Raw genomic sequence first — 57,671 nt, 5'->3', positions numbered from 1 at the left:
TGATGGTCGGCATGACATTGCTGTTTACGGCCTTTGGGCTGATGAGCCTGATTGTACTGATCATCTTGAGTATCGACCCAGCGTCGCGCCTGACAGCACTGTGCTGGATTACCGCCACCTTGTTCGGGCTGGCCTTATGCGGCGTGGTGTGGACGCTCAAACGCGCGCGCCGCTCCACGCTGTTGCGCGACACCCGTAAGGAACTGGCGGCAGACCGTTCACTGCTGGAGGACGAAACCAAATGAACCGTCAGCAACGCCTGGCTGCCGAAAAGCAGCAATTGTTGCACCGCATTCAGCAACAGCGGTTAGATCTGGCCGCCGAGAAAAACCACTGGCTGGACCTGACCGCACCCTACGATGAGTGCTGGCAAAAATGGGCGCGAATTCGTCGCTATCTGGTGCTAATACCACCGGCCATCGCCATTCTGGGAATACGCCATCCACAACGACTGGTCGGATTTGCGCGTCGGGTCGCCACCGTCTGGAGCACAGTAAAACTCGTTCGATCCATATTACCGCCGCCGCGTCGTTAAGCTCGTTTTCTCGCTGTTGCCAACCGTTTGCCTATCAAACGCCGCACGTTTCATCCAAATCCGTATTTTTGTATGCAACAGGACTTATGCCCTTCCCTCACGATTTTTGTCAGTTAGCTCGCTACATGGTCAATTTTTCTGACAAAAAACAACAATTTTACTCGCTGGTGTCTGCACGTTTACACCTCTAGTATTCCTTCCATCAGTTACACAAACACTTAGACAAGCTACTGCCGGATGCGCCCCCTATCAATTTTGCTCCGGCCGCAAACACACTACTGGAGATATCGATGAAAAATTTTGAAAATGCATTGCTGGTTGTTGCCCGTATCCTGATGCCCATTCTGTTTATCGTCGCCGGTTACGGCAAACTGGGCGCCTCTTACGCCGCAACTCAGCAATATATGCAAGCAATGGGCGTTCCGGGTGCGCTGCTGCCGCTGACCATCCTGCTGGAACTGGGTGGCGGTCTGGCGGTACTGTTCGGTTTCCTGACTCGCACTACTGCTATCATCACCGCGCTTTTTACCCTGTTGACCGCATTCATTTTCCACACTGATTTTGCTCAGGGTGCTAACCAGCTGATGTTCATGAAAAACCTGTCTATCGCTGGCGGCTACATCCTGCTGTTTGTTAGCGGTCCGGGCGCATTCAGTATCGACCGTCTGCTGAACAAAAAATGGTAATAGCAGTCTGAATTATCAGCGGAGTAATACCACCTGATTATCTCATGGCGGTCGACAGAATACTGTTGACCGCCATTGTCGTCATTCTGGGAGGACTCGGTTATGGGATTGTTGGTTGACGGTGTATGGCACGATACCTGGTATGAAACCCAGTCATCCGGCGGGCATTTCAAACGGCCGCAGACATTTTTTCGCAACTGGGTTACCGCCGATGGTGAACCCGGCCCCACAGGCAGCGGTGGATTTAAGGCAGAAACGGGCCGCTATCACCTGTATGTATCCCTGGCGTGCCCGTGGGCTCATCGCACCTTGCTGATGCGAAAATTCAAAGGGCTGGAACAACACATCGGCGTTTCCGTGGTACACCCACTGATGCTGGATCAAGGCTGGACCTTTGGCACTGACTTTCCACAGGCCACCGGCGACACACTTTATCAACACGAATTCCTGTACCAGCTTTATCTGCACGCGAAAGCTGACTACAGCGGGCGTGTTACCGTCCCTGTATTATGGGATACACAGCAGCACACCATCGTCAGCAATGAATCAGCAGATATCATTCGTATGCTTAACAGCGCCTTCGACGGTTGCGGGGCAGTACCGGGTGATTACTATCCGCTGGCGCTACGCGGGCAGATAGACGAGCTCAACGAGTGGATTTACCATCAGGTCAACAATGGGGTGTATAAAGCGGGTTTCGCCACAACGCAACAGGCTTATGACGAGTCGGTCGGTTTGGTATTTAGCGCACTGGAGAGACTGGAAACACTCCTCGACAGGCAGCGTTATCTGACTGGTGAACACCTCTCTGAGGCCGATATCCGGTTGTGGACAACCTTGATCCGCTTTGATCCGGTCTACCATACCCATTTCAAGTGCGACAAACGCCGGATAAGCGATTACCCCAACCTGTATGGTTACCTGCGTGACATCTATCAACTACCGGGGATCGCTGAGACGGTCAATCTGGAGCATATCCGCCACCATTACTACCGCAGTCATGGCACCATCAACCCTCACGGTATTATTTCCGTTGGGCCGGAGATGAATCTGGATGCGCCACACGGTCGGGACAGGCGTTACCCGTAACCCCATACTGTCCGCTGCGAGCAGGCTTTATGGCGTAACACCGTCGCGTGATTAACATCAGCGACGGTGTTGTGTCATATTCAATTTGCGTTAAATATGCGGGGAATTTCCCGTAAAAACCACGCCTTGGCTTCGCCCATGCTATCACGCCGCCATGCCATGATGATTTGGACTTCGATGATGTTTTCCGGACTGACAACTCGCAGCCTGCCCTCGGCAATATCCTGAGCCACCCGTTCATAGGGCATTGTCGCCACCCCCAGTCCGGCCAGCAACGCCCGTCGCTTGTCATCCATCGAACTCACGGTCAAACGCGGCTGCTTATCCAGCAATTGCACCGTTAATACAGGGCGCTCGCGGGCGGTATCGGCAATCGCGATACCGCGATATTTAACCCGCGTCACTTCCGATAACGGCTCCGGTTCATCGTGAATCGGATGGTCAGGGCTTGCCACATACACGCTCTTCATGGAATAAAGCTTGCGGGTGTTGATTTCTGAAGACGAGCGAAAGTGCATGTCCGGCGCGATAACGATATCTGCCCGTCCTTGCTCAAGCCGTTCCCATGCCCCTGCCAGCACCTCCGTCAATAATGACACCTGGGTATTGGCTTTAAGCGACAATTTATCCAGCAAAGGGAAAAAACGCTCGGTCGGCACCAATGCTTCCATCACAATGGTCAGATGGGTTTCCCATCCACGTGCCAGGGCTTCGGCATCCGTCGTCAACTTATCGGCAGCTTCCAGCAAGATGCGCCCACGCTCCAGCAGCATACGCCCGACATTGGTGAACTTCGTACGATGCCCGGAACGGTCGAACAACACGACATCCAACTCATCTTCCAGTTTCTGCATGGTATAACTCAGGGCAGAAGGTACACGCCCCAGCTCATCGGCCGCAGCGGCAAAACTTCCCCGGCGATCGATAGCATCCATGACTCTCAAGGCTTCTAGTGTTAGTGCCCGTTCCTTTGCCATTTATTCACTCATTCAGGATTTTTGAACGTACCGACCAGATTAACTGGCTAACAATCCATCGTCCAGACAATTACTATCGCTTCATCAATAATTCTCAGGGTCGAATACCATGATCATTAGCAGAGCAGCAGAACAATGCGGCAAGGCTGACTATGGCTGGTTGCAGGCGCGCTATACCTTTTCTTTCGGTCATTACTTTGATCCTGATCTGCTGGGCTTTGCCTCGCTGCGGGTGCTCAATCAGGAAGTACTGGCCCCCGGCGCCTCCTTTCAGCCACGCTCCTATCCTCGCGTGGATATCCTGAATATCATCTTGCAGGGTGAAGCAGAATATCGTGACAGCAACGGCAACCATACCCGGGCCAAAGCTGGCGAGGCCTTGTTGCTCGCCACGCAACCCAATATCAGCTACAGCGAGCACAATATTGGCAGTGAGACGCCGCTGACCCGGCTACAACTGTGGCTGGACGCGTGTCCGACACGGGAGAACCAATGTCTGCAACGGTTGCAGGTGGAAGAGCAGCAGCCTTATCAGTTGATTGCATCGCCAGATGAATCGGCCAATGCCCTCCATCTGCGTCAGCAGGTCTGGATCCACCATGTGAATCTGGCCGCCGGTGAACAACATCACCTGACACTGAACGGCAATCGGGCTTATCTGCAGTCGATTTATGGCACTCTGCATATTAATGGGAATAGCGCGCCGATACCGAGCGTATTACGTTGTGGCGACGGTGCGTTTGTTCAGCAGGAAAAGAGCATTATTATTCGGGCAGAAACCGCCGCACGTGCATTACTGATAGACCTGGTGGTCTAAGTACCGCCAGGTTCACCAGATGAGTCATCCTAAAACGAGAGCAACCCAAGTAACCTCGATGTCGCTATCTCGGCGTTTTTATCCAGTCATGATACTATGCCGGGATAATTTCACACTCGTTTCAGGGTTACTGCAATGGATTCAACCAATCCGGACAAACTTGTTGCCCAGGCTGAACAGCTTTGTCAGCAACGCAATGTACGTCTGACGCCTCAACGTCAGGAGGTGTTGCGTTTGATGGCCCTGCAGCCTGGTGCGATCAGCGCGTATGATCTGCTGGATCTGCTCCGTGTTTCCGAACCGCAGGCCAAGCCCCCCACCGTCTATCGCGCACTGGATTTTCTGCTGGAACAAGGTTTTATCCATAAGGTGGAATCCACCAACAGTTATGTGCTGTGCCATCATTTTGAGGAGCATAGCCATACGTCGGCGTTGTTTATCTGCGATCGGTGCGGGCAAGTGACAGAACGCCAGACGGAAGGGGTGGAAGAAACCCTGCACCAGTTAGCCAAACAGGCAGGTTTTGCCTTGCGCCACAGCGTGGTGGAAGCACATGGTTTGTGTGGCGAATGCCAGCAGGTTGAATCTTGCGAACATCGGGACAGTTGCCATCACGATCACAGCATCCCCGTGAAAAAACGCTGAACAGCGAAAACCGACCACGCCGTGCCGAGTGTGAAGCGTTGCTTCACACTGTTTTATCCTGATGTCTCTTGAAGTTATTGCTTCTTCTGAACTCATTTCTGAATTCATCGCCCTTCCCTGACGCTACGATGTAACGCATCGGCCCATCCCTGACGTAAACCGGAGATCAAACTGGGGGATAAAGGTGCCCATCCAGACACGCAGGACACCAGTATGGGTAATGCGCATCACCCATCAAGGGCGGACTGGAACAGGGGCGTCAGCTCCAGTCGCTGTTGCGGATAACACCCACCGCCAACCCTTCAATGGAGAAATTTTGCTCGCGCAAATCGACAACGATCGGTGAAAACTCTTTATTCTCTGCCAGCAACTGCACAATGTTGCCCTGCTTTTTCAGCCGCTTGACCGTCACTTCATCTTCAATGCGCGCCACTACAACCTGACCGTTACGCACATCCTGCGTTTTATGCACCGCCAGCAGGTCGCCGTCCAGAATACCGATGTCTTTCATCGACATCCCACTTACCCGCAGCAGAAAATCAGCGCTGGGTTTAAACATGGCCGGATCGACCTGATAGTGACATTCGATATGCTGCTGAGCCAGCAGCGGCTCACCGGCAGCGACACGGCCAATTAACGGCAGACCTTGGTCTTCTTCTTCCATCAACAGGCGGATTCCGCGAGAAGCACCCGTCACGATTTCAATGACGCCTTTACGTGCGAGCGCCTTGAGGTGTTCTTCGGCTGCATTGGGCGAGCGGAAGCCCAACTGACTGGCAATTTCGGCCCGGGTGGGCGGCATACCGGTTTGTGAAATATGATCGCGAATCAGATCATAAACCTGCTGTTGTCTGGTAGTTAGCGCTTTCATTCCGCCCCCTGTTTGTTTATACAGTTTCGCTGTGAGTATATACAGGGAAAGTGCCTATGGGAACCGCGAGATCGCTATTACACGGATTTTTCTGTGATTATGCAGAGCGTCACGCAAAACGGCTCCACAGTATCCCGCCCCACACGACTGCCGCCAGCAGACAGGCGACGAATACCGCCGCCGAGCCGATGTCTTTGGCCCGGCCTGACAATTCGTGGTAATCCGTACCGACGCGATCCACCACAGCTTCAATCGCGCTATTGACCAGTTCAAACAGTACGATCAGCACGACCGCACCGATCAACAACAGTCGCTCCACCATGGAAACCGGCAACCAACAGGCAATCACCACCGCGACCAGCGTAAGCAGGAGTTCCTGTCGAAACGCCGCCTCATGCTGCCATGCCTGTTTCAATCCTTGCAGCGAATAACCCGTCGCTTTGATGATGCGGGTCATTCCGGTTGCTTTGTTCATGCGTACTCCGCCTTTAATTTGTGATTGGCCATGATTTTAACGCGCAGCCCTGTTTTCATCACCACAGATATCCTGTCTGGTTTCTGGTATCCTTGGCCCGAATTGCTAACAAGAGGCTTCTGGTTGTTATGTCAGGTTGGCGTATAATTTACTATAAACTACTGAATTTCCCGCTAAAATTACTGGTTAAAAGTAAGGTCATTCCACAGGATCCCGTTAATGAACAACGGTTGGATCCGGCGCGGCCCATTTTCTATGTCCTGCCTTATAACTCCAAGGCGGATTTGCTGACTCTGCGCACGAAATGTCTGGAGCAAGGCTTGCCCGATCCGTTGCAACCGCTGCAGATTGACGGAAAAACCTTACCGAGCTACGTGTTCGTTAATGACGGCCCACGTCTGTTCCGTTATTACGTGCCTAAACAGCAGTCGATAAAGCTGTTCCACGATTATCTGGATCTGCATCGCAACAATCCGCAACTCGATATACAGATGGTGCCGGTATCCGTCATGTTTGGTCGTTCGCCCGGTCGCGAAGGGCAGAGCCAAGGCACACCGCATCTACGCCTGTTGAACGGTATTGAGAAATTTTTCGCCGTGTTATGGTTGGGACGCGACAGTTTTGTACGTTTCTCCGTCCCCGTATCACTGCGTTACATGGCGACCGAGCACGGCACCGATAAGACTATCGCCCACAAACTGGCGCGCGTAGCACGGATGCACTTTTCTCGTCTGCGGCTGGCGGCAGTCGGCCCGCGTTTGCCGGTCCGTCAGGAGCTGTTTAATAAGTTGCTGTCTTCCCGCGCTATCGCCAAAGCAATTGACGATGAAGCCCGGGTTAAAAAGATTTCGCATGACAAAGCGCAGCAAAACGCCATCACGCTGCTGGAAGAGATTGCTGCCGACTTCTCTTACGAAGCCGTGCGGTTATCAGACCGTGTACTGAGCTGGACCTGGAACCGCTTGTACCAAGGCATCAACGTGCATAATGCCGAACGGGTACGTCAGTTGGCGCAAGACGGACACGAAATCGTCTATGTTCCCTGCCACCGCAGTCACATGGACTATCTGCTGCTCTCCTACGTGTTGTACCATCAGGGCCTGGTGCCGCCGCATATCGCTGCCGGCATTAACCTTAACTTCTGGCCAGCGGGCCCCATTTTCCGTCGCCTTGGCGCGTTCTTTATCCGCCGCACGTTCAAGGGCAACAAACTCTATTCCACACTGTTTCGCGAGTATCTGGGTGAATTGTTCACGCGGGGCTATTCGGTGGAATACTTTGTCGAAGGCGGCCGTTCCCGTACCGGTCGTTTGCTGGAGCCTAAGACTGGCACGCTGGCCATGACCATTCAGGCGATGCTGCGCGGCGGGACTCGCCCTATCACATTGGTGCCGATTTACATCGGCTATGAACATGTGATGGAGGTGGGCACCTACGCGAAAGAACTGCGCGGCGCGACCAAAGAAAAAGAAGGTTTCCTGCAAATGGTGCGCGGGTTACGCAAACTGCGTAACCTCGGTCAGGGATACGTGAACATCGGCGAACCGCTGTCGTTGAGCACGTACCTCAACCATCACGTACCGCAGTGGCGTGATGCCATCGATCCTATCGATCCGCAACGACCGGCCTGGCTGACGCCAACCGTGCAGGATATCGCCGATAACATCATGGTGCGTATCAACAATGCCGCAGCAGCCAACGCGATGAACCTGTGTTGTACTGCGCTGCTCGCCTCCCGTCAGCGGGCGTTAACCCGTGAGCAGATGGAAGAGCAACTGGAGTGTTACCTGCAACTGCTGCGTAATGTCCCTTACAACCAGGACGCCACCGTGCCGAATCGGACCGCCGCCGAGCTGCTGGATCACGCGCTGGGTATGGATAAGTTTGAGGTGGAGAAGGATAACGTCGGCGACATCATCATCCTGCCACGCGAGCAGGCGGTGTTGATGACGTACTATCGCAATAACATCCAGCATATGCTGGTACTGCCGTCGTTGGTTGCCAGCATCGTAATGCACTGCCGTCGTATCACGACAACAGAGCTGTTACGCCAGATAACGCTGATTTATCCGCTGCTGCAGGCTGAATTGTTCCTGCATTACGAGAAAACCGCACTGGCGAGTGTACTGAATGACCTGATCGCTGAGCTGGCAAATCAGCAACTGATTCAGACTCGAGATGATGTGCTGGAACTGAACCCCGCGCGTATCCGTACGTTGCAATTGTTGGCCGCCGGTGTGCGTGAAACGCTGCAGCGCTATGCCATTACGCTGGCATTACTGAGTGCTAACCCGTCCATCAGCCGTGGTGCGCTGGAGAAAGAAAGCCGCAGCATGGCGCAGCGTCTGTCTGTATTGCATGGTATCAATGCGCCAGAGTTTTTCGACAAGGCGGTCTTCTCAACGCTGGTCAACACATTGCGTAACGAAGGGTACGTCAGCGATACGGGTGAAGCCGTGCTGGAACATGTGCAGGCCATTTACGCCATTCTGGGTGAACTGCTCACGCCAGAAGTCAAACTCACCATTGAAAGCGCCAGCCTGGCGCAGGAAAGCAGCGAAAGCGAACCCGCGGTGAGTCTGGCTGAAAAGGAAAAAGAAAAGGAAGACGTCGAGTAACGGTTGGGGCCCTGCGAAAACATCGCAGGGCTCGTTTGGCAGGCTAATGGCTACAAACCAAACAGGATGCCGAAAAACAGCACCATGCCGACATAATTGTTATTGTTGAATGCCCGGAAACAGTCATCTCGTTCACGCCCGGCAATCAACCGTTGCTGATAAGCAAACAAGGCAGCCGCCACCAGCACCGACCAGTAGAAGATCTGACTCAACCCCATCATCCTTCCTAATGCCAGCATCGCCACCAGCGTCATCAGTTGCAGTACGCCGATAATCAACGTGTCATGACGGCCAAACAAGATGGCGGTGGATTTTATCCCAATCTTGAGATCATCATCGCGATCCACCATCGCGTATTCGGTGTCATAGGCGACGGTCCAGCAAATGTAGGCAAAAAACATCAGCCAGCAGGCGGCAGGCAAGGATTCGCTAACGGCGGCATACGCCATCGGGATAGACCAGCCAAACGCCGCCCCTAAAACCAGTTGCGGCAGATGGCTAACACGCTTCATGAAGGGATAGACCCACGCCAGCGCCAGCGCGGCAACCGATAGCCAGATAGTCAACGGGTTCATGGTCAGTACCAGGCCAAACGCCAGCAATACCAGCACAACAAACAGTACCTTGGCAGATTGTTCGCTAACTAACCCGGCGGGCAACGGTCGTGCAGCAGTGCGTTTGACGTGCCCATCGAAATGGCGATCGGCGTAGTCATTAATCACACACCCTGCGGCACGCATCAAAAACACCCCGGCCACAAACACCAGTAACGTCCAGAGCGCCGGTGCGCCACGTCCTGCCAGCCATAATGCCCACAACGTCGGCCATAACAGCAATAACGTGCCAATCGGCCTATTGATACGCATCAAACGGAAATACGCACCCCAGCGTCCTGACGTTAACAATCTTTCCAACGCCTGATTCTCCTTTTGCATTCAGCCCTGATGGGCGTCGGGGAAATAAACGGGGGCATCCGGCAAGAATAGCTCGGTAATCAGCAACGGATTGCCCGACAAAAGCAAACGCGCACGCCGCACCCACAGCGCGCCACATCGACCTGTTTGAATCACATCGCGCGGCGGTGGCCCTTGCAGGAACAAATAACGCCCCAGTGGCGTATTGCCAATCTGCGTCAGGTCAATATCAGCCTCTTCCAGAGTCTGCTCCGGTATCACAGTGCGGCCGAATAACCAGGGCTTGCCGTCACCTGACAGCGTAACCTCACGTAGCCAATAGCGCTCACTCAACGGCAACAACGCCGCTTCACCCGCCACCTCTGGCGACGAGACAAATAGCTCCTGCCTGACTTGCACCGTCAGGCGTAAGCAATGCCGTTCAAGACGGCGCGTCATAGACTCGTGGTAAACCAGCCAGTCCATCACCGACGCAGGTAATTCTTCAGGCGCGCACCACTCAACCGAGTGCAGGCTAGCCAACGCCTCATCAGACATCTATTCCATTCCACCCGGTGTTTAATAAATAAAACGCGCTTATTGTAACGCAGAAGCTCATTGTAGCGAAGAAGCGTGCGCTGATAACAGGTTCCGAACCCCGCGTTAACGATTTGAGCGATTTTCACACAATATAGCTATCCAGCTCACAGCCTGTTGCAAATGCATGGTACGGCGTCACGCATCAGATGCGTTGTAAATAGATGCGTTGTGAGCATGTGCGTTGTAAAAATGTCACGGGCGAGCACAACACACCAGAGCGCTGGCTCCATAAAAAAAACTACCCGGCCAAAGCCGGGTAGTTTCTTGTGCGACGGGTATCGTAGCGAAGATATCGCTGCGACGGCTGATTACATCATGCCGCCCATACCACCCATGCCGCCCATGCCGCCAGCAGCACCTAAATCAGGCGCGTCGCCTTTCGGCAGCTCGGTCACCATACATTCGGTGGTGATCATCAGGCCCGCAACGGAAGCCGCGTACTGCAGAGCAGAACGGGTTACCTTGGTCGGATCCAGAATACCCATGTCGATCATGTTGCCATACTGCTCGGTAGCAGCGTTGTAACCGTAGTTACCTTCACCCGCTTTCACGTTGTTAGCAACCACAGACGGCTCTTCACCGGCGTTGGAAACGATCTGACGCAGCGGTGCTTCCATCGCACGCTGAGCAACTTTGATACCGACATTCTGCTCTTCGTTATCGCCTTTCAGGCCACTGATAGCAGTAGCAACGCGGATCAGCGCCACGCCGCCACCAGCAACCACGCCTTCTTCAACGGCAGCACGGGTCGCGTGCAGCGCATCTTCAACGCGGGCTTTCTTCTCTTTCATTTCGACTTCGGTCGCTGCACCGACTTTGATAACCGCAACACCGCCAGCCAGTTTAGCTACGCGTTCCTGCAGCTTTTCACGATCGTAGTCGGAAGTCGCTTCTTCGATCTGCTGGCGAATCTGAGTAACACGGCCCTGAATAGTGGCTTCATCACCCACGCCATCGATGATGGTGGTGGTGTCTTTGTTGATAACCACTCGTTTAGCCTGGCCCAGATCTTCCAGGGTCGCTTTTTCCAGCTCCAGACCGATTTCTTCAGAAATCACAGTACCGGCAGTCAGAGTAGCGATGTCCTGCAGCATAGCTTTACGACGGTCGCCGAAGCCCGGTGCTTTCACCGCAGCCACTTTCACGATACCGCGCATGGTGTTAACCACCAGCGTTGCCAGCGCTTCACCTTCTACGTCTTCAGCGATGATCAGCAGCGGTTTGCCCGCTTTGGCAACAGCTTCCAGCACCGGCAGCATTTCGCGGATGTTGGAGATTTTTTTGTCAGCCAGCAGGATGAACGGGCTTTCCAGTTCAACAGAACCGGTTTCCGGTTTGTTGATGAAGTACGGAGACAGGTAGCCGCGATCGAACTGCATACCCTCAACCACGTCCAGCTCGTCTTGCAGACCAGAGCCTTCTTCTACGGTGATCACGCCTTCTTTACCTACTTTTTCCATGGCTTCAGCGATCAGCTTGCCCACGGTTTCGTCGGAGTTGGCGGAGATGGTACCTACCTGAGCGATAGCTTTGGTATCAGCGCAAGGAACGGACAGTTTTTTCAGTTCTTCTACAGCAGCGATAACCGCTTTGTCGATACCGCGTTTCAGATCCATCGGGTTCATGCCCGCAGCAACGGCTTTCAGACCTTCGTTAACGATAGCCTGAGCCAGTACTGTCGCGGTGGTGGTGCCGTCGCCTGCTGCATCGTTAGCTTTAGAGGCAACTTCTTTCACCATCTGAGCGCCCATGTTTTCGAACTTGTCTTCCAGTTCGATTTCACGCGCAACGGACACGCCGTCTTTAGTGATGGTCGGCGAGCCGAAGGATTTGTCCAGTACTACGTTACGGCCTTTCGGGCCCAGAGTAACTTTTACTGCATCAGCCAGCACATTAACGCCACGCAACATTTTTACTCGAGCGTCATTACCGAATTTTACGTCTTTAGCTGCCATTGGTAGTTTCCCTTGAATTCGTTTCGTTCAGTTCACAGATGATTACGTAAGATTAGGCTTCAACAATCGCCAGAATGTCGCTTTCAGACATGATCAACACCTCTTCGTTGTCGATCTTCTCAGTCTTCACGCCATAGCCATCATTGAAAATGACGATATCGCCTACTTTCACGTCCAGCGGTTTCACTTCACCGTTTTCCAGGATACGGCCATGGCCAACAGCCAGGACTTCACCACGGGTGGATTTACCCGCTGCAGAACCGGTCAGAACGATGCCGCCAGCAGATTTTGACTCAACTTCTTTGCGCTTGACGATTACACGGTCATGCAATGGACGAATTTTCATTGATAGCTCTCCTTTGAGAAAGTCCATATCAGCTTAGGTTAAATGCCGGATGCATCTGACATCCGGCCTTGTGGTGAACTAAGTGGGGACGTTTCATGGCGCTTCAAGGGAGGAAAGAAATTTTTTTTGCATTAAATGAAATTTTTCTGCCAAACCCCGGCGACAAACGCGCCCGACGCCAGTCAACGCCCCACAGGAGCCAGATTTAACGCTGCGAGGAACCACCCGGTGGGTTGTCGTTGTGGTGATTATCGTTGTTATGGTCGTTGTGATGATCGTTGTCGGATTGATCCAGCCGCTCATGCTCATCTCTACGCTGAAACTCACCTTCAAACACATTGCCCTGACCACCCCGGTTATTCGGCCCCGGGCGACCACCCCAGACTTGCAGATGCGGCATCAGTTTAAGCGTCAGGTGTTTTTGTATCGGCGGCAACAACAGCAACAAGCCGAGAAAATCGGTGAAAAAACCCGGCACCACCAGCAGGAAACCGGCCAGGATCAACGACACGCTCTTAACCAGCTCGGCAGCCGGGCTTTCTCCCGCCTGCAGACGCTGCTGCATCAGCATAATGTTCTTCACTCCCTGGTTGCGCACCATGGAGATCCCAATGCAGGACGTCATCACGACCAACAGCAGCGTGACCGCAACGCCCAGCACATCGGCCACCCGAATAAAGAGGGAGACTTCGATGTAAACGAACAGAAAAATCAGTAAAAGCGGTAACCAGCGCACCCAAAGCTCCTGTGGTTAATAGCTAACTCATTGATAAAAATGTTTACTCAACATCACGCGGTGATACAGAACACCTCGCGCTGTCATCATGATCAGGTATGAAGATACGACCAGTCGGCGTGGTACAGTACCTTATACTCGTACACGCCATTTACCCATTATTGGCGGGCGCTGATCAAGGAGATGGTAGTGCAGTCGCCTTTTTTCAACCACGTTGATGAGGTATCTAACTATTTCTTTACGAGGTCATGACCCTCATCACAGTTCATGCGCCGGGAGAGAAATGACTGCCCATATGTGATCCGGGCAACGGAAATCACGTTAACCAACAGAATATCATAATAGCAACAGCAAGCATGGTGGTTAAACATTCTGCTGCTGTACTCCACGGTAAGACGATACACCCTATAAATTCTAATCGACAGAAGTATAAGAGAAGGCTCTCATGTCAGATAACATTCGTATTGAAGAAGATCTGTTAGGTACCAGAGAAGTTCCGGCTGATGCGTACTACGGCGTTCACACACTGCGTGCTATAGAAAACTTCTATATCAGCAACCAGAAAATCAGTGACGTGCCAGAATTTGTACGCGGCATGGTGATGGTGAAAAAAGCCGCTGCCATGGCCAACCGTGAACTCCAAACCATACCGCGCAAGATTGCCGACACCATCATCAAAGCCTGTGACGAAGTGTTGGTCAACGGCAAATGTCTGGATCAATTCCCGGTCGATGTTTTCCAAGGCGGCGCGGGTACATCCGTCAACATGAACACCAACGAAGTGCTGGCCAACATCGGTCTGGAACTGATGGGCCACAAAAAGGGGGAATACCAGTACCTGAACCCCAATGACCACGTCAACAAATGCCAGTCTACCAACGATGCCTACCCTACCGGTTTCCGTATCGCGGTATACACCAGCATTCTGAAACTGGTCGACGCGGTCACCGTACTGGGCGACGGCTTTGAACAAAAAGCGAAAGCATTCGAAAACATCCTGAAAATGGGCCGTACCCAGTTGCAGGATGCGGTACCGATGACGCTGGGCCAGGAGTTCCACGCTTTCAACGTACTGTTGAAAGAAGAGAACAAAAACCTGCTGCGCACCGCAGAACTGCTGCTGGAAGTGAACCTGGGCGCGACCGCTATCGGTACGCGTCTGAACACACCGGAAGGCTACCAGCAACTGGCGGTGCAGAAACTGGCCGAAGTCAGCAAACTGGCATGCGTACCGGCCGAAGACCTGATCGAAGCGACCTCTGACTGCGGTGCTTACGTCATGGTACACGGCGCGCTGAAACGCCTGGCGGTGAAACTGTCCAAGATCTGTAACGACCTGCGTCTGCTCTCTTCAGGTCCGCGTGCCGGTCTGAACGAAATCAACCTGCCGGAACTGCAGGCGGGCTCGTCCATTATGCCAGCCAAGGTCAACCCGGTTGTGCCGGAAGTCGTCAATCAGGTGTGCTTCAAAGTGATTGGCAACGACACCTGCGTCACCATGGCAGCCGAAGCCGGTCAGTTGCAGTTGAACGTGATGGAACCCGTAATCGGTCAGGCGATGTTCGAATCTACCCAGATTCTGACCAATGCCTGCTACAACCTGTTGGAAAAATGCGTCGAAGGCATCACCGCCAATAAAGACGTGTGCGAATCCTACGTGTTCAACTCTATCGGTATCGTCACCTACCTGAACCCGTTCATCGGTCACCACAACGGCGATATCGTCGGTAAGATTTGCGCCGAAACCGGTAAGAGCGTGCGTGAAGTGGTGCTGGAGCGCGGTCTGCTGACCGAAGCTGAGCTGGATGACATCTTCTCTGTACAGAACCTGATGCACCCGGCTTACAAGGCCAAACGCTACACCGAAGACCAAGACGCGTCCTAATTCCGCACCGTCTTCTCTGTAAGGCACGTCAGTCCATTAGGGCTGCGTGCCTTTGTTCTATCCACTCTTTTTTCCGCGCCGCAAAAGGCCGACCTGTAGCTACAACCATAAGAAAAAGATATGGAAAGACGTTTTGCAATGTCACGGGCAACAAAATCAGAAGGAACATCAACATGCTTATTCTGGAACTATTTATAGTACTCCTCGCTATTTATCTGGGCGCCAGGCTCGGCGGCATCGGTATCGGTTTTGCCGGCGGGTTGGGCGTACTGGTTTTAACGCTAGGGCTTCACATTAAACCGGGTGCTATCCCGTTCGATGTCATCGAAATCATCATGGCGGTTATCGCCGCTATCGCTGCCATGCAGATAGCCGGTGGTATGGACTATCTGGTCAGTCTGGCGGAAAAACTACTGCGCCGTCAGCCGCGTTACGTCACCTTTCTCGCTCCGTTGGTGACCTATTTCATGACGCTGCTGGCCGGTACCGGTCACACCGCGTTCTCTACGCTGCCAGTTATTGCTGAAGTGGCAAAAGAACAAGGCATCCGCCCGTCTCGTCCGCTGTCGATAGCGGTTGTCGCGTCACAAATCGCGATCACGGCTTCACCTATCTCTGCGGCGGTGGTTTTCGTCGCAGGTCTGCTCGAACCGAAAGGCGTGAGTTATCTGGCACTGCTTGGCATCTGCATCCCCAGTACGCTAATTGCCATTATGCTGACCGCTATCCTCACCAATTTCCTCGGCAAAGAGCTGAAAGATGATGAGATCTATCAGGAGCGTTTGCGTAAAGGTGAAGTCACACTGCGTGGTCACGGCCATCAGGAACTGAAACCCGGCGCCAAACTCTCCGTTGGACTGTTTCTTATCGGTATTATCGCCGTGGTAGTATACGCGACCGCCATCAGCGACACGGTTGGGCTGATTCAAAACCCGGTGCTGCCGCGTAACGAAGCGATCGTCGTCTTTATGCTGACAATCGCCACGCTTATCTGCATCACCTGCCGCGTTGATACCGCGCAGATCCTCAGCGCCAGTACCTTTAAATCCGGTATGAGTGCCTGTGTGTGCGTCATGGGTGTAGCCTGGCTGGGCGACACATTCGTTAAAGCACACATCACCGATATTCAGAGCACAGCGGGCACACTGTTGCAGAGCCATCCGTGGATGCTGGCCGTCGTGCTGTTCTTCGCCGCGACGCTGCTCTATTCACAGGCGGCTACCGCCAAGGCGCTGATGCCAGCGGCACTGATGTTGGGTGTGAGCCCGGTAACTGCTATCGCCTCGTTCGCTGCCGTATCGGCACTGTTCGTCCTGCCTACCTACCCCACCCTGTTGGCGGCGGTAGAAATGGATGACACCGGTTCTACTCGCATCGGTAAATATGTATTCAACCATGCGTTTTTGATCCCCGGTGTGGTGGCGATTTCGTTGTCGGTCGCCTTCGGCTTTATCGTGGGTAACATAGTGTTGTAACCCACCTTCCTTTCGTAAAGTTTTTTCGGATCGGCGTGCTGGCGCCGATCCAACCTTACGCTTCCCCACCTCACACGGTATAGTGTGTCCACCGTTACCGTTACCGTTATCGAGGTCACGATGTCTGATTCCAGCGACTCTCCGCTATTAAACAGCGAAACGTTACCCAACAGTGCCGTGGTAGTATTGTGTACCGCCCCCGATGAGCACTGCGCCCGACAACTGGCCCAATCGGCGCTGCAAGCGCATCTGGCTGCCTGTGTCACCTTACTGCCCGGCGCAATTTCCCTCTACCATTGGGAAGGCAAACTGGAACAGCAGACGGAGATTCAACTGCTGCTTAAAAGCGACAGGGAACACCAGTCCGCCCTGCTGACTCACCTGAAACAACAGCATCCTTACCAGACACCAGAACTGCTGGTGCTGCCGGTCGAGGGTGGCGACAGCGACTATCTCTCATGGCTCAACGCATCCTTACGCTGACGCTCCTGTGCCTCAGCCTGTTTTTCAGCCCGCTGGCACCGGCGCAAAACCCGTTCGGGCGCAGCGCCCAGTCTCAGTTTTTGACGGTCGACCAAGCCTTCACATTGGATTTTCAACAGCATGGCGATCAACTGACCGTCAGTTGGCAGATTCACCCTGGCTACTACCTGTATCGCCAGCAAATCAAGCTGGATAGCACGCTTATCGCGCCACCGGGTGTGACGCTGCCACCGGGCGAATCACACCGTGATGAATTTTTTGGCGATGTTTCTATTTACCGCCAGTCGCTGACGCTCAACATCCCCCTGCGTAATGTGCCGTCCGGTGCCACGCTGAGCATCACCTATCAGGGCTGTGCCGACGCAGGCTTCTGCTACCCGCCGGAAACCCGTTCGATACCGCTGAGTGCAACAAACGTCAGTTCTACAAACGCTAGTTCGATAAACGCCAGTACGACACACACCGACACACCTGCAACGCCAGCCGCCATCGTGCCGCAGCCAGACGCCACGCATACGCCGACGCTGCCGTTTTCGCCGTTATGGGCGTTGTTGATTGGTATCGGCGTGGCGTTCACGCCTTGCGTATTGCCGATGTATCCGCTGATCTCCGGGCTGATTCTCGGTCGTCAGCAACGTTTATCGACCGGTCGCACACTGCTGCTGACGCTGGTGTACGTGCAGGGCATGGCGTTGACCTACACCCTGCTCGGCCTGATCGTGGCCGCTGCCGGGCTGCGCTTTCAGGCGGCGTTGCAGCACCCTTATGTATTGACAGGCTTATCGGTCATGTTCGCGGCGCTGGCGCTATCCATGTTCGGCGTCTATAGCCTGCAGTTGCCGTCATCGTTGCAGACACGCCTGACGTTGTGGAGCAACCGCCAGCAAAGCGGTTCCGTTGTCGGGGTATTCGCGATGGGCGCACTGGCCGGGCTGATTTGCTCGCCCTGTACCACCGCGCCGCTTAGTGCGCTGCTGCTGTATATTGCGCAGAGTGGCAACCTGCTGGCGGGTGGCGGCTCACTGTATTTGTATGCACTGGGTATGGGCCTGCCGCTGATGGCGATTACCCTGTTCGGCAACCGGTTATTGCCCAAACGCGGCCCCTGGATGAATCACGTCAAAGAGGGGTTTGGGTTTGTCATTCTGGCATTGCCGGTCTTCCTGCTGGGAAGGGTGTTGGGCGATACCTGGGAGTGGCGACTGTGGGCGCTACTCGGCGTGGCATTTTTCGGCTGGGCGTTTGCCCTTAGCCTGCGCAGTCATGCCGGTGTCATGCGTGTGGTACAGATTCTGCTGTTACTGGGGGCGCTACTGGCAGCCCGCCCGTTACAGGATTGGTTCTTCACACCGGTACAGGCAGAGCCAACCCACACCAGCCAGCTGAGTTTTACGCCGACCAATACGCTGGCGGAACTGACGAGCGCGCTGAGTCACAACGATAACCGTATCACCATGCTTGATCTCTACGCCGACTGGTGCGTGGCCTGCAAGGAGTTCGAGAAATACACCTTCCGTGATGCGGCCGTGCAGCAGTCACTGTCTACCCTGCAGCGGCTACAGGCGAACGTCACCGCCAATGACGAAGCACAGCGAACGTTGCTGCAACAGTTAAACGTACTGGGGCTACCGACGATTCTGTTTTTTGATGCCAGCGGCCAGGAAATTCCCGGCTCACGCGTCACCGGCTTCATGGATGCCGCCGCCTTTGCCGCACATTTGCAAACGCTAAAACGCTAACCCGAGCGATAGCGGGCCGTCGGCACTGGGCTTGAAAGATAGCGGGGATAAACCACACTGGTTAGTGACAGTGAACAAGCAGGAGAAGCATGATGCAACGCGAAGAAGTACTGGAACAGGCGCTGGCGTTACTGGAGCAGCGCGGATTCGCCGACACAACGCTGGAGATGCTGGCAGACCAAGTGGGCGTTTCTCCCGCCGAACTCCTGCCCTACTGGCCCGACCGCGAGGCGCTGCTGTATGACAGCCTGCGTTACCACAGCCAGCAAATCAGTATCTGGCGCAAGCAGGTGCAGTTGGATGAACACCTCAGCACCGAACAAAAACTGCTGGAGCGCTACCAACGCTTACAGGACGCCGTCAGCCAGCACCGTTTTCCCGGTTGTCTGTTTATTGCGGCCTGCAGCGCCTATCCTGACCCACTCCACCCTATCCATCAGATTGCCGAGCAACAAAAGCAGGCCTCGTACCAGTACACCAAAGCCCTGCTCGAAGAGCTGGAAACCGACGACACCGACATGGTGGCCCTACAGCTAGAACTGATTCTGGAAGGCTGCCTGAGCAAGTTACTGGTAAAACGCCAGTTATCCGATGTCACCGTGGCAAAACGGCTGGCAGAAGACGTACTGCGGGTCGCCATGTGCCGTAAACACGGCGCGCTGGCGTAATGTTTTCATGCCCGACGTCCTCTGAAAGCACGGCATCGCGCCGGATGTTGTTGTTTATTTACGCAAAAACCGCATAAACGCTGAAAAAGCAGCCAAACCGTCAAAAAGTGGGTGAATTCACGTTGACGCAGACGCCTGAATCCGGTTTAATGCGCCCCGTTGCCCGGATAGCTCAGTCGGTAGAGCAGGGGATTGAAAATCCCCGTGTCCTTGGTTCGATTCCGAGTCCGGGCACCACTTATTTAGAAAAACCAGCCTACGGGCTGGTTTTTTGCTTTTCAGCTTGCGGACTCTCCATCGAACGACGTTCGATGACTCGCTTCTTTGAAGCTAGTGACGTGTCAGCGCAGCAATTGCGACTGAAACCGATACTACCTGCCAACCAAAACTCGCTTACCTTTCAATTATCACCAGCCATTTACTGATGCGCACTCAACAACGCTGCACTTATGTTTTCTACATCGTGCCAGACCCACAGAAAAAGCGGGCTATTAAACTGCAGCTCAATAGCATCAAACACGTCATCGCGAATCCCGCTGGAAGCGCGGCACCGACACGTTTTTCAGGTTTATACGTTTTGAGGAGTCGAGTAAGTTGGCATTGAATTTTGGCTAATTGCTGAACAACAACGCGGGGTATATACTGAAAGTATGCATAGAAGAGGAGCACTATCATGAAACACCGCGTTAGCGTTACCGTGGACAAAGACAATTATCAGATTGAATCTTTACCACCTTACTTCAGACTCATTTTATTTATAAGAGTCAATGTAGGTATATAAATCACAAGAGCAATAATGAATAATATAAACTGTAAAATATAAATGTATTTGGGTACGTTTGTTATCAACTGAAACCCAGTGTAAGAGACAATAGCAATCATAGATATAACGAATATCATAACTTGGAATAATTGAAAATTATCATACTTCTTCCTATTCTCATTGACATATAAGGTTTTACTTAATAATTGCCCATACATTATTGATATCGCCAAAGAATAGTCAGGTATCATTATTATCTCTTCGGAAATCCCCTTCATAACCTTAACAACAACTAATAAAAGGAAAGGTAACACAACGAATAGTGCATCTGCTATAGCGGCAGAGTAGTTCGGTCTACTCATTGGATAAATCCAAAATAATTTGTTCAATTTCCGCCTGGGGTATAACCTCAAGCACCTCTATAATTTCATCCTTAATAACTTTCGCACGAGACTGATTATTAGTAATCTGCTTGCTTACAAGTCTTACAAGCAAAGCATCACCAGGCCAAAAAATGACTTTATGACCTCTCCATTTAGCAAGCCATTTCTCATCTAATATTTTAGCTTTTACTATTTTAGATTTCCGTTTTGAACTTTGAAATTCCCACTGAGAGCTTCCAACATAGTCTGGTCTTTTAATTATCAGTAATTCCTTACTAGGAAAGGAAATAACATTATTTTCAAATAACTCATCTGGTGTCCTTGGGAATGAGAATTTTTTGCTAATCTGCTTAAATTTATCATTTAACCCAAATGCAGTAGAGTCAGTTGGCGCAAGTTTCTGCGAACCTTCATAGATAAGTTTTAAGTTTTTAGCCACTTCATACTGATTGGCATCACAACCACATATAACATTATCATTTGCTGCCAAATTTTCATATACTTTTTCTGTGAAGTTTTTCAAATCCCCTTCAGAATCAATTTTACCAACGGTAGATATAGCCCCCTCCAAACCATAAAAAACGCTATCAAATATAGCTTTTAAGCTTAATTGTTTAGATTTATCATGTATGCTATGAACTATATCAGCGATAAGAGACCCTTCACGAGTTTTACGCAATCCAGACTGAACACTGATCTCACCATCAAATCCTTTAATAAATTCAGCCTGAAGACCATTAAAGCCTCGTACATAAAACCCCATGGCTTCGAAAACCCGCTCAGGTCTATCGAGCAAATTTTCATCAAAAGTGATTTTTATCGAATACTGTAGCGCCATTCTAATGTCCATAAATGAAGATCATTTTTTGATAAAGTTATTTATCACATGAAAATTAAAAGGTTACAAATATTTCTTAAATTTCCCAATTACCACCGATACCGTGATTCTCATCAACAGCACAGTAGGCTGTAATCGGAGATTCGTGCTACATCGGAATGGCACCAGCAGATTATGTATGCAGAGAAGATAAACAGCCTGTCTGGCAAAGCACTTGGCACAGTGATAGAAAAATCGATTCTTACCCTATATCGTAGATGCCGCCAATCACGCCTGACTATAGACTATACCATCTAATCTCCCTACCAAGGCCACTAAAATAAACAGCATACCGATGGTACCAGAATATTCCGCCTACATCGCGAAAACCAGAGCAACATACACCGGGCTCATCAGGTATTGACACACGTAGAGCGTTTATACATAGCACGAATTCTGTCGCTACACTGCCATAGCAGTCACCTTCCCAACCGTGAACGACATATCAAATCCTGCTGAAAATTCGAAAATTTATTCTTTTTTTTCAGTTATCGGCCTATAATAATACTGGTTCTTTCCAACCTTTATTTAGTGGCAAATCTTTGCCAATAAGTAATTCTTCACTTATACAGTCTCCATATAATAATGAGAAATAATTTCGTAATTTACACTAGCAATTTTAACAATGATTCTGATTAAAAGACACTACTAGGAATAACGAGGCCACCATTGAATATCAAAGAAATAGAAAGAGAAATTGATTCAGCATTCGAGGATAGTATCCTCACATCAATACCTTACTCTCAAGCCGTGTGGGAGCTATTGTCATACTTGGAGTATAAACATTATCAATTGACGAATATGAATGGCTCTAGTCATGACAAATCAGCAGGTGTTGATAACATGATTAACTTTATTACACATCCACTCAGAGTTTGCTTCAAAAAATGTAAGCGAAAAAAGTATGCAATAACAAGTTATTATTCAAAGCCAAACGCTAATGCTGCACATGAGTGGTATGAAAAATCCTCTAGCTACAACAATTTTTGCTCAATATTCCCTCTTTTTCATAGCGGGGTTCTATCAATTGAGGCCATCAGGGATGAGTTAAAAACAAATAAAGATCTGTCACAAGGAATTCCTTATGAAGCCTATAACAGATTTTTTCATAAAACAGGATCACATGAGCAGTCTAATGTTGACACTCTGTCAATTCTTCAATCTATAAAAGAATATTCATTTTATTTCAATGGGAAACTTGCAATATCATGGAATTCATCTTTATCAAAAACTGTAACTAGTATTTTTGAACAGTCACAATCGGTTAGATATCACCTCCCTGAGCATTGGCAGTTTTCACACTTCGCATTAGGAGAGTTCCGTAAAATCGCTATTACCATTTCGGCTTTATCTTATGCTCGTTATGCAATTACAACAATAAATGCAGAACAGTTCCCTGAAAATGGATATTCGCAAAGAGTATGGGTTATACCCAAAAATGAGTTAATCAGAATTCTCACTGAGTCATCAGGATATGAGGAGTCTAAAATTGTTAGCATCCTAGAGTATTTAACATTTGGCGCCAAGGGTATTATTCATCCTGATGTAGCCACACAACCTCTCTTTGATTGTGAAGATGGAAATTATGCAATCTCTCCATTTTTATTCATTAATTCAGATATAGAACGAAACATCTGTGTTCTACTCAATCAGATAGAAGATGATAAAATAATTTACTCCTCACTAGTCGATGAAAAAGAGAGAATCCTATACAAGGATATAAAAAACAAATTGTCTTTACAAGGCTACCGTTGTGAATCTGGAAAAGTATCAGGTACAGATTTAGACTTAGCAATCATTGATGAAAAAAATAAAACTGTATTAACAGTTGAACTTAAATGGTTTATTGAACCAGCAGAAGTCAGAGAGATAAATAAAAGATCTCAAGAAATAAAAAAAGGGATTAAACAAGCAAAAATTATTCAATCTTTACTAAACTCACATGATGAAAATCTATATAAAAACATATTGAAAATTGACAGTAATTACAGTCACTATTCAATAGTTGGCTCATTCAACTGGATTGGATATGATCTCATTCAGGATAAAAAAATCCCCGTGATAAAGATTGGCCATTTATTGAGTATAATAGAAAGTGAAAAAAATTTAGAAGGTGTCATTAGCATCCTAAAAAATAGACAATACCTACCTATACCAAACATAGATTATAAAGTTGTCACTTTCAGTATTAAATCAGGAAACTGGACGTGTGAATGGTACGGTTTAAAGAGTTTGACTGAATAATTTAGCCAACTGAATTTTATTCATTGTATTATTGAAAAAATATCTTTTACGATACAACATATCCAGGTGGTTCGGGGAATAAAATATTTGCTGTTAAAGCACAAGGGAAATTAAAAGCACTAGATATCCAGTTCCGCCTAAACAAGATCTTGTCTCCCTATCTTAATGACAAAGTTGAGCCTTTCCCAAAAACAGACAAGGCTCAATTTTAGGTATTTGTGGACTTCATAACCACCAGAATGAAAGATTTACTAGCAGCTCTAGTATAAAGCTGGGAATGTAAGCATACCTGTTTTACACGCTTATACTTTTCGAGATTTTCAGAAACAGTTACCGTTTTAAGTTAATGACTCCCAAGCAAATCCCTTAACGTCACCATCAGCACCATCGGATCTATCGGTGAAGGTTCAAACCCCACCCGCAGGTAAAATGCTCTCGCCTCATCAGACAGCGCATGAACCAACATCCCGCGAATACCGATAGTATCCGCCACCTGAATCACCCGCAACCCAGCGTCCCGTACCAGCGCTCGGCCAACACCCTGACCATGTAATGATTTATCCACCGCCAGACGTCCCAGCACTACTACCGGAATCGGATCGGGCATATTGCGGCGAAAGCGCCCAGGGGCGAAATTCGTTGCTACGGCGCTGGAAGCCAATGAGTAATACGCCAACACTTTTGAATCATCGCAACTGACGAAAGTTCGTGATGCTCCAGTGACCTGATTTTTCATCGCCCGTAGTTTTAGCCAGTTGTCCATGGACTCCACGCCGCAACAAAATGAAGATAGTACATGTTCGGTGCGAAGTGGCTCAGGGGCGGATATCATTTTTTCAATTCCCACGGTGCAGGTGTTTGCATCGTTTTGCGCAGTTCAGCATTCGGCGAAGGAGCCTGATCCAAACGGGTGAGGAATTCCTGATAAGCATCGGGATCTGCCATGATGATGCGCTGATCGATCAATGCTTCCTCTGCGGCAGCGCGAGCAGCTTCGAGGACAAAATCAGTACGATTTTTTCCTCTGGCCTTCGCAGCACGATCAATAAGATCTCGTTCGGCGGGCCTGATGCGTAAATTCAATGTTTCGCGTTTCACAGAAACGTTGTTCGTCGCTGGCATGCTGTTATCCTCCGGCCAACACTCTGGATATTAATTATACAGCAGCGTAACGCTAATGTCATTACGATTTATCGACATCACAGGGCACCAAACCAAAGGAACGAACTCAATTCAACTCCCTGACCCCATACCCAACGACCACTTTGTTTTCCGCCAGACTTTTGGTGACCACGGTTCCGGCCCCCACTTTGACGTTATCCCCCACGGTAATGTCGCCCAGCAGAATAGCGTTCGCGCCCAGTTCTACCTGATTGCCCAGTACCGGGCTTTTCGTCACCTGACCATCACGGTTGAGCACGCTGCCAATGGTCACGCCCTGGCGTAATGTGCAGTTATCCCCGATAACAACGTCGGCATTCAGCACAATGCAGTGAGGGTGATATATCTTCAGCCCAAAACCGATTTGGGTTCTGTGTGGGATCTCCACACAGAACACCCACTCATTGATTACCTTGTTCAGAATAACAAAAGGGAGACTGACTATTTTCAGCAGCAGATTTGACGACTGCCAGATAGTTGAAAGACGAAATAACAGGATGACCAGTTTAGATTTAATACTGCCTGCCGTATTCACTTCTCGCCATACATGGCTAATATTTTTCAGCATAATAATGTCTATTATTTATTATTCCGCGCTTAGCGCACGATGATAGTAGAAACCCGATACCAGCCATCGGCCTGCTTACCTTCATTGGCAAGATTAATTCGCGACACGCCTTTGGCATCCAACATCGCCACATCAATATTATATTGCCCGGCCGGTAATGATTCGGGCATGTCCAACTGGTAGACGCAGTTATGTTGCCCCGGCAACCAGGTCCGGAGGTCTTCCGTCGTTTTTCCCATGACCATAACGCTGTTGGCGTCATTGACCACGCGGTAGGCCAAATCATATTTCAGATAAACCGGCGCTACGCCATCGTTAAACCATTGGCTGCTTAATATCAGGCTCTGCCCTGTTGCCAGTTCAGATTCATGAGTTAACGACGCCAGGCGAAAACGATACCCCAATTTGGTGAGCGCGTTATCCACAATGTCCCGATATTGCGCCGGTACGGCGCGCGATTTCAGGTTAATGGTACTGGCATGTTGCGCCAGCGCCCAGTCAAACGTCGCTTGTACTTGCTCCCGTGAATAGTACTGAACGCTTAACCACTCCGACATATAACCGCAGATTTCCAGGCTCACCGGCGCACGTTGCCACGCAGCACTAAAACCGGGATACGCCACCTCTGCCGCTTGCAGCCGCGCAGGATAATCGTCCTTCATGTGGCTCCATCCCGTTGAAAAGTTATGCCAGTCTCCCCAGCAATCTGCGCGCCATCCCGCACCTTGTTTCACGGCATAGGCCAGCGTGTCTCCCCCGCTAATTAACATCACTTTGGGGCTTTGGGGAAACGCGTTGAAAAACAGGGTGACGTACTTATTTAACTGGGCCGGGATGTAGCGTTCCAGCAACGGCTTAATCGAGGGGAAATTACTGTTATGCCATTCCCCCCAGGAGCCGACCAACCCAATATCGACATAAGCCAGATTCGCATTGCCGTCATAACGGCGGCCAAAAGCGTTAAGCAAACGCTGGCTATATTCGATAAACACCGGGTCATCCCAGTCCGGCACAAAGGTTTTTTTATCCGGCGTCCACTCGCCCTTAATGCCTTTTTGGATCAACCAGTCGGGGATCTTCGAGCCACTGGCGGGTTCATCCAGCGCCATAAAACGCAGCCCAACCCCCATCGCTGGCTGGTGTTGCCGGGCCTGCGCAAAAACCGCATCCACCAGTTGAAAGTTATAACGGCCTTCCACCGGCTCCAGGTCGCTCCAGTAAAAGCGATCGTATTCAATGCCCGTGTCAGGGTAATCAGCCAGCGATAAGGTCGTGCCATTCCCCCGGTTAAAGCTGGCGACGCCAGTACCCGGGTTCGTGAGCGGGCCGTTTATCCCTCGCAGGGTCACGGTCGTCATGGATGCGACAGCGACACTCAAAACCGAAAATAACATCCCTCCCAGTACGATCATTTTAAAACGCATTGATGACTCCTATTTCCACCGCAGTGGAAACCGGAGGTCAGTGTTCCTTTAGGCTTAGCCACCAATCCCAAATTCCTAAGTGGAAATGTGGGAAAATATCAATACCCAAGGCAGACTTAATCATGTATAGCGTCAATAATGCAGCGAACGTACAGAACAAACAGGTAAACAGAATCAGTGCCGTCAACAGCATACAAACCAGCGTTGATTCTTTACGTGGACGCTTGCGGTGGTCCAGACCGAACAAAAAAACGAAGTAATAACGCCGGTGCAAAAAAGGGAAACTTTTGCGCACATCAAGCCAGTGCATGGACGATGCAGTAATCGACAACACGGCCTGTTCAACGGCCACTCGTTGCTCCGAAGTCAGTTCGGTGTCGGTTTTTCCATCGAGCGCTTCATAGAAGCGCTCAAGCACTAACGGGCGTTTATTAGATTCGTTCACTATTAACCTATTAATTTATTAATACGCTGAATTATTTTCGGTGCATCTATTTATTGACTGCGGTATAAACGGCCATCGTTTGTTGCGCAATCTTTTGCCAATTATACCGTTGTAAATATTCAGAGTAATCAACAGAGAACGATTTAGAGCGTTGTGCAATCTTTTCAGATAAATCTGCCACATCCCCTACATTGAAATAGGTGTCTGGTGTTAATTTCACCTCCAGATTAGCTGGAATATTACTGACCACCGCAGGCAATGAGAACGACATCGCTTCCAGCAATGCAATCGGTAACCCTTCATGATATGAAGGCATCACGAAGAGTTTAGCCTGTGAAAAGACAGTTTGTAGTTCATGGCCGGTTAAAAACCCGGTCAATATGACATTAGGGGTTTCACGAGCCAATTGTTTTAGCCGTTCACTATAGGCCGTGGGGTGATCCGCATCGCCAACTAAAACCAGCGGCATCGTAATACCCGATTGCCGGTAAGCCGCTATCAGGTCATGCAGGCCTTTTTCTTCCACGAAGCGTCCAACCGCGACCACATAATGCTGCGGCTGAAGTGAAAAGCGCGACAGCGTTTGATGAATCACCTCAGGCGTGAGTTGCTGCGAAAGGTTCACGCCGTTATAAATAAGGTGCGCATCGTGTCGGCCATATTTTCTCTTGATCAGCTCATTAATGACCTCAGAGATAACAATCACTTCATTGGCATATTTCACCGCCACCTTTTCACCCAGCAGCAGCACCTTTTTCGCCAGAAATCCCCATTTCTGGCGGTCATAATCCGGCCCGTGGTGTGTGAAGACCACTTTTTTACCCAATAAACGTAGCAGCGGTACTACCAGGCCAGGGCCAATGGCATGCACATGCACCACCGTAGAGTGATCAAAACAAGTGGTAAACGCCGCCAGTACCGAGTGAATAATGGCTTCTAATGCGCGTTTTTTAGGGGCTAATAATGCACGTGTTTTAATACCTCGATAATGTGATTGCTTATAATTAACATAGGGAGATCGCGCGAGTACGCAAATATCCACATCAAATTGCTGTTTTATAGTCGGGTATAAATTTTGACAATGTGTTTCCACACCGCCTAACACGTTGGGAATACCACGTGTACCCAGGACGGTAATCTTAGTTGTCATATTATTTTTTACTTATTATTTCCTGATAAAGTGCTAATAACGCTGCTGTGTGTTTATTTAATGAATATTTTTCGCTAAGGCGCTGACGGGCATTACGCCCCATGTCTTTCGCTTGCTGTGGATTTAACGCCAGATAATCCAATATTTCGGCTAACGCCTGAACATTACCCGGCTCAAATAAAATGCCATCGACCTTATCGCGAATCTGCTCGGGTATACCGCCAATGCGTCCACCGACGACCGGTTTGGCAAATGCCATCGACTCCAGTACCGACATGGAACAGTTTTCGTAATATTCAGAAGGCACCACCACCGCACGCGCCCGTTTGATCAGACGATTAAGCTCTTCCCCCTGCTGTTTATAGCCAAGGAATTCCGCATCCGGGAATTGCGCGACCAGCTCGTCATACAACGGGCCGTTACCGACAATTTTTAGCGGCATGTTATTTTTCATCTGCTGATGCGCCCGCGCGAGCGTTGCCACGCCTTTTTCCCGACTCAGCCGTCCAATAAACAGGAAATAGCCGTCGTCTTCATCAGCGTCCAGCGGTAAGTCATCATTAATACCGTTGACGATGACATCAATACGCGAGTGTGGCAGCTTGCGGAGCAACTGGCCGCGCAAAAACTCACTGGGTGAAATAATCGCATCCAGTTGCTGATAATGGCGGGCAATGGCCTGCCAGCCAGCTTCCAGTGAAAGCAGCAAACTCTTTGATGCCGACCCTTGCTGACAGCGATATTTAAATGCGTTAAATACCGAACCGGTGACGCAGGCATCACAGACGTTGCCATCGCGCAACATGGTGTACGACGGGCATATCATCTTATAGTCATGCGCCGTCAGCACGGTTTTGCAGCCGCACTCCCGTGCCACCGAGATCAACGATGGCGTGAGCTGGTGGTAGATATTATGAAAGTGAACAATATCCGGCTTTTCTTGATGTAATAACGCCCGCAATTTTTTGCAGGCTTGTGAATTATGAATAAAGTTAACGGCGGTCTTTATTGCCCCCACAACACCATTGCGCTGATGGTAATCAACATTATCAACAAAATAAGCGGCGTAATCTGACGGGAAGTTATTTTCATGCTGCATGGAGAAGGTTATCACCTCAACGCCTGCGGCTTTCAGCCTGTCATACTCCTGAAAATAAACCGTTTCCGCCCCGCCCTTGATATAGAAAAATTTATTGACTAATAAGACTTTCATTATCCCTGCCTATTCATGAATAACCGTACTGTCTGGCGGCGTCATCGGGTCGCGTAGCGGTCTGGTTAACCCTTTGACTAAACCGGCAGAAAATACCGCCAGATTCATCACACTGTGTAATCCCTGCAGTAACGAGCGGTTCTGTATCGTTTTTAATGCCACAAAGGCCAGTAATGGCAGCAGCATTACACCTATGACCGGCGCATTAAGCGTTAATACGCTCAGTAATAACGCGGCCAGATACATCGCAAAAATCGCCTCGTTTTTGACTATGCTGACCGCGTGGGGGAAATGTGCTGTCTTCCAGGCGCTGCGTAACAGCTCGCCCGGTGCCCAGAGGAAACCGTGCGTCCAACGATATCGCAGCATCGTTAATGTCGGCATGGTGTAAGAGGTGTGGCGGAAATAAGGCACATTGAGACGATGCAATTTATAGTTGGCAACGCGCAGCCGCATCCCTAATTCTGCTTCCTCATAACCATGCAAACCACGGTGAGTGAGATAACCTATTTTCTCAATTGCCGAGCGGCGATACAGGCCACCGCCCCCTAAATGACCACAGTCACCGAGCGGATATATTTTATGAATGCGCTGTTTACGCGAGGCAAACTCATAATTGGCGGCACCATCCATTTCTACCGTTCCGGCCACACCGGCGTAGTCTGGGTGTGCAGTTAAAAACGCGATGCCCTGCTCAATAAACCCCTCTTCCAGCTCCATATCGCCGTCCATCAGCAATAAGAACTCGCCTTCGCTGTGCAGATAACCAAGCTGATGCCCCACGCCACAACAACGTTCAGACGGCTCGGTCAGCGACACCACGGTGACATCTTTCGCGATGGCGAGTTGCTGGGTGTTATCGGTTGATAAGCTATCGGCCACAATGATCTTATGAGGGTAATCGGCGAGCTGGCGACGAATACTGTCTATCGTTTTCTCAATCCCTTGCGCCTCATTGAATGTTTTAATACTGACTGAAATAAAAGGTTGATCACGCATACGATTTCCCGGAATAACGACGGACAGAATGACGTATCACCAGGATTGAACCCAGTGACAAATAAAACAGAAATTGCAGCATTGGAATAATCATAAGAATCTGGCTGTAAGGAAGACTCAGCAGGCACCCCACCGCAAAAACATTAAATGCCGGGGAAAAACTCAGTAATTGCACATCCTGCCGGTCAAGGTCATTACGCGCCAGTACTGGCGTTGGCCGTGCCATGATTAAAATATAAACAACCAGCCCGATGAAAAATAATGTCCCTATTATCCCCACTTCCCACAGCAAGACGCTCAATGAGGTTGAGTCAATAATCAGGTTATAAATGATATTCAAAAAGCCAGGAGAAACGGCGCTGCCACTGTTGGTTGCATTTAACCCATAACCAAACAGTGTGCCGGAAGGCCCCCACATATCGTGATTCTTTAACCAGAAAAAGATTGTCGTCAGGCGACCAAGCTCACCGGACTCCATAATATAATCGGTATCAAAGATATACCCCAGAGAGTCCACAAATACGCTGGCAGCACTTTTCGTCGGGTCACTCCCAAACGCAGAAGAATACCCTGCGGCTAAAATAGTAATCGCGATGGTAATCAGTAATGCCATACCGACAGCAATCAGTAACAGCGCTTTCAGGTTAACGCTGTTCATCCCTTTAATGTAACTGGGCATCAGCCAGACATAAGCCAGTAATAATGGTGAAATCAGAATAACGAACTTTACCTCGCCCAGAATACACAGGGTGAACCCTAAAATAATGTGTAGTGCGGTGGATTTAAATGACGTCAGGCCGTGTTTAAACTCTGATATTTTTAGCAGCATAATCAGCATGCAGAATAACCCCATCGCGGCGGTATTGCCCCCGCCCATCGGATCGCCGCCAAACGTACCGACTACCGAGTCCCATTTTTCATCCTCTCCCCGCAAGGCGACTCGTTTTGGCAGAACAAATAACACCTGATAAACCACCACCGGGAATTGCGCGTAAAACACCCAGTACAAACCACAGGTCACGCGATAAATTTGCGACTCCCGGCAAAAACCCAGCAGCAGGCAAAACATGAGAAGCGATAGTGCAATCTCGTTTTTAAAGCCGACAATCGTGACCGTGACGCCCCCCTGTAATAGCGTCGATACCCCCGCCATGGCTAGAAAAGAGAGGTATAACGTCAGGACAATTAACTCCTGCGTGTCTAACCGCCGCATATCGTAACGGGTCTGCATAATGAGCAGCCCGACCATGATCAACACCAAAAAAAGGGCAACCAGAGCACCGCCAGCACACCGGTGAAATATTGCGTCAACCCACAGACGACTAATGTGATGACAACATAACCCTGTAAATAACGCCCGGTATTTAAGGTCATGATGCCATCATCGTTTTCTTCAACAAACCGGCGCGTTTATTCACCGTCAGATAAATAAACGCATAGCGTATCAGCGTCAGCACTGAGAATAGAATCAGTGAGGTGGCATAGTGCGGATAATAATAAGGCACCAGCACAAAGGCGATGAAGACAATCATTAACTGTTCAAGTTGAATACGCAAAAAGTAACGATGAGAACCAAATAGCAACTCAATCACCGTCAACGGGCATACCGCCAGCGATGGGAATAAATACGGCAGCATATAGCGAGACGTGGGAATAGAATCAATCCACTCCTCACTGAAGAACGTTGTCATCACCAATGGGTAAAAAATAAATACACCCAACGTACAAACGATGCCGGATACCAATAACATCAGGCGCACCTTTCTGAATTCATCATAGTTAAAGCGTTTATGCCTAAAATCAGCAGACCATGATGAAAAAATAGAATGGCGTACCGCATTACCGATGATCACCACCGGCGATAAACAAAACCGACTGACTACCGAGAAATAGCCCGCCGTTAATGAGGAAAACCAAAAGTTAATCAGCATGATGGGCAAATTACTGTTAACCATCGCCAGCACTTCCGCGCTCCCCACGCGGGTGAGGTGGTGAAAATGCTCAAGCAAGAACGCCAGATTACGCCGCGGGCTAAAATGCCTGAAGGTAATGGTATGGATGGCGAACGAGTGCACAATACAACCGCTGATAAGCACCAGCATGGCACAGGCCCAGGCCCAATAAAACGCGGCAGGGTGCGAGGTGAGCACAACCGACAGTACCACGACCGTTGACACCGAGAGCCGCTGAAAAGCCAGAAAACGATAATTCCCCGCCCGCAGCGATAAATTCTCGGCGATCAATACCAGCGCATAGGCCAGCGTGAGCAGATAAAGAAAGTACGCATTTTGCTGAAACAGCCACGCGGTCAACGCCGCGTAAGGCACAGCAACGATAAGACTTTGCAGCGTGCTGAATACCACGCTCTGCGCTAACGCGTCGTCTGGCTGTTTGGGGATCAAAAGCTGCGATGCAAAGGTACAGACCTGCGCCCCGACCAGCACGATGCTGTAATTGAGCGCATAGGCTCCCACCTCGGCCATATTGTATTTGTGCGAAATCAGCCAGATGGACAACGCGCCAATCACTTGGGACAGCACCGAGGAACCCGCAATGGTAGATACACTTTTCAGTAAATTCATATCCGTAGACTCATAGAGGACCGGTGTTGTTGATCAACGCATTCATGTGGTGATTCAGGGAACGTATGCCTTCTTTGGTTTCCAGGTTTTTATCCGCCACCCGATTCATCACCGCCCCCATCATCACCGTCTGATGGTGCCTCATGCTCTCAATCGCGCTGTACACCTCGTCAGTCCGCCACGTCCCAGCCTTTAACACAAACACCACCCCGTCGATCACCCGATTGATCAACTGAATATCCTGTGTTTGATTCACGGCGGCCACGTCAATAACAATCCGTTGATAGCGGCTTCTCAGTGCTTCCATCAGCGTTACCATCCGTTCCGACGACAACATCAGCAAAGACGATGTCTGTGCACGACCGCGTGGCAAAAATGCCAAATGCTGGCTGACAGACACCAGTGCATCATCGATATTGCATTGATCCTGAAGTAACTCCGCCATGCCTATAGCGGAAGGCGGCGCTAAATCCTGCGTGAGACCCTGGTCGTTAAAGAAATCGAGATCGATAAGCAGCGTCTTTTGATCAGCGCTAAAGGATAACGCCAGCAAATGCGCCAGCAGCGAGCGCCCTTCCCCCTGCTCGGTTGAGCTGATGGCAATGGCCTGACAGGAAGGATGCGATAACATAATGTGGGTTCGTATGCTGTGGATGCTCTCCACATACAGCGGCGACCCCGTTATCAGGCGGACAATCTGCTGCCTGGCCAACCCTTGGGTAAAATGACGAATTTCACCTACAGGCGTCACGTTCAGGCGCTTACTCATCTGGCTGAGAGTGTGGATTGAACTGTCCAGCGCCGTTCTGACAATGAAATACACCACCGAGAAAGCCAGGGTCAGCATGACCACCATTACCAGCAGCATCGCTTTGTTGGGTTTCGACGGGCGATCGGCCGGTACCGCCGGGTCATACAGCACGGCGTCCGGCTCGACATAGCTGCCAGCCAGCGTCTGCTCTTTTGTACGCTGATAGAGTGCTTTATAAAGCTCTTTGGTTTTCTCCAGCGTCGTTGTCAGGTTGTTGTACTCATCACGTTTAGACGCCAGTGTCTGGAACGCGGTTTTCTGTTGCTCCAGCAACTGCTGGTAGTATTTTTCATCCCTTAACGCTGCCTGATACTGCTTATTCAGCCCCGATTCCAACTCCAGCAATACGGTGCGGGTCTGTTCTTCAATGGCCTGCACCTGGGCTTCCGCCTCCAGAATTCGGGTATGCTTCGCCCCATAGCGTTTACGCAAATCATAGAGAGAACGTTTGGCCTGAATCAGCGCGATACGCAAATCCTGAATCTGGGCATGCGTAGAAATGTCAGGCAGCGAAATGATGTTTTCCAGTGGCTTGCCCGCGTTCAGTCGCACGCTGTTATAGTTGGTTTCTGCGGTGATGCGGCGCTGGGTGGCATCCGCCAGCTTGGTGGTGACAAGCCCTAATTGTTCCGTTTCAAAGCCATCCACACCACGGAACGTGAGTAACCCTTCCCGCTTGAGGAATTGATCGATAGCGGCCTGTTGCGCGACAACCTGCTGCCACACCTCCTCCATCTGTTTTTGGTTCAACGCACTGGCTTTCAGTGTCTTGAGGTGTTTCTGTTTCGCCGTATAGCTAATGAAGGCTTGCGCCACACCGTTCGCAATATCCGCCGCCAGCGCTGGCGACGCCGATTCGTATGAAATGGTGGCGAGATGCGTGGTACGCACACCATTAATCGTCAGGTGCTGCACCATCTCTTTCAATGCGCGATCAACACGTTGCTGCTCATCGTCATCGCTATGGTTATCGCCCCCGTTACTCGCCCCGCCGTGATTCGCCTCGCCGTTAAACGCAGGGTTGTGATGCAACTTCACGTCCCGCACCGCTTGTTCCAGCACAATGCGCGACTGCATCAACGCATACTGGGTTTCGTAATAACCGCTGCGGGTGGAGTCATAGCCGTCGACTTGCGGCAGCGGGGAAATGTTATCTTGCTGCGCTTTGATCAATACGGTCGCCGTCGACACATAGGTGGGCGTCAACATGCTAATCAGCGGGTACGCCACCACCCCGGCAAGCAGCCCGGCAAGGGCTATCTTCCAGCCGTTCTTTTTCAGCGCCTGGGCAAACCTGGAAAAATCGATGGTACTTTCCAGTTTTCTGCCATTTTCCACGATAGATAAACTCATGGTCAGAAAAAACTCATGCCGACAATCACGGTATCGCCCGGATGAACGGCGTGCCTGATATCAACATGCTCAATCAGTTGATGGCTCTTCGACAGACGAATAGCCAAGTCTTTACGGTCTGCGCGATCGGTAAAGCCTCCGGCCAGCGCCAGCGCTTTTTCCACGTTCAACCCCGGCTCGTAGGTATAGCCGTTCGGCTTCACCACTTCGCCAGTGATATAAAATTTGCGGAATTCCGCGACGCTGACCGTCACCATTGGATTTTGCAGATAATCACCGCGCAGACGTTTGGTTAGCTCATCACTCACCTGCCCCGGCGTTTTCCCTTTCAATACCAGTGGCCCAATATAGGGAAAGGTAATCGCACCGCTTTTATCCAGCATGAACTTCATCGTCATTTCAGGCTCGCCGTACACCAGAATGTTGACCGCATCGCCTTCATCTAACAGATAACCACTCTCCTCGTCGTCGGGTTGATTCTGCGGCGGTGGGCTGGACAGCGAACATCCGGCCAGCAGCATGCTCAGGCACAGAAAAATACCCAGTTTTATTATTCTCACGTTAGATCTGTACCTTCGTTGTTAACATAATCAGAGAGTTATCATGGCCCAACGTTCTGATAACCTGGCGATTACCGTCAGGGCCAATAAAGAAAGAATCGGTATTTTTATTGGAACGTAACGTATTGCGTTGATATTTGAGCTCAACGTTAATAGAGGGTCTGAAGCGATAGTTCATCGCGAAGGTAAGCACCCGGTTCCCGTCGTTGCGGTCATCCTGATAATGCTGATAGCGGTCTATCAGGTAGGAATAATCAAACGTGGTGGAGAAACGGTCGGTCAGCCAGTAATGCTGATAAGCGATACCGTATTCAGACTCCGTGATATAACCGCCCACCTCCGTCGGGTCTTTAACGCGCTGTGCGGTATGCACGGTAAAAACAGACTGTTTACGTGGCGTCCATTCAGCCTGAATATCCCAGTTCACACCGCGAAAATCACTGGCACTCGGGTTGTTATCAAAGGTTTTATATAACCAGGACAGGTTGGCATTGATTCGGGTTTTCCCGGTGATACGAGATGACACACCGTATTCCAGGTTATATTCGCTGGTGTCTTTTTTCGCATCAACCTCATAACGGCGCTGGCTATTAATAACTCGGTAGCTAAAGCGCGTCGTCGCAGAGTACTGATCTGACAATTCGGCGATCAGACGGTTTTCATGCCACTCTTGTCCACGAATATAGTTATAAAAATCGATATCTGTGTTTTTAATCTCGTCGGTATTGCCTAAGCGCAGTGTTTTAAACAGCACAGCGACATCCGCTTTACCTCGCCCCCCCGGCGTACCATAGCTGTAACGTAATTCACTGTTGAAAACCGTCGTGCTCAACGGTGAATTCACCCCAAAGTCGCTGAACAGTTGTGGTCGAAAACCTTCTGTAATGCCACGGCCTCGTTTTTCATGCCCCTGAGAATCCTCAAGGTTCAATGCGAGTCCGTGTTTATTGCCATAGCGCCAGGCACCATTAAAACGAAAGGTGTGGTCGGTATAATTATCCGCTGAGTCGGTGTCATAGCGACGATAATCACCGGAATACATCAAGACATAATTATCGTCATAACGGGCACCGATGGCTTTAATCGTGGGTCTGATACTCTGAAAATCTGCATTCAGGACGTCTTTCGTATCCGCCTGCGAGGTCACGTTATTCTCATGACCATAATCCAGACCAAGCTGGCTCTGAAAATCAATACCGGCTATACCGATATGCGATTTGGGTGTCAGCTCAGCCCAGGAGCAATGCGGTACTATCATCCCTGCGGCAATGATCAGATTAGTACGCATTTTCACCGATAAAACCTTTGAAAATGGTTCTAAAAATAATCTTGAGATCCAGCCAAAGAGACCAGCTTTGAATATAGGTAATATCGTAGTACACCCGCTTTTCCATTTTATCGAGTGTATCCACTTCGCCACGGTAACCATTCACCTGCGCTAACCCAGAGATACCCGGTTTTACCTTATGACGAATCATGTAATTTTCGACCAACTGCCGGTACTGTTCATTATGTACCACCGCGTGTGGACGGGGGCCGATAATTGACATAGTACCTTGTAATACATTGAAAAATTGGGGAAGTTCATCCAGCGAGGTACGGCGCAGGAAAGCACCAAACCGCGTCACACGAGGATCGTTCTTCGTCGCTTGTTTGACGACATCGCTATTTTCCATCACGTGCATCGAGCGGAATTTCCACACTTTGATTTTGTTGCCGCTCAAGCCGTAACGATCCTGCTTGAATAACACCGGCCCCGGCGAGGTCAACTTAATGCCGATAGCAATCAGTAACAGCAACGGGGAAATCATCAGCGTAATCACGCCGCCGATAACCAAATCCTCCAGTCGCTTAATCACCGAGCCGATACCATCAAAAGGCGACTTGAAAATACTGATGGTCTGAATGTTATTTATAGAGCGAAGCTGTGATACATACGAGCTGTAGGAATAAAGGTCGGGAATAATGTAAGTATCCACGGTAGTGTCAGACATCATGGACAGAAAATAGCGAATGCGTTTGAGTGCAATCATCGGCAAGGCAATATAAATCTCATCCACCCGGCCTGCTTTCGCCTCTTCCACCAGCGCACTCACATCGCCTTTATACTCACTTTTTATCAGGTACCCAAACCGGGCAGGGCTACGGTCGTCATAGAAGGCCAATTCTAACTGCATATTGGCATATTCTTTCCGTAATGCTTTTTCCGCAGCTAATCCGCCCGGTGTTAGCCCGATAATCGCCACCCGGATCCGTTTTTTAGCCGTATATTTCACCGTCATTAAACGCACAAGATAAAGTACCAATAATGACAAGATGTACCAGTATAAGGTTGCGGAAAAATAGATGTTATCGAGATGATGTAACAAGCCTAACGAATACAATGTACCCGCATATCCTCTGACAATCTCAACAAACATAATGGAGAATAATGCGCAGCCCCACAGCTTCTGCTGCCCGCGCAATTGCATGTTTTTAACCCGGTGGCGATATAAACCAGTATATTCACCTATGAGTAAGAAAGAGGTAGAAAATAGCAGGCTAATCATAATGACATCATCGAAGTCGCCCATTAAAAATAGTCTGGCGCTGACTATCAATGTTAAATTGATTGATAGGAAATCCATCAATTTAATAACAAACAAGTCATTTCCATAGGAAATTTTTATCTGATGACTAGACATTTTTTAATCCTAATCCATTAGATTTTATGACTGTTTCTTTTCCGAGCGCGCATAATATATCAGATAAATTTTTTTTAAAGAGTCAATTGGAAATATCTTAAAGAAATGGATAAAAAACCGTAAAAACAGCACATCTTGAGGGGATTATTCAGTTCAAAAAACGATTCACCACACCAGTTATTTTTTATGAAATCATTCAAATATCAAATCATTTTCAATTAAAATGATTTTTTATAAAATTATTAATAATAAATAAAAACACCGTCACTCAACGCACGCATTCCTTCGAATGAGGAATAGGCGTATTCCTCAATGCCTACTCAGATTGGTCATTTGCGTGAACGTCAAAAGTGAACGGAGAAACAGCCAGACTGATTCAAACAGGCTCAACGGATATTTGTCGCTGCAATAACGCTCCATTGTTGATAACGACTGCTTGCAGCGACAACACCCTGTTCCCACGCCGGGTCATAGGCTACCCGTTGTATTGACCGCATTCATGACTGAGTTGCGTCCAGCGGCGAGCCTGTTCACTCAGCGTGAAGCCCAGCCCATGACGATCCGATACCCACATGCGCCCGTCGCGCAACTCAAGCTGCTCGTTAAACAACGGGTTAAGCCATTCAAAGTGTTCCAGCCAGGGCTCCAACGGATAGGCCGCCGCCAGATGCAAATGCACCTCCATCGCAAAATGCGGTGCCAGTTTGCGCCCGTGTCTGGCGGCCAGGTCCATAATCTTCAGAAACGGAGAGATCCCCCCCACACGCGGCGCATCCGGCTGTACAACATCACTGGCATTGCCCAGGATTAACTGCTCATGTTCCCGGAAGCTGGTGAGCATTTCCCCGGTAGCAATCGGTGTATCGAGCGCTGTCGCCAACTGTGCGTGCCCTTCCACGTCGTAGGCATCCAACGGCTCTTCAATCCAGACCAGATTGAAAGCCTCCAGCTTACGCCCCATCCGGATCGCCGTTTCCCGATCCCACTGTTGGTTAGCATCCACCATTAACGGGAAATCTTCGCCCAGCGCTTCACGAACCGCGCTCACACGTCGAATATCCTCTGCGGTGTTGGGCTGCCCAACTTTCAGCTTGATGCCGCCAATGCCACTTTCCCGTGAGAGCGCCACATTCTTCAACACCTGCTCCAGCGGCGTATGCAAGAACCCCCCGGAAGTGTTGTAGCACTGAACTGAATCCCGATGTGCGCCCAGTAACTTGGCCAGCGGCAACCCGGCACGCTTGGCTTTCATGTCCCACAGCGCGATATCGATAGGTGAAATAGCCTGCACCGCCATGCCGCTTCGCCCCACCGACGCGCCAGCCCACAACAGTTTGTTGTAGATTTTATCGATATCATTCGGGTCTTCCCCGAGCAGATTATCGGCAATCTCCTTCGCATGAGCGTAAATGCCCTGCCCGCCAGCGCGCTTGGAGTAGCTGAAGCCGACTCCTTCAAAGCCGTCACGGGAGCGAATCTCCGCAATAATAATCGCTACTTCAGTCAGCGGTTTCTGACGCCCGGTCAGTACCTTGGCATCACTCACCGGTGTTGCCAGTGGCAAAAACGCCAGCGACAACTTAGCCCACACAATACGATCGCCGGTTTCCTGCGCGGTTTTGACACCGCTAACATGGGCATAGGAGACGGCATCGGAGTTCACGCTTAACGACATGATAGGAACCTCATCAGGTAAAATGTTTGCGCTAACATTACTAGCGAAGATATCGGCAGCACACCACCCTATTGAATGCAGTTTGTACAGATGATCACGATCCGGAGATGTTTGGGAAATTGCACGATGAAAAATGATAGCGCAAACATATAATGTATCCGCACCATACCGGGTAGCGAGGTTATCCCGCCGGTGCTACTGCGACCTACTGGCAAAAAGACACGACTTCACCAATAATCCACGCCCAGATACCACCCGACAACCCAAGAGCCTGGCTGATTGTGAGCACCCAAAAAACAACGCGACATGCTGCTGTGACACGTGCCCCCACGTTAGATGACGTTGCCAAAGCGGCGGGGCTGTCGTCCATGACAGTCAGCCGCGCCCTCAACACCCCGGCGTTGGTCCGTGCCTCCACCATCGAAAAAGTGCAGGAAGCGGTGCGTGCTACCGGGTATATCCCGAACGCGCTGGCGGGTGGATTGGCCTCCCGGCGCAGTAAGTTGATCGCCGTTGTGGTGCCGCAAATCAACAACAATATGTTTGTCGATACGATTCAGGCCATCAGCGATGAGCTGGCGCAGCGCGGTTATCACATGCTGCTGTGTGTGGCGGGCTATACCCCGCAGACGGAAGAAGAACTGGTGGCGACGCTGCTGTCACGCCGTCCTGATGGCGTTGTGCTGACCGGCATCCATCATTCGCCATCGCTCAAAAAAATTCTGCTGAACGCGGCGGTTCCGGTGGTGGAAATCTGGGACCTCACGCCAACACCGCTGGATATGCTGGTGGGGTTTTCCCATGAAAAAGTTGGGTTGGCGATCGGGGAGTATATTCACCGTAAAGGGTATCAACGCCCTGGGCTTATCTGGACGACAGACCCGCGCGCAGCAAGGCGCAAAGCCGGTTTATATGACGCGCTGAGCCGCTATCAATTGACCCCGATGCACTGTGTCGATACCCCACTGCCCGCCACGCTGGCGTTGGGTCGCCACGGCGTCGCTCAGTTATTGGATACGATGTCTCCCGACATCATCCTGTGCAGTTCAGACACGCTGGCGCAGGGTGCCATCATGGAAGCGGAAAACCGTGGTCTGCACGTTCCACATGACCTGGCGGTGATGGGGTTTGGCGACCTGGATTTTGCCGCCAGCAACCGGCCTTCCCTCACGACGATAGCTATCGACAGACAAGAGATGGGCCGCCGGGCCGCCGCCCTACTGGCAGACCATATTGCAGGGCATACCCCCAGCGACACGATTATTGATATCGGCTTTGAACTTATCGAGCGGGAATCGACATAGCCGGATAAGCAGCCATGGGCTGACCCTTTATCGTCCTACACGCCCCCACATCAGAGCGCGAGCACGCGTTGGCTGGCTCAGCCTAAATGCGTATGCCCGATGCTACTGTCTTCAGGCTCCAGCTCGGACAACCCGTGCAAAATGCCACAGTCATCCACCGTTTGCGTCACCTGACAGCGCTGGCTGATATCCATCAGTTGCGCTTTCAGTTGCTGTAGCTGCGCCAGGCGTGCTTCGACATGCCCCAGATGTTCATTCAGCAACGCGTTAACCCCTTCACAACTGGCGGCCGGTTGCTCGCTCAGTGCAATCAGCGCGCGAATTTCATCGTGGTTCATGTCCAATGAGCGGCAGTTACGGATAAACCGCAGCCTGTCGACATGAAACTGATGATAGTGACGATAGTTCCCTTCGGTGCGTTCCGGTTCAGGCAGCAGCCCTTTCTTCTCATAAAAACGAATGGTTTCCGGTGTGGTGTTGGTCGCTTTCGACAGATCGCCAATTTTCATGTGACTCCCCTTGACTCTGTAGTTGCTACAGGGTTTTTACTACAACAAAATCCCGAACAGGAATCAACCATGTCAGAAAAACATTCCCCGACTTCTGTGCGCCAGCTCCAGCCTGTCGCACCGGAAAAACCGGGCAAGGCCCTGTTCCGTCCACATCATCAGACGCCAGCCGGGTCATGCCAGACAGTTCATGCCGCCCGGCAATCGGAACAGACTTGCGCTCATCACTGCTGCGACAATGCGGTACAACACAATCCGATGCAACACAATGCGGTACAACCTGTTAGTGTGCTGGCGAGCGCCGAGCGCACTGGCGATCAGCAACGCACGCCAATCCGCATCATGCAGATGGACTGCCCGACGGAAGAAACGATGCTGCGCAAAAAGCTCGATACGTTGCCGGAAGTCAGCGCGCTGGAATTCAACCTGATGCAGCGGGTGATGACCGTCACCCACCGTTACGATGCGCTGGACACCGTTCTGGCCGCTATCCGCGCGTTAGGGTTTGAGCCTGAAGTGCGTGCCGCAAATGACCGCTCCGCCCTGCCGCCTGAGCCGAAGAAGTCCTGGTGGCCATTGGGGCTGGCGGTGCTCGCCGCCGGTGCAGCCGAAGCCGTGAAATGGAGCGCCCTGCCTGAATGGTGGGCGGCGTTGCTGGCAATCCTTGCTGTAGCTGTCAGTGGGTTGACCACCTATCGCAAAGGCTGGACGGCCCTTCGCACTGGCAACCTGAACATTAATGCGCTGATGAGTATCGCAGTGACCGGTGCGCTTATCCTGCAACAGTGGCCGGAAGCCGCGATGGTCATGGTGCTGTTTACCCTCGCTGAGCACATCGAAGCCCGCTCGCTGGACCGCGCCCGTAACGCCATCGCCGGGCTGATGAATCTGGCACCGGAGACCGCCACCGTGCAGCAACCGGATGGCAACTGGCGTGACGTGGAAGCCAACACCATTACACCCGGCAGCATCGTGCGGGTGCGCCCCGGCGAACGCATCGCACTGGATGGCGACATCACCCGTGGTCATTCCGCGGTTAATCAGGCACCGATTACCGGCGAAAGCCTGCCGGTGGATAAGCGCGTCGGCGACAGCGTATTTGCCGGTACCATCAATGAAAGCGGTTCATTTGAATATCGGGTAACGGCGGCGGCGGCCAACACCACGCTGGCACGCATTATTCACGCGGTAGAACAGGCGCAAGGTACCCGGGCACCGACACAACGGTTTGTCGATCAGTTTGCCCGCGTTTATACCCCGCTGGTCTTTCTGGGGGCGTTACTGGTAGCGGTCCTGCCGCCGTTGCTGACTGGCGGTGGTTGGCTGGAATGGACCTACAAAGCGCTGGTATTGCTGGTGATCGCCTGCCCGTGCGCGCTGGTGATTTCTACCCCGGTCACCATCGTCAGTGGGCTGGCGGCGGCCGCACGACGCGGTATTTTGATTAAAGGCGGGGTGTTCCTGGAAAAAGGACATGCGCTCTCCTGGCTAGCGCTGGATAAAACCGGCACGCTGACCCACGGCAAACCGGTACAAACCTGTTTTGAACCGGTCGCTGACGCGGATGACGCCCGTTGTCGGCAACTGGCTGCCAGTCTGGCCAGCCGTTCAGACCACCCAGTGTCACAGGCCGTGGCAAAAGCGGCACAGGAAGCCGGTACGCCATTGCTGGACGTCGATAACTTCAGTGCCGTTGCCGGACAAGGCGTCATCGGTACGTTACAAGGGCAGCGCTATTTCCTCGGCAACCTGCGGCTGGCCCGGCAATGGCTGGGTGATGCGGCGGCGGCAATCAGCGAGCGGCTGACAGCACTGGAGCAGGCCGGTAACACGGTGATCATACTGGGTGACGAACGGCGGATTCTGGCGCTGATGACGGTAGCCGACACCGTAAAACCCTCCAGTCAGGAGGCCATCAACGCGCTGCATCAGGCGGGTATCAAAACCCTGATGCTTACCGGCGATAACCAGTACGTGGCGCAGGCTATCGCCCGCGACGTCGGGATTGATGAAGCACGTGGCAACCTGTTGCCGGAAGATAAACTGTCGCAGATTGAACGGCTATCGGCGCAGGGCGTCACCGGGATGGTTGGTGACGGCATCAATGACACCCCGGCGCTGGCGCGTGCCGATATCGGTTTCGCGATGGGGGCCATGGGGGCCGACAGTGCCATCGAAACCGCCGATGTGGCGCTGATGAACGATGATTTACGCAAGATCCCGGAATTTGTGCGTATTTCTAAAGCCACCCGCGCCATCTTAATTCAAAACATCGTACTGGCACTCGGCATCAAAGCCGTGTTCCTGACGCTCACGTTGCTGGGCATGGGGACGATGTGGATGGCGGTCTTTGCCGATGTCGGTGCCAGTTTGCTGGTGGTCGGCAATGGTCTGCGGCTGCTGCGTCAGGCAGCAGTGAGTACATACAAACCTCAATCGGCGTAACCCGACACCGGGCAGGCGCAAAGGATTCCGCCGCAGGCACAATATCACCGTGGCCCCACCTGTGGGGCCTTACTCCGCGAGGTATCGGCGACCGGCAGGTGACGACTGATGACAGAACGAGGCTTAAGACCGGTGCTCGCTTAACAGCCAATAAGTACTTACTCACTTTTTATAGCGTCTGGCATTTATGGCGTCGGGTATCAGGCGGGCGACTCACCGCCCGCTTTTTCGCCGACAACCGCTCCACGTTATAGCCTGCCGATAAAATTAGTGATTACTCACTTCACTAACCAGATAGCTGCACCATCAGACGCTGGCCACCCCATACCCCACCGCAGTCAATACCCCCCAACACACTGCACCACGCTATAATTGCACCATGAAAGTGCAGTTCAATGCGCTACCGTGAATCGGTTGTCTGCCCAGAGCAACACCGGATTCTGATCTGGCGCTCTGGTAACAACTGGCATGTGGATTGCAAAGACAAAATCCTATCCTACAAAACCGGCGTGACAACAGGGAATTCACGTCGTATTGCGTCAATACAACCGAACAAGGAGCGACGATGATTACGTTGGAACAGTTTAATCTGCTCAGCGTTAGCGAAGCGGTGACGCTGATAACGCCGTGCGTGGCGTTGCCTGGCTGGGCCAAACAGGTCACCGCAGGCCGCCCCTACGGCAACCGCGCCGCCCTTCTGGCTGCCGGGCTACAGGCGACTCAAGGCTGGCAGGAAGAAGAGCTGGCGCAGGCGCTACGCACCCACCCTCGTATCGGCGAACCGGTCATGAGTGTCGCAGGCATTAGCACATCCGGTCGGGAACCGATGATGGCGCACAGCAACGAGAATACGCTGGCTAACGCACTGCGTACGGGCAATGCCCGTTACGAATCCCGCTTTGGCCGGGTGTTTCTGATCCACGCCAAAGGCCGTAGCGGCGAAGAAATCTTACGCATCCTGCATCGACGGCTGCAAAACGATGACCGGCAAGAAGCGGCGGAAGCGCTGGAACAGCTGCGCCAGATTACCCTGCTCAGGCTGGAAAACATGATCAGCGAATAAACCGCGGGTGATACCGGCTAACACGCTGAAATGACTGAAAGGTGTCTCGTTACCCGGCGGTATCCCAACACCTGCGGGATACCGCCCGGTGGTTTATCGGCCTATCCGTCTGTCGGTCTATCACACTGGCGGCTCAGATAACGGCGGAAGTGCTCCGTCACGATAGAAATAACCGACAAACTCACTCACATCCTGCTGGAACAGGTGTAAATGCTGGCGAATTTTTTCATCCGGCCAATCCCACCAGCATAACTGTTCCAGTTTTTCCGCCATTGTTGGGTCCTCAAAACGTGGGCGCAACACCCGCGCCGGGTTACCGACAACAATGGTCCAGGCGGGAACCGATTTAGTCACGATACTGCCCGCACCGATGATAGCGCCATTGCCGATAGTCACCCCCGGCAACACAATCGCACCATGACCTATCCAGACATCATGACCGATCACGACCTCATCTTGCTGACGCCAGTTGAAAATCTCTTCGTCTACCGCCGCCGGGTTGTCGCTCAATCGGTATTTTCCGGGGCGATAGGTGAAATGATGCAGCGTTGGCCGCCACCACGGGTGGTTGCTGGGGTTGATACGAACGTGCGAAGCAATCGAGGTAAATTTGCCGATGCGGGTAAACATCAGGTCGCAATCATTCATGATGTAGCTGTAATCCCCCAACGCGACATGATTGAGCACAGTACGGTCGGCGACTTCCGTCCAGCGCCCTAATTCGATGTGGTAGGCTTGTACGTCGTTGGCAATACGGGGTTCCGGGCTAAGGACCGGTGATGGCGATTGAGGACTCATAATCGGTTTCCTGGTTCGTTGACACGTGATAGGCGTTAAAACAGTATTCCCATCAAAACAATACGCGTTGGCACACGTTATGCGTGAAAACACAGCACGTGACATCACGCATAACGCGCGTAACGACATAAAAAGCCCATCCTGTCACTGAGCGATGACAACAGCATGTCAGCCCCGGCGCGATTAAGATCCGCTTACAACTCCATGTCAGTATGAAATTTACCCGTCACCAAAGTACGCCTAACCTAGGCGTATAAACCGTTTATTTATTCATTCATTTACATCCATCAATCCACGCTACTGGGAGGAGTCATGAACCCGTTACGCCGCCGCTTTGTCCTGCAATTACCGCTCCTGGCTTACGGGATGTCGCTATTCGCCCACGCCCGAGCTGACGATACGTTCAGCACCATGCGTCCATCCGGCTCTCTCGTGCCGACACCACGCGACATCGGCGGCAAATTCAACCCCGACGGCAGCGTGCGCCGCTTTCCCGGCAACACCATTATTTCCCACATTCCGCTGGGCTCTGCCGCCTCGGGTGCGTTTATGGCCGTGCGCGATACGCTTAAACAACAGGATTTCAGCCACTGCCTGACCTTTACTCCCCCGTCCAGCTACCACATGACGGTATTTGAAGGCGTGACCGAATCGAAACGCCGTTTGCCGTTCTGGCCCGCAGGCCTGCCGATTGATGCCCCCTTGTCGGTCTGTAGCGATTATCTGGCACGTAAGCTGACGGGATTCGAGTTGCAGGCCACATTGCCGTTTAAAATGCGGATCACCGATTTCAACGCCCATCAGGATGCCGGCGTGACCGTGCGTCTGACCCCCGTGGACGATAACGAGGAGCGCAAACTGCGCACACTACGCGACCGGTTATCCGAACAATTGGGGATACGCGCACCGGACCATGACACCTACGGCTTTCATGTGACGTTAGGGTATCTGGTGCGCTGGATGACGGAAGACGAATCAGAGGCTTACCTGAAAGCCCAGCAGGCCTGCCTGCATTACCTGCAACAACAGGTACCGGTGCTGGAACTGGGCGTGCCGGAGTTTTGCGTCTTCAACGACATGTTTGCTTTCGATACCCAGTTAAACATCGGCCAGCCTGTTACCACCGTGCCGCTCACCGCCTGAGTAGGGTGAGAACCCAATGGCGAAAAAACGGCATTGACAGTGTTAACGCGCCATCACGCTCGTCAGGGTGCCCGCAATAGCGCATAAAAAAACCCCTTCAGTGAACTGAAGGGGCCGGGTCGCCTAAAAAATCAGGTTAATGCATGAGGGTTGCAGCCCGAAAGTGACCACGGGTCACAGGACGGAATAGGGTCAGTCAGAATCCGGTTACGCCTGCGTTCTGATCAAGTAATCAAACGCACTCAGGGAGGCTTTAGCGCCTTCGCCCGTGGCGATAATAATCTGTTTGTAAGGCACGGTAGTGCAGTCACCGGCGGCAAACACCCCTTTCACGCTGGTTTCGCAGCGAGCGTCTATCTCAATTTCGCCAATACGGTTGCGATTAATCGCGCCGTCCAGCCAGTTGGTATTCGGCAGCAGGCCGATTTGTACGAAAATCCCTTCCAGCGCCAGCTTATGAACGCTGTCGGTGGTGCGATCTTTATACTGCAAGCCAGTGACTTTCTGGCCGTCACCCAGCACTTCAGTGGTCTGTGCGTTGACGATCACATCGACGTTCGGCAGGCTACGCAGCTTAGCCTGTAACACGGAGTCGGCTTTCAGTTCCGGTGCGAACTCCAGCAAGGTCACATGCTTCACCACGCCGGCCAGATCAATCGCTGCTTCCACGCCGGAGTTACCGCCGCCAATCACCGCCACATGCTTGCCTTTGAACAGCGGGCCGTCGCAATGCGGACAATAGGTGACGCCACGGGTACGGTATTGTTCTTCACCCGGCACGTTCATGTTGCGCCAGCGCGCACCGGTAGCAATGATAATGCTACGGGATTTCAGCACCGCGCCCGACGCGGTTTCGATTTGGTGCGGCTGACCCGGTTCAGAAGCGGGGATCAGTTTTTGCGCGCTCTGCAAATCGATGACGTCAACGTCGTAGTCATCCACATGCGTTTTCAGCGCCGTCGCCAGTTTGGCACCTTCAGTTTTCGGTACCGAAATGTAGTTTTCAATATCGACGGTATCCAGAATCTGGCCGCCGAAACGCTCGCCCATCAAACCGGTGCGGATGCCTTTGCGGGCCGCGTACACCGCCGCAGCTGCCCCTGCCGGGCCACTGCCGACAATCAGCACGTCATACACCGGGCGGCTGTTAAGCTTATCGACCACGCGGGCATTGGCACTGGTGTCAATTTTGCCGACGATTTCCGCCAGGCTCATGCGGCCCTGGCTGAAGTGCTCGCCGTTCAGGAATACCGTGGGAACCCCCATGATATTGCGATCTTTGATCTCATCCTGAAACACACCGCCGTCGATCGCCGTATGGGTCACGTTCGGATTCAGGATGGACATTAAATTCAGCGCCTGTACCACATCCGGGCAGTTATGACAGGTCAGCGAATAATAGGTTTCGAAGTGGAATTTACCGTCCAGGTCGCGGATTTGATCGAGGAGTTCTTGCGCTTCTTTCGACGGATGTCCACCGGTTTGCAGTAACGCCAGCACCAGCGAGGTGAATTCGTGTCCCATCGGCGCACCGGCAAAGCGCGGCCCGTTGGCAGCCCCTGGGTTGGTGACCAGAAACGACGGTTTACGCACCGGCAGATCGTTATTTTCAAAGAAACTGACTTTGTCGGACAACCCGGCGATGTCAGTCAGCAAAGCCCGGACTTCAGCAGATTTCGCTGAGTCGTCCAGTGTCGCCACTAACTCAACAGGTTTGGTTAATTTTTCCAGGTAGGTTTTCAACTGGAGTTGTACGTTATTGTCGAGCATAGATGATCCTTGGCGTTGGCGTAAAAAATCGGGTGCGGGGCACCCGATAAAAAACATCAGAGGGAGAGGGAAAATCAGTCTTAGATCTTGCCAACCAGGTCCAGAGACGGTGCCAGTGTGGCATCACCTTCTTTCCATTTAGCCGGGCACACTTCACCAGGGTGAGAGGCCACGTACTGAGCCGCTTTTACTTTACGCAACAGGTCAGACGCATCACGGCCGATGCCTTCAGCGGTGATTTCCACCGCCTGGATGATGCCCTGCGGGTCGACAATGAAAGTACCGCGGTCGGCCAGGCCTTGATCTTCACGCATGTTTTCGAAGTTACGGGTCAGCGCGCCAGTCGGGTCGCCGATCATCGCGTATTTGATTTTAGCGATGGTTTCAGAGCTGCTGTGCCAGGCTTTGTGAGTAAAGTGGGTATCGGTGGATACAGAGTAGATATCGACGCCGATTTTCTGAAACTCGTCGTAGTAGTCCGCAACGTCGCCCAGTTCGGTCGGGCAGACAAACGTAAAGTCAGCCGGATAGAAGAAGAACACGCTCCATTTACCTTCGATGTTCTGCTCGGTGACTTCGATGAACTGACCATCTTTGAAGGCCTGGTTTTTAAACGGTTTAACTTTAGTATTGATAACGGACATCTCTGTTTCCTCATGTGTTCCAATGTGTTTGGCTTGGAAGCTAAGGTACAAAAATGTGACGGATGTCGCTAATGCGTTGTCCGTATCAAATCGATAAGTGATACCTAACGTTTTGCCAGTAGCACAATCACAAAAATACCGCCTAACCCGGCGGTCACGATCCCCACGGGGAGTTCCTGCGACGCCAGCAAGATACGGCTTAAGGTATCGCCGATACCCAGCAATACCGCGCCCAGCAAGCCACACAGCACCAGCAACTGGCGATGGCGCGTACCAACCAGCGGACGGCACAAATGCGGCACCATCAGCCCGACAAATCCGATCACCCCGGTCAGTGACACCAACAATGCCGTCGCCAGCGCGCAGCACAGGAACACCTCAAGGCGCAGCCGGTTGACATTGACCCCCATCGATACCGCCGTCTGTTCACCAGCCAGCAAACTGTCCAGCGCCCGCCAGCGCGCCATCACAACGCCAATCAATATCAACAGGCTGCACAGCGCTACCGGCAGATTATCCCAACGCGCCAGCCCCAGCCCGCCCAGAGACCAAAACAGCACCGCACTGGCAGCGCGTTGGTCACCGGAAAACACCAGATAGCTGGTTAACGCCCCAAACAGAAAGGAAATCGCCAGCCCGCAGATCACCAGATGCTCCGCCTGTCGTCCCTGACGCAGAAAAAACAGCAACGTCACCGACAGCGCCGAGCAAATCCCCCCGCCAAACGCCGCAACCGGTAGCGTGAAGGCACCAAACCATTCGCCAAAGCGGGTTATCACCAGCACAGCCCCCGCCGACGCGCCGGAGGACAACCCGAACAGAAAAGGATCCGCCAGATCGTTCCGGGTGGTGGTTTGTAGTAACGCGCCGACCATCGCCAGCCCGGCGCCGGTGATGGCCGCCAGCAGGGTGCGCGGCACACGCAGCTCCAGCACGATGCGGCGCACCGTCTCCGGTACGCCAGGGTGCTCCGGCATCAGCGCCGTTAGTACCTGCACCAGCGGGATCCGGATGGCTCCCACTGCAGTGCTAAAGAGCATCACCACCAGCAACACCAACAGCGTGAGCAGGCAGACCGCCGTATAGTGGCGACACGACCTCATTGCGAGGCTGCCGGATAAAGCGCGTGGGCGAGTTTTTCAATCGCCGTGATATTGGCCGGTCCCGGCGTCAGCTCGGCATACTGCAATTTCAGGTAGCGCTGGTGTTCCACCGCCGGGGTATGCTTCATCAGCGGATGCGTCTGCAAAAAATGCTGCAACGCCGCTGCGCCGCCACCATTCTGGTAGTCGAGTAAAATGATCAGGTCCGGTTGCGCCGCCGCGACCGTTTCCCAGGAGGTGGTGGCCCAGCTCGCCGCCATGCCATCCATCACATTACGGCCCCCCGCAGCCTCGATAATGGCGGTAGGCATGGCGTATTCCCCACTGGTAAAGGGCTTATCCTCACCGGAGTCATACACAAACACCTTCAGTGGTGCCTGGCCTGTCGGCGGTTTGGGCAAGGCCGCCAGCCGCGTTTTCCATTGTTCAACCAGCGCCTGCGCTTGTTCCGCACGACCGAAAATTTTCCCCAGCGTCAGCACGTCGTCATACAGCAATGCCATGCTGGCGCGTGGGCGATGTGAGTCTTCAAAAATACAGCTTTCACTCAGCACTAGCGTTTTGATGCCGTAGGTCGCCAGCGTATCCGGCGTGACCTCACCCCCCACCTTCATACCGTAATTCCAGCCCGCAAAGAAAAAATCCGGGTTGGCACCCAGCAGGGTTTCCAGCGACGGGTATTTCGGCGATAGCTCAGGAATCGTCCCCATTTGCTGGCGAAATTCCGGCGTCATCTTGTACCAACCGCTGATACCGGTCAGACCGACAATCTGCGGTTGCAGGTGCAACGCGAAGGCCATTTCCGCCATGTTAAGGTCATTGATGATGGCGCGCTGCGGCGCTTGTGTGAAGGTCAGCGGTTTACCACAACTGTACACCGTCACCGGGAACCCCGACGCCTGCGCAGCCATAGCGCTGCATCCCAACAAGACACATATCATGCTGGCAAAGGTGCTGAACCGCAGCCCGCCACTACTGACTTTATTCATAGATTTCCTCTGGTTATAAACCCGCTGGTGCAGGCAGGCACATCGAAAAGACGTAACGGCAAACCGGTTTGCGGATGAGAGACCGTAAAGCTGTTAATGCCAAACACCGGGTAGACAGTCTCACTGGCCAGCGCCCGTGCGGGTACGTCCCAGCACACCTGCCGTCCCTGGCACAACACCAGCACCCGGTCGGCAAACGCCTCTACTAGCGACAAATCGTGCAATACTGCGACCACCGCGATACCACGTTGCCGGACCAGCGCCAGCAGCGCCGCCCGCCCAAGCGGATCCAAATGGTTGGTCGGCTCATCCAGCAGCAGAACCTCCGGGCGTTGCGCCAGGGCGCGCGCCAGAAACGCCCGCTGACGCTCTCCCCCTGATAGCACTGCCAGTCTGCGTTGTCGTAGCGGCAACAGGCCGGTTTCCTCCAGCACGTGCGTCACCGTCTCCTGCTGTGCCACTGGCGACAGGGCATCCGCGTGCGGCAGGCAACCCAGCGACACGTACTCTTCCACCGTGAGCGCCAGACTGGGGGTATCATGCTGGCTCATCAGCGCCATATGCCGTGCCCGTTGCTGGCGAGACAACTGCGCCAGCGGTTTATCGCCCAGCCAGATGCGCCCACCTGCGGGCGGCGGGTCATGCAATAAGGCGCGCAACAGCGTGGATTTACCGCTGCCGTTAGGGCCGACGATCGCCAGACATTCATTACTCCCGACTGAAAAGTGAATATCAGTCAGTACCCGTTGACCGGTCGTGTGTACCGCATTCAAATTCTCTACCCGTAACAAGGGCGGCATGGTCTGCCACATGTCAGAACCCCTCCCATATCCCACAACTTTATTTGTTACGTTATAACATAACAAATAAAAGATACCAAAACGCGGTCACCATGAAGGTGGATGAAGAGTGGATGGCGGGCAGGATGGAGAATGAGAGGGTATGGGCTTCGTGCCCGTCATGAACGCTTACAAACTGTACGATTATTGGATAAGTGCGAAGGATGCGAAGCAGAAAAGGGTATGTTATAACAAGCCACGTTATGTCCTTTTCAACACGGCTTTTTTCAATACGGTTGCCCGGCAACCTACAGGTGGTAGGTGATGAAACTCAGAATGTCGCTGGTTTTTCTCTCGTTTGCAGCGGCCAACGCGTCGGCGTTTCAGGCCAAACTGACGCCAGTCAATCCGAATGACGCCGCGAAACTGGCGCAGATGGAAACCGCGTTCAGCAACGGCCATGCCGCCACCAGTCCGTTGGGCATTTGTGATGCCACTTCAGTGAGCGGTTGTAACTGTCCGTTTTGCACCCAGTTGAGAAGTATTGGCCGTTAACCGTTAGTCATGACGAAACAGGGTCATGACGAAACGCCAGCCAGGGTTTTACGATGACTGACATCGGGAAGGCCGACCGGTGCATACCCCTGGCGCTGGTAAAACTGCGCCGCCTCAGGGGTGTCGGTAAAAAGATATAATTCGCGAAAATAGCTCGCCGCCGCCTGTTCGATAACGGTTAACAGCTCACGCCCTACCCCCTGCCGACGGTAATCCGCAGCAACATAAAAACGCCGCAACCGCCCAATCTGCGGCATACCCGCTTGCTGATTGACGCCGCCAATCGCCACCAGACGCTCAGCCTCAAACGCGGCAAATAGCCCTTCACCGGGTAAGCGGAAATCATTAGCGCCAGACTGAAACTCCGCCTGCAACCGGCATAAAAACCGAAACCCTTGCTGTTGACTTTCAGCTATCAGCACCGCCAGCGCGTCAGGCAATGCGTCAAGACGTACAATTTGCACACTCACACCCATTCCTGTGCCCGCTCCAGCACGGTACGCAACGGCAGGTGCGCGTCGTATTGCTGCCAAAGCTGTTGATACCAGCTCTCATCGCCCAACGAGCGATGAATACACAATATCGTGTGGTCGCACTGTCGGGTTGCTGCGGCATACAACCGTGGGTCACCTTGTGTCAGCACCGCCAGCAGACGGCGCATTTCCACCATATACGGGCGGGCGAACACCGGGTCCTGTTCCAGAACATTACGGCTGTTATCAATCAGATCGCACAGTTTGATGCTCTGCGCTTGCGGGCAGGCGGCCGCACTGTGCAGCAAATTGGCGTTCTTGCGGTGAATACGCTCGCCACCGTCCTGACGGGTGCGAACATCGGTCAGCATTTCCACATAACGGGCCACCTGCGAGCCAAACAACCGGGTCACCTGTTCCAGTGTCACCGGGGTATCCTCCACCGTGTCATGCAACCAGGCAGCGGCAATCATCTCCTGCGACGGCTCAATTTGCATCAGCAAGGTGACGACCGCCGCCGGATGAACAATATAAGGCTCACCGGTATATTTCCGTTTTTGCTCGCAGGCGGCATGCGCCTCGGTAGCAAATACCCGTGCTCGTTCAATCAGTGTCATTTTTCCGCTCCTCAAAAGGAGTCAATGTCTGGCGAGATATCGTTGCAGCCTCATTATCAAACCTGCCCCATCATCAAACCAGACCCGCCCTCCCCCTATACGGGGAATAGCCATCAACGGGATACCGTTATCAATGCGACACAGTTATCAATGTGACGTAGTTATCAACGTAATGTAGTTATAAACACGACATAGTCATAAACAAAGCAGAGTGATAAACAAGACACAGCCATCAACGAAACACGGCTATATACCCAAAATAATTCGAGTTGCGGGACAACACGCTAGCGTGTTGAACAACGCCATGCGTTGGCCCTTTAGGGCAAGGCTCGTTAGAGCCTTGTAACGCGGCAAGAGAGCGAACCCCGATGAGCTTACTCAGGTAAGAGATTCGGGTGAGCAAACGCAGCCAACGCACCTGCAACTTGAAGTATGACGGGTATAAATGATGTTGAAAAACGTCGCCAGACTACTTGCTGCCTTTATTAAATAATAAACGATCTCTGAAATAATTCGAGTCACGCCCTGGTTGCCAGCGCCGTTTTTATTCCGCCAGATAAGTTTGTTGGTATTGAGAAAAAGTCTGTGTGGTTTTATTCCAAGGTTATTTCCACTGGTTTTGTTAAATAAATCAAACTTTGAGCAGATCCACAGAGGCACGGCAGGCCGTTGCGCGATACCGATACTGAAGGTCAAAAAGCAAGGTGTGGAAAAGCATCGAGTGTGGAATAAACGGCATCTGGCGGCTAACAAGTAACAACGAGTAATGAAAAGAGAAAGGGGATTATCACCGACGTTCAATGTCGGAAACGGCGATGCAATAGGTAAAAAAGTGTGTGGTGGGCGGCTGACGCGGCGGAACTACGATGCTTAGGCAAGTCAAAGCGATGGCGTTAGTGAAGACAAACATCATGACGTCTGGGTATGCCAAACAGTGTGCGCATTACCTGATAGGGCAGGAAACGACTTTATTGTACCTCGAAAATAATTTATTCAATAAAGCCTATCTGATCATAAATTTCATGTTCAACATTATGTTCTTTAATGGATTTTATGCCCAAGGTAGATATCCGCAGTCAGTTTATAAATGGCGTATAATATATCATTTTTTAAAATCAAAGCGCCCAAACGGGCGCCCGACCTTAACAGGTTTGTACTTTAGCTTGAGTGGATTCCCTACTACTAAACGAGGTGAGGGAGGTGAGTAATACTGCCAAAACCAATGAGCCTCCCATAAAGACATAAGAAGCACCGGGACCGCCAGTTAACCCATTCAGATAACCGACAATCCATGAGCCTACGAATGACCCCAGAGCGCCGAAACTTACGATAAAAGCCATCGCACCAGCCATCACATTACGCGGGATCATTTCTGGTATCGCCGCAAAGAATGGCCCGTAAGGTGTATACATCGCGCCACCGGCAACCATCAGTAGAACATAAGAGAGCAAAAAGTTGGATGCTCCTATAGTAAACGATCCAATAAAACAGATTGCACCCAGTCCTAAAAACAGAAGAACTATTATTTTACGATTAAGAAATTTATCTGAATACCAGGATGCAGTCAGCATAAGTGGAACAGCTAATAAGTATGGAGCTGCGGATAACCAGCCTGTTGCTACAATACCAAGGCCGGAGGCTGATTTCAAAATAGAGGGTAGCCACATAATGAAACCATACATCCCAATATTCCAGAAGAAATGGATAAATGACAGAGATAAGACCTTACCAGAGCGAAATGCTTCACTGTAATTTTTGATTTCTTTGATATTGGTTTGCTCTGCTGCCAGTGCTGCTTCAATATCTTCTTTTTCTTGAGCTGTTAACCATTTAGCTTCGGTGGGTCTGTCAACAAATATAAACAACCAGATAGCAGCCCAGATGATTGCGGGTACGCCTTCAATAATAAACATACCTCGCCAGCCAAAGGCATCCACGAGGTAACCTGATAGCACCGACATCCAGAGTACGGTGATGGGGTTGCCAAGAAAAAGAAAGGTATTGGCTTTAGAACGCTCTTTCTTAGTAAACCAATGACTTAAGAACACAAGCATTGCGGGCATGACAACGCTTTCAGCGATACCAAGCAGAAAACGAATAACGGCGAGAAATTTCACATTATGGACCATGCCAGTCGCTGTTGCTAATATCCCCCAAAGGAGTAAGCTCCAAAAAATAAGTTTCTTAGCACTTCTTTTTTCTGCGTAAATACCACCAGGAACCTGAAAGAAAAAATATCCGAGGAAAAATAGTGCGCCTAGTAATGAGGAAACTCCTGGTGTGATATTGAGATCCTCAGCCATACCAGAAGCAGCACCGAACCCATAATTAGCGCGATCGAGATAAGCAAGACTATAGGTAATAAATGCCAAGGGGATTAATTTCCGCCAGCGGATTGGCGCTAATTTTTTTTGTATGTTTTGAATCATAATTTATTTCCATTTAATTACCGCCTTTCGCTCAGCGAAAAGCAGCAGATATTAATTACAGCACGGCGAGCCAGCCGCCATCGACATAAATAATTTGCCCGTTGATATAATCCGATGCTTTGGAGGATAAGAAGACGGCGGTACCGATGAGCTCATCCGGACGACCCCAGCGCTGCGAGGGGTTGCTGCTTTTCACCCAGGTGTCGAACTGTTTGTCTTCGATAAGCGCGGTGTTCATATCCGTCAGAATGTAGCCCGGCCCAATGGCATTGGTCTGGATATTAAACTGCGCCCATTCTGCCGCCATTGAGCAGGTGAGCATTTTGATGCCGCCTTTTGCCGCCGTGTACGGGGCAACGGTCGGGCGTGCGGCCTGGCTGGTGAGCGAACCAATATTAATGATTTTCCCGCCGCTGTTGCGGGCGATCATCCGTTTTGCCGCCGCGCGGGAGACCAGAAACGCACTGGTCAGGTTGGTGTCGATCACCTTCTGCCAGTTTTCCAGCTCCAGTTCTACCATCGGTTTACGGTACTGGATGCCTGCGTTATTGATCAGGATATCCACATCCATCCCCTGCGCATCCAGTTGGCTAAAGGCGGCCTCAATCGCCTGTTCATCGGTGACATCAAAAGCAACACCATGTGCGTCGTAGCCTTTGCTGGCC

General features: G+C 51.6%; 52 protein-coding genes, 1 tRNA gene and 1 pseudogene (1 of these 54 cut by a window edge). 19 read left to right on the top strand and 35 right to left on the bottom strand.

The annotated features are described in order from the left end of the window. From DZE2538_RS02770 to DZE2538_RS02755, 4 genes are all read left to right on the top strand, one after another. A protein-coding gene (locus DZE2538_RS02770) for a phage holin family protein (RefSeq protein ID WP_019843766.1) crosses the window boundary here: on the top strand, positions 1 to 245 show its 3' portion. Its footprint begins 154 nt before the window's first position; 245 of the gene's 399 nt are visible here — the last part of the coding sequence; its start codon lies off the left edge, out of view; the stop codon is at positions 243 to 245. Next, positions 242 to 535, top strand: coding sequence for a YqjK-like family protein (locus DZE2538_RS02765; protein WP_038915535.1), 294 nt, complete (start codon positions 242 to 244; stop codon positions 533 to 535). The genes DZE2538_RS02770 and DZE2538_RS02765 overlap by 4 nt, the downstream gene beginning before the upstream one ends. Before the next feature lie 290 nt (positions 536 to 825). Further along, positions 826 to 1,221: a DoxX family protein gene (locus DZE2538_RS02760; RefSeq protein ID WP_023638876.1), complete on the top strand. Its 396-nt coding sequence runs from the start codon at positions 826 to 828 to the stop codon at positions 1,219 to 1,221. Between the two features lie 102 nt (positions 1,222 to 1,323). Further along, the gene (locus DZE2538_RS02755) at positions 1,324 to 2,310 is read left to right on the top strand and encodes a glutathione S-transferase family protein (RefSeq protein WP_038915534.1); all 987 of its coding nucleotides are present in this window, start codon (positions 1,324 to 1,326) and stop codon (positions 2,308 to 2,310) included. Positions 2,311 to 2,390: 80 nt separating this feature from the next. On the opposite strand, the gene DZE2538_RS02750 is transcribed toward DZE2538_RS02755, so the two are convergent. After that, positions 2,391 to 3,287 carry a LysR family transcriptional regulator gene (locus tag DZE2538_RS02750; RefSeq protein WP_016943159.1) on the bottom strand — a complete coding sequence of 299 codons (897 nt, stop codon included), beginning with the start codon at positions 3,285 to 3,287 and terminating at the stop codon, positions 2,391 to 2,393. Positions 3,288 to 3,396: 109 nt separating this feature from the next. Between DZE2538_RS02750 and DZE2538_RS02745 the strand changes: the two genes are divergently transcribed. Continuing rightward, a complete protein-coding gene (locus DZE2538_RS02745) occupies positions 3,397 to 4,104 on the top strand; it encodes a pirin family protein (RefSeq protein WP_023638874.1) in 708 nt (235 codons plus the stop codon). Between the two features lie 135 nt (positions 4,105 to 4,239). Next, complete coding sequence (zur, locus tag DZE2538_RS02740) at positions 4,240 to 4,749, top strand: zinc uptake transcriptional repressor Zur (protein ID WP_016943161.1); 510 nt, start codon at positions 4,240 to 4,242, stop codon at positions 4,747 to 4,749. A 259-nt stretch (positions 4,750 to 5,008) separates the two neighbouring features. On the opposite strand, the gene lexA is transcribed toward zur, so the two are convergent. Both lexA and DZE2538_RS02730 read right to left on the bottom strand, forming a co-directional pair. Further along, the gene (gene lexA / locus DZE2538_RS02735) at positions 5,009 to 5,620 is read right to left on the bottom strand and encodes a transcriptional repressor LexA (protein WP_012883286.1); all 612 of its coding nucleotides are present in this window, start codon (positions 5,618 to 5,620) and stop codon (positions 5,009 to 5,011) included. 109 nt (positions 5,621 to 5,729) lie between these two features. Beyond that, positions 5,730 to 6,095, bottom strand: coding sequence for a diacylglycerol kinase (locus tag DZE2538_RS02730; protein WP_019843762.1), 366 nt, complete (start codon positions 6,093 to 6,095; stop codon positions 5,730 to 5,732). A gap of 128 nt (positions 6,096 to 6,223) precedes the next feature. Between DZE2538_RS02730 and plsB the strand changes: the two genes are divergently transcribed. Further along, the gene (gene plsB, locus DZE2538_RS02725; RefSeq protein WP_038915533.1) at positions 6,224 to 8,713 is read left to right on the top strand and encodes a glycerol-3-phosphate 1-O-acyltransferase PlsB; all 2,490 of its coding nucleotides are present in this window, start codon (positions 6,224 to 6,226) and stop codon (positions 8,711 to 8,713) included. Between the two features lie 50 nt (positions 8,714 to 8,763). On the opposite strand, the gene ubiA is transcribed toward plsB, so the two are convergent. From ubiA to DZE2538_RS02700, 5 genes are all read right to left on the bottom strand, one after another. Next, positions 8,764 to 9,648: a 4-hydroxybenzoate octaprenyltransferase gene (gene ubiA, locus DZE2538_RS02720; protein ID WP_012883283.1), complete on the bottom strand. Its 885-nt coding sequence runs from the start codon at positions 9,646 to 9,648 to the stop codon at positions 8,764 to 8,766. Continuing rightward, positions 9,649 to 10,164, bottom strand: a complete 516-nt coding sequence (gene ubiC, locus DZE2538_RS02715; protein ID WP_019843760.1) for a chorismate lyase — start codon at positions 10,162 to 10,164, stop codon at positions 9,649 to 9,651. It abuts the gene before it with no gap. Positions 10,165 to 10,514: 350 nt separating this feature from the next. Further along, complete coding sequence (groL, locus tag DZE2538_RS02710) at positions 10,515 to 12,161, bottom strand: chaperonin GroEL (RefSeq protein ID WP_019843759.1); 1,647 nt, start codon at positions 12,159 to 12,161, stop codon at positions 10,515 to 10,517. A gap of 52 nt (positions 12,162 to 12,213) precedes the next feature. Further along, the gene (locus DZE2538_RS02705) at positions 12,214 to 12,507 is read right to left on the bottom strand and encodes a co-chaperone GroES (protein WP_013316258.1); all 294 of its coding nucleotides are present in this window, start codon (positions 12,505 to 12,507) and stop codon (positions 12,214 to 12,216) included. Positions 12,508 to 12,712: 205 nt separating this feature from the next. Further along, positions 12,713 to 13,243, bottom strand: a complete 531-nt coding sequence (locus tag DZE2538_RS02700; protein ID WP_038915532.1) for an FxsA family protein — start codon at positions 13,241 to 13,243, stop codon at positions 12,713 to 12,715. A gap of 445 nt (positions 13,244 to 13,688) precedes the next feature. Between DZE2538_RS02700 and aspA the strand changes: the two genes are divergently transcribed. The 6 genes from aspA (at position 13,689) to DZE2538_RS02670 (ending at position 19,730) form a co-directional block, all read left to right on the top strand. Beyond that, on the top strand, positions 13,689 to 15,128 hold the full coding sequence (gene aspA / locus DZE2538_RS02695; protein WP_019843757.1) for an aspartate ammonia-lyase: 1,440 nt from the start codon (positions 13,689 to 13,691) through the stop codon (positions 15,126 to 15,128). Positions 15,129 to 15,301: 173 nt separating this feature from the next. Further along, positions 15,302 to 16,603 carry an anaerobic C4-dicarboxylate transporter gene (locus DZE2538_RS02690; protein ID WP_019843755.1) on the top strand — a complete coding sequence of 434 codons (1,302 nt, stop codon included), beginning with the start codon at positions 15,302 to 15,304 and terminating at the stop codon, positions 16,601 to 16,603. A gap of 120 nt (positions 16,604 to 16,723) precedes the next feature. Further along, the gene (cutA, locus tag DZE2538_RS02685; RefSeq protein WP_026357802.1) at positions 16,724 to 17,086 is read left to right on the top strand and encodes a divalent cation tolerance protein CutA; all 363 of its coding nucleotides are present in this window, start codon (positions 16,724 to 16,726) and stop codon (positions 17,084 to 17,086) included. Further along, positions 17,062 to 18,825, top strand: a complete 1,764-nt coding sequence (locus DZE2538_RS02680; RefSeq protein ID WP_038915531.1) for a protein-disulfide reductase DsbD — start codon at positions 17,062 to 17,064, stop codon at positions 18,823 to 18,825. The genes cutA and DZE2538_RS02680 overlap by 25 nt, the downstream gene beginning before the upstream one ends. 92 nt (positions 18,826 to 18,917) lie before the next feature. After that, a complete protein-coding gene (dicD, locus tag DZE2538_RS02675) occupies positions 18,918 to 19,493 on the top strand; it encodes a division control transcriptional repressor DicD (RefSeq protein WP_038915530.1) in 576 nt (191 codons plus the stop codon). Positions 19,494 to 19,654: 161 nt separating this feature from the next. Further along, positions 19,655 to 19,730 (top strand) — tRNA-Phe (locus DZE2538_RS02670). A gap of 880 nt (positions 19,731 to 20,610) precedes the next feature. Here the strand turns inward: DZE2538_RS02670 and DZE2538_RS02660 are convergent. Beyond that, positions 20,611 to 21,477, bottom strand: a complete 867-nt coding sequence (locus tag DZE2538_RS02660) for a hypothetical protein (protein ID WP_038917096.1) — start codon at positions 21,475 to 21,477, stop codon at positions 20,611 to 20,613. 708 nt (positions 21,478 to 22,185) lie between these two features. On the opposite strand from DZE2538_RS02660, the gene DZE2538_RS02655 reads away from it, so the two are divergent. After that, the gene (locus tag DZE2538_RS02655) at positions 22,186 to 23,760 is read left to right on the top strand and encodes a hypothetical protein (protein ID WP_152486113.1); all 1,575 of its coding nucleotides are present in this window, start codon (positions 22,186 to 22,188) and stop codon (positions 23,758 to 23,760) included. Positions 23,761 to 24,103: 343 nt separating this feature from the next. On the opposite strand, the gene DZE2538_RS02650 is transcribed toward DZE2538_RS02655, so the two are convergent. The 15 genes and pseudogenes from DZE2538_RS02650 to DZE2538_RS02580 all read right to left on the bottom strand — a co-directional run bounded on the left by DZE2538_RS02650 (position 24,104) and on the right by DZE2538_RS02580 (position 40,385). Continuing rightward, the gene (locus DZE2538_RS02650) at positions 24,104 to 24,592 is read right to left on the bottom strand and encodes a GNAT family N-acetyltransferase (protein WP_038915527.1); all 489 of its coding nucleotides are present in this window, start codon (positions 24,590 to 24,592) and stop codon (positions 24,104 to 24,106) included. After that, a complete protein-coding gene (locus DZE2538_RS02645) occupies positions 24,589 to 24,882 on the bottom strand; it encodes a type II toxin-antitoxin system TacA family antitoxin (protein WP_038915526.1) in 294 nt (97 codons plus the stop codon). Before DZE2538_RS02645 ends, DZE2538_RS02650 begins: the two co-directional genes overlap by 4 nt. A 106-nt stretch (positions 24,883 to 24,988) precedes the next feature. Beyond that, positions 24,989 to 25,489 carry a serine acetyltransferase gene (locus DZE2538_RS02640; protein ID WP_038915525.1) on the bottom strand — a complete coding sequence of 167 codons (501 nt, stop codon included), beginning with the start codon at positions 25,487 to 25,489 and terminating at the stop codon, positions 24,989 to 24,991. Positions 25,490 to 25,518: 29 nt separating this feature from the next. After that, a complete protein-coding gene (locus tag DZE2538_RS02635) occupies positions 25,519 to 26,913 on the bottom strand; it encodes a DUF4832 domain-containing protein (protein WP_038915524.1) in 1,395 nt (464 codons plus the stop codon). Between the two features lie 37 nt (positions 26,914 to 26,950). Beyond that, the gene (locus DZE2538_RS02630; protein ID WP_038915523.1) at positions 26,951 to 27,358 is read right to left on the bottom strand and encodes a hypothetical protein; all 408 of its coding nucleotides are present in this window, start codon (positions 27,356 to 27,358) and stop codon (positions 26,951 to 26,953) included. Between the two features lie 46 nt (positions 27,359 to 27,404). Further along, positions 27,405 to 28,508 carry a glycosyltransferase family 4 protein gene (locus tag DZE2538_RS02625; protein ID WP_038915522.1) on the bottom strand — a complete coding sequence of 368 codons (1,104 nt, stop codon included), beginning with the start codon at positions 28,506 to 28,508 and terminating at the stop codon, positions 27,405 to 27,407. Position 28,509: 1 nt separating this feature from the next. Then, positions 28,510 to 29,721: a glycosyltransferase family 4 protein gene (locus tag DZE2538_RS02620; RefSeq protein ID WP_038915521.1), complete on the bottom strand. Its 1,212-nt coding sequence runs from the start codon at positions 29,719 to 29,721 to the stop codon at positions 28,510 to 28,512. A 9-nt stretch (positions 29,722 to 29,730) separates the two neighbouring features. Further along, positions 29,731 to 30,720: a glycosyltransferase family 2 protein gene (locus DZE2538_RS02615; protein WP_038915520.1), complete on the bottom strand. Its 990-nt coding sequence runs from the start codon at positions 30,718 to 30,720 to the stop codon at positions 29,731 to 29,733. Next, a pseudogene (locus DZE2538_RS02610) lies at positions 30,713 to 32,094 on the bottom strand (capsular biosynthesis protein). Before DZE2538_RS02610 ends, DZE2538_RS02615 begins: the two are co-directional and overlap by 8 nt. Then, on the bottom strand, positions 32,091 to 33,302 hold the full coding sequence (locus DZE2538_RS02605; protein WP_038915519.1) for a lipopolysaccharide biosynthesis protein: 1,212 nt from the start codon (positions 33,300 to 33,302) through the stop codon (positions 32,091 to 32,093). Before DZE2538_RS02605 ends, DZE2538_RS02610 begins: the two are co-directional and overlap by 4 nt. 10 nt (positions 33,303 to 33,312) lie before the next feature. Beyond that, positions 33,313 to 35,466 carry a GumC family protein gene (locus DZE2538_RS02600; protein WP_038915518.1) on the bottom strand — a complete coding sequence of 718 codons (2,154 nt, stop codon included), beginning with the start codon at positions 35,464 to 35,466 and terminating at the stop codon, positions 33,313 to 33,315. A gap of 2 nt (positions 35,467 to 35,468) precedes the next feature. Further along, positions 35,469 to 36,026 carry a polysaccharide biosynthesis/export family protein gene (locus DZE2538_RS02595; RefSeq protein ID WP_023638855.1) on the bottom strand — a complete coding sequence of 186 codons (558 nt, stop codon included), beginning with the start codon at positions 36,024 to 36,026 and terminating at the stop codon, positions 35,469 to 35,471. 1 nt (position 36,027) lies between these two features. Continuing rightward, complete coding sequence (locus tag DZE2538_RS02590) at positions 36,028 to 37,314, bottom strand: capsular biosynthesis protein (RefSeq protein ID WP_038915517.1); 1,287 nt, start codon at positions 37,312 to 37,314, stop codon at positions 36,028 to 36,030. Then, a complete protein-coding gene (locus DZE2538_RS02585; protein WP_019843737.1) occupies positions 37,304 to 38,710 on the bottom strand; it encodes an undecaprenyl-phosphate glucose phosphotransferase in 1,407 nt (468 codons plus the stop codon). Before DZE2538_RS02585 ends, DZE2538_RS02590 begins: the two co-directional genes overlap by 11 nt. Positions 38,711 to 39,185: 475 nt before the next feature. Then, on the bottom strand, positions 39,186 to 40,385 hold the full coding sequence (locus DZE2538_RS02580; protein WP_038915516.1) for an L-talarate/galactarate dehydratase: 1,200 nt from the start codon (positions 40,383 to 40,385) through the stop codon (positions 39,186 to 39,188). Between the two features lie 281 nt (positions 40,386 to 40,666). Between DZE2538_RS02580 and DZE2538_RS02575 the strand changes: the two genes are divergently transcribed. After that, positions 40,667 to 41,689: a LacI family DNA-binding transcriptional regulator gene (locus tag DZE2538_RS02575; RefSeq protein WP_050568651.1), complete on the top strand. Its 1,023-nt coding sequence runs from the start codon at positions 40,667 to 40,669 to the stop codon at positions 41,687 to 41,689. 77 nt (positions 41,690 to 41,766) lie between these two features. On the opposite strand, the gene cadR is transcribed toward DZE2538_RS02575, so the two are convergent. Beyond that, the gene (cadR, locus tag DZE2538_RS02570) at positions 41,767 to 42,198 is read right to left on the bottom strand and encodes a Cd(II)/Pb(II)-responsive transcriptional regulator (protein ID WP_012883256.1); all 432 of its coding nucleotides are present in this window, start codon (positions 42,196 to 42,198) and stop codon (positions 41,767 to 41,769) included. Between the two features lie 69 nt (positions 42,199 to 42,267). Here cadR and DZE2538_RS02565 point away from each other — a divergent pair, with 69 nt between their 5' ends. Both DZE2538_RS02565 and uraD read left to right on the top strand, forming a co-directional pair. Beyond that, positions 42,268 to 44,643 carry a heavy metal translocating P-type ATPase gene (locus tag DZE2538_RS02565; RefSeq protein WP_236616991.1) on the top strand — a complete coding sequence of 792 codons (2,376 nt, stop codon included), beginning with the start codon at positions 42,268 to 42,270 and terminating at the stop codon, positions 44,641 to 44,643. A 565-nt stretch (positions 44,644 to 45,208) separates the two neighbouring features. Beyond that, positions 45,209 to 45,706 (top strand): 2-oxo-4-hydroxy-4-carboxy-5-ureidoimidazoline decarboxylase, encoded by a 498-nt coding sequence (gene uraD / locus DZE2538_RS02560; protein WP_012883254.1) that lies wholly within the window; start codon positions 45,209 to 45,211, stop codon positions 45,704 to 45,706. 120 nt (positions 45,707 to 45,826) lie between these two features. Here uraD and DZE2538_RS02555 read toward each other — a convergent pair whose 3' ends face one another. Further along, positions 45,827 to 46,504 carry a DapH/DapD/GlmU-related protein gene (locus DZE2538_RS02555; protein ID WP_019843733.1) on the bottom strand — a complete coding sequence of 226 codons (678 nt, stop codon included), beginning with the start codon at positions 46,502 to 46,504 and terminating at the stop codon, positions 45,827 to 45,829. A 312-nt stretch (positions 46,505 to 46,816) separates the two neighbouring features. On the opposite strand from DZE2538_RS02555, the gene DZE2538_RS02550 reads away from it, so the two are divergent. Continuing rightward, positions 46,817 to 47,647 (top strand): DUF1868 domain-containing protein, encoded by an 831-nt coding sequence (locus tag DZE2538_RS02550; RefSeq protein ID WP_038915513.1) that lies wholly within the window; start codon positions 46,817 to 46,819, stop codon positions 47,645 to 47,647. A 207-nt stretch (positions 47,648 to 47,854) separates the two neighbouring features. Here the strand turns inward: DZE2538_RS02550 and ahpF are convergent, their stop codons facing one another. The 5 genes from ahpF to DZE2538_RS02525 form a co-directional block, all read right to left on the bottom strand. Further along, positions 47,855 to 49,417 carry an alkyl hydroperoxide reductase subunit F gene (gene ahpF / locus DZE2538_RS02545; protein WP_038915512.1) on the bottom strand — a complete coding sequence of 521 codons (1,563 nt, stop codon included), beginning with the start codon at positions 49,415 to 49,417 and terminating at the stop codon, positions 47,855 to 47,857. 80 nt (positions 49,418 to 49,497) lie between these two features. After that, on the bottom strand, positions 49,498 to 50,061 hold the full coding sequence (gene ahpC, locus DZE2538_RS02540; protein WP_012883250.1) for an alkyl hydroperoxide reductase subunit C: 564 nt from the start codon (positions 50,059 to 50,061) through the stop codon (positions 49,498 to 49,500). A 104-nt stretch (positions 50,062 to 50,165) separates the two neighbouring features. Then, the gene (locus tag DZE2538_RS02535; protein ID WP_038915510.1) at positions 50,166 to 51,164 is read right to left on the bottom strand and encodes a FecCD family ABC transporter permease; all 999 of its coding nucleotides are present in this window, start codon (positions 51,162 to 51,164) and stop codon (positions 50,166 to 50,168) included. Beyond that, positions 51,161 to 52,105 carry an ABC transporter substrate-binding protein gene (locus tag DZE2538_RS02530; protein WP_038917094.1) on the bottom strand — a complete coding sequence of 315 codons (945 nt, stop codon included), beginning with the start codon at positions 52,103 to 52,105 and terminating at the stop codon, positions 51,161 to 51,163. The genes DZE2538_RS02535 and DZE2538_RS02530 overlap by 4 nt, the downstream gene beginning before the upstream one ends. A 44-nt stretch (positions 52,106 to 52,149) precedes the next feature. Further along, complete coding sequence (locus DZE2538_RS02525; RefSeq protein WP_038915508.1) at positions 52,150 to 52,965, bottom strand: ABC transporter ATP-binding protein; 816 nt, start codon at positions 52,963 to 52,965, stop codon at positions 52,150 to 52,152. A 291-nt stretch (positions 52,966 to 53,256) separates the two neighbouring features. Between DZE2538_RS02525 and DZE2538_RS02520 the strand changes: the two genes are divergently transcribed. Further along, entirely contained in the window at positions 53,257 to 53,487 is a 231-nt protein-coding gene (locus tag DZE2538_RS02520) for a hypothetical protein (RefSeq protein ID WP_023638845.1), read from the top strand. Positions 53,488 to 53,510: 23 nt separating this feature from the next. Here DZE2538_RS02520 and DZE2538_RS02515 read toward each other — a convergent pair whose 3' ends face one another. The 4 genes from DZE2538_RS02515 to DZE2538_RS02500 all read right to left on the bottom strand — a co-directional run. Next, the gene (locus DZE2538_RS02515) at positions 53,511 to 53,963 is read right to left on the bottom strand and encodes a GNAT family N-acetyltransferase (protein ID WP_050568650.1); all 453 of its coding nucleotides are present in this window, start codon (positions 53,961 to 53,963) and stop codon (positions 53,511 to 53,513) included. Further along, a complete protein-coding gene (locus DZE2538_RS02510; protein ID WP_038913030.1) occupies positions 53,954 to 54,577 on the bottom strand; it encodes an HD domain-containing protein in 624 nt (207 codons plus the stop codon). The genes DZE2538_RS02515 and DZE2538_RS02510 overlap by 10 nt, the downstream gene beginning before the upstream one ends. A 1,142-nt stretch (positions 54,578 to 55,719) precedes the next feature. Continuing rightward, on the bottom strand, positions 55,720 to 57,006 hold the full coding sequence (locus tag DZE2538_RS02505; protein ID WP_080638940.1) for an MFS transporter: 1,287 nt from the start codon (positions 57,004 to 57,006) through the stop codon (positions 55,720 to 55,722). 55 nt (positions 57,007 to 57,061) lie between these two features. After that, the coding region (locus tag DZE2538_RS02500; RefSeq protein ID WP_071603549.1) for an SDR family oxidoreductase at positions 57,062 to 57,671 on the bottom strand (610 nt) is incomplete at its 5' end.

This window comes from Dickeya zeae NCPPB 2538 (assembly GCF_000406165.1).
Taxonomy (GTDB): domain Bacteria; phylum Pseudomonadota; class Gammaproteobacteria; order Enterobacterales; family Enterobacteriaceae; genus Dickeya; species Dickeya zeae.
The sequence above is the reverse complement of the archived record's forward strand: the minus strand, read 5'-3'. Positions and strand labels throughout refer to the sequence as shown.

Coding starts and splice junctions, on each gene's coding strand:
- DZE2538_RS02765 (WP_038915535.1), top strand. CDS start 242: ATGAACCGTCAGCAACGCCTGGCTGCCGAAAAGCAGCAATTGTTGCAC.
- ahpF (WP_038915512.1), bottom strand. CDS start 49,417: ATGCTCGACAATAACGTACAACTCCAGTTGAAAACCTACCTGGAAAAA.
- DZE2538_RS02515 (WP_050568650.1), bottom strand. CDS start 53,963: ATGGGTGTGAGTGTGCAAATTGTACGTCTTGACGCATTGCCTGACGCG.
- DZE2538_RS02730 (WP_019843762.1), bottom strand. CDS start 6,095: ATGAACAAAGCAACCGGAATGACCCGCATCATCAAAGCGACGGGTTAT.
- DZE2538_RS02565 (WP_236616991.1), top strand. CDS start 42,268: ATGTCAGAAAAACATTCCCCGACTTCTGTGCGCCAGCTCCAGCCTGTC.
- cutA (WP_026357802.1), top strand. CDS start 16,724: ATGTCTGATTCCAGCGACTCTCCGCTATTAAACAGCGAAACGTTACCC.
- DZE2538_RS02755 (WP_038915534.1), top strand. CDS start 1,324: ATGGGATTGTTGGTTGACGGTGTATGGCACGATACCTGGTATGAAACC.
- DZE2538_RS02550 (WP_038915513.1), top strand. CDS start 46,817: ATGAACCCGTTACGCCGCCGCTTTGTCCTGCAATTACCGCTCCTGGCT.
- DZE2538_RS02620 (WP_038915521.1), bottom strand. CDS start 29,721: ATGAAAGTCTTATTAGTCAATAAATTTTTCTATATCAAGGGCGGGGCG.
- DZE2538_RS02555 (WP_019843733.1), bottom strand. CDS start 46,504: ATGAGTCCTCAATCGCCATCACCGGTCCTTAGCCCGGAACCCCGTATT.
- DZE2538_RS02650 (WP_038915527.1), bottom strand. CDS start 24,592: ATGATATCCGCCCCTGAGCCACTTCGCACCGAACATGTACTATCTTCA.
- uraD (WP_012883254.1), top strand. CDS start 45,209: ATGATTACGTTGGAACAGTTTAATCTGCTCAGCGTTAGCGAAGCGGTG.
- DZE2538_RS02660 (WP_038917096.1), bottom strand. CDS start 21,477: ATGGCGCTACAGTATTCGATAAAAATCACTTTTGATGAAAATTTGCTC.
- DZE2538_RS02645 (WP_038915526.1), bottom strand. CDS start 24,882: ATGCCAGCGACGAACAACGTTTCTGTGAAACGCGAAACATTGAATTTA.
- DZE2538_RS02530 (WP_038917094.1), bottom strand. CDS start 52,105: ATGATATGTGTCTTGTTGGGATGCAGCGCTATGGCTGCGCAGGCGTCG.
- DZE2538_RS02615 (WP_038915520.1), bottom strand. CDS start 30,720: ATGCGTGATCAACCTTTTATTTCAGTCAGTATTAAAACATTCAATGAG.
- DZE2538_RS02600 (WP_038915518.1), bottom strand. CDS start 35,466: ATGAGTTTATCTATCGTGGAAAATGGCAGAAAACTGGAAAGTACCATC.
- dicD (WP_038915530.1), top strand. CDS start 18,918: ATGCAACGCGAAGAAGTACTGGAACAGGCGCTGGCGTTACTGGAGCAG.
- DZE2538_RS02625 (WP_038915522.1), bottom strand. CDS start 28,508: ATGACAACTAAGATTACCGTCCTGGGTACACGTGGTATTCCCAACGTG.
- DZE2538_RS02580 (WP_038915516.1), bottom strand. CDS start 40,385: ATGTCGTTAAGCGTGAACTCCGATGCCGTCTCCTATGCCCATGTTAGC.
- DZE2538_RS02590 (WP_038915517.1), bottom strand. CDS start 37,314: ATGCGTACTAATCTGATCATTGCCGCAGGGATGATAGTACCGCATTGC.
- ubiA (WP_012883283.1), bottom strand. CDS start 9,648: ATGCAAAAGGAGAATCAGGCGTTGGAAAGATTGTTAACGTCAGGACGC.
- DZE2538_RS02520 (WP_023638845.1), top strand. CDS start 53,257: ATGAAACTCAGAATGTCGCTGGTTTTTCTCTCGTTTGCAGCGGCCAAC.
- zur (WP_016943161.1), top strand. CDS start 4,240: ATGGATTCAACCAATCCGGACAAACTTGTTGCCCAGGCTGAACAGCTT.
- DZE2538_RS02605 (WP_038915519.1), bottom strand. CDS start 33,302: ATGAATTTACTGAAAAGTGTATCTACCATTGCGGGTTCCTCGGTGCTG.
- ahpC (WP_012883250.1), bottom strand. CDS start 50,061: ATGTCCGTTATCAATACTAAAGTTAAACCGTTTAAAAACCAGGCCTTC.
- DZE2538_RS02750 (WP_016943159.1), bottom strand. CDS start 3,287: ATGGCAAAGGAACGGGCACTAACACTAGAAGCCTTGAGAGTCATGGAT.
- DZE2538_RS02705 (WP_013316258.1), bottom strand. CDS start 12,507: ATGAAAATTCGTCCATTGCATGACCGTGTAATCGTCAAGCGCAAAGAA.
- DZE2538_RS02760 (WP_023638876.1), top strand. CDS start 826: ATGAAAAATTTTGAAAATGCATTGCTGGTTGTTGCCCGTATCCTGATG.
- ubiC (WP_019843760.1), bottom strand. CDS start 10,164: ATGTCTGATGAGGCGTTGGCTAGCCTGCACTCGGTTGAGTGGTGCGCG.
- DZE2538_RS02680 (WP_038915531.1), top strand. CDS start 17,062: ATGGCTCAACGCATCCTTACGCTGACGCTCCTGTGCCTCAGCCTGTTT.
- DZE2538_RS02525 (WP_038915508.1), bottom strand. CDS start 52,965: ATGTGGCAGACCATGCCGCCCTTGTTACGGGTAGAGAATTTGAATGCG.
- aspA (WP_019843757.1), top strand. CDS start 13,689: ATGTCAGATAACATTCGTATTGAAGAAGATCTGTTAGGTACCAGAGAA.
- lexA (WP_012883286.1), bottom strand. CDS start 5,620: ATGAAAGCGCTAACTACCAGACAACAGCAGGTTTATGATCTGATTCGC.
- DZE2538_RS02505 (WP_080638940.1), bottom strand. CDS start 57,006: ATGATTCAAAACATACAAAAAAAATTAGCGCCAATCCGCTGGCGGAAA.
- DZE2538_RS02690 (WP_019843755.1), top strand. CDS start 15,302: ATGCTTATTCTGGAACTATTTATAGTACTCCTCGCTATTTATCTGGGC.
- groL (WP_019843759.1), bottom strand. CDS start 12,161: ATGGCAGCTAAAGACGTAAAATTCGGTAATGACGCTCGAGTAAAAATG.
- DZE2538_RS02640 (WP_038915525.1), bottom strand. CDS start 25,489: ATGCTGAAAAATATTAGCCATGTATGGCGAGAAGTGAATACGGCAGGC.
- DZE2538_RS02745 (WP_023638874.1), top strand. CDS start 3,397: ATGATCATTAGCAGAGCAGCAGAACAATGCGGCAAGGCTGACTATGGC.
- DZE2538_RS02510 (WP_038913030.1), bottom strand. CDS start 54,577: ATGACACTGATTGAACGAGCACGGGTATTTGCTACCGAGGCGCATGCC.
- DZE2538_RS02535 (WP_038915510.1), bottom strand. CDS start 51,164: ATGAGGTCGTGTCGCCACTATACGGCGGTCTGCCTGCTCACGCTGTTG.
- cadR (WP_012883256.1), bottom strand. CDS start 42,198: ATGAAAATTGGCGATCTGTCGAAAGCGACCAACACCACACCGGAAACC.
- plsB (WP_038915533.1), top strand. CDS start 6,224: ATGTCAGGTTGGCGTATAATTTACTATAAACTACTGAATTTCCCGCTA.
- DZE2538_RS02635 (WP_038915524.1), bottom strand. CDS start 26,913: ATGCGTTTTAAAATGATCGTACTGGGAGGGATGTTATTTTCGGTTTTG.
- DZE2538_RS02585 (WP_019843737.1), bottom strand. CDS start 38,710: ATGTCTAGTCATCAGATAAAAATTTCCTATGGAAATGACTTGTTTGTT.